The following is a 57,671-nucleotide window of genomic DNA, read 5'->3' as shown; positions in this document are numbered from 1 at the left end:
GAAGGCGCGCAGGGCGTGGACGGTGCGCCGCGCCCACTCCCGCGCCGTCAGGTGGGCACAGCGCCGCGCGTCGTACCACCAGTCCAGGTGCAGCCGGCCGGCGCTCAGGTAGCAGCGCAGCTCCAGCGGGTTGCCCAGACAGGCGGCGGCCGAGCGGGCGGCCGGCACCACGCCCGGGGCGGGGCGGAGCGGCCCGCCGTCGGGGCCGGCCGTCTCGTGGCCGAGGGCGCCGAGGTAGGAGACCATGAGCTCCGGCTCGGGGACCTCCGCCAGCAGCGCGGCCGTCGGCGCGTGCAGATGGCGCAGCACGCCGTGGCCGAGGCCCTGCCGGGGGACCGCGCGCAGCGCCTCGCGGGCGCGGGCGAGGGCCCCCTCGGGGCCGCGGCCGCCGGTGGTCAGCGGGAGCGGGTGGACCGTGGTGCAGGACCCGATCGTGCGGGTGAGGTCCACGCCCGGGAACGGCACCGCGCGCCCGTGCCCCTCCACGTCCACCAGCAGGGCGTCCTCGCCGGTGAACCGCTCGTGGGCCACGGCCACGGCGGCGAGCAGCGTCTCGTCCAGCGGGGCCCGCCGCGCGCGCTGGAACGCCAGGAGCGCCGCCGTGCCGGCCGCGTCGAGCACCGTCCGCTCGCAGCGCACATCGGTTCCGGCGGGCGCCCCCGGCGCGGGGCTCAGGCCCAGCGCCGACCGTACGGACGTGTGCCGGGCGCCGAGCCACAGCGCCCGTTCGGCGTGCACCTCCGGGTCGGCGGCCAGGGCCGCGACGCGGGCCGCCCACGCGGGCCACGGGGTGGTGGCCGGCGGCAGGGCGACGGGCAGGCCGTCGAGCACCTGCCGGCAGGCGGTGTTCAGGTCCTCCAGGAGCAGCCGCTCGGAGGCGATGTCGACCAGGAGGTGGTGCAGCACCAGGACCAGGAGGGACGGGCGGGCCCCGCTCCCCGGCAGATGGGCGGCCCTCAGCAGCGGCCCGCCGTCGTAGCCGTCCGCGGCGATCGCCGCGCCCAGTTCCTCGACGACCTGCCCCGCGGCGGCCCACTCCCGGGGGTCGCCGCCGTCCTCCCCTGCGCCGTCGACCACCAGGAGCGGGGCGCCGCGCCGCGCCTCGGCGACCTCCTGCTCCCAGAGGCCCGCGCGGTGCCGGACCCGCAGCCGCAGCCCGTCGTGCAGGGCGACGACACCGGCCAGTGCCTCGTCCAGCGCCTCGGGCGTCAGCGCGCCGGGGACCTCCAGGACCAGCGGTACGTGGAAGGTGTTCGAGCGCGGCTCTCGCAGCAGCCGCAGTTGGGTGGGGGTCAGGGCGACGGGCCCGGTCCACGGCTTCAGCGCCCGCCGGGAGCGCGTCCCCTGCTCGTCCCGCCGGCCCGGCTCGCCCGGGCCGCCTCGCTCCCCCTGGGCCGCCGCGTCGATCGCGTCGGCCAGCGCGGCCACGGTCTGGTGGGCGAACACGTCCTGCGGTGACATCACCAGTCCGGCCGCGGACGCCCGGGAGGCCAGCTGGACCGCGATCAGGGAATCGCCCCGCAGATCGAAGAAGTTGGCGTCGGGCGGCACGTCCGGAACGCCGAGCAGCTCGCTCCAGATCGCGCTCAGCACCGCGCGGGTGCCGCCTGCCGCTCCGCTCTCGCCGCGCGGCGACCTCTCCGACACCCTGTCCGCCGCCTCGGACGGCGCTCCCTCCGACGGCGTCGCCTCCCGGCCGGCCGTGGCCGTGGCCGTGGTCGCCGACGCTGCCGCCGACGCTGCCGCTGCCGCTGCCGCGAGGGCGGGGGCCGCCGCGCCGCCGCCCTCCACGTACGCCGACGGAATCCAGTGCCGGTCCCGGCGGAACGGGTACCCGGGCAGGGACACCGGGCGGGGCCTCCGTCCGCCCCGGTCCGGGCTCCAGTCGATCTCCGCTCCCGCCGCCCAGAGCGCGCCGAGGGCGAGCATCAGCACCTCGCCGTCGTCCCCGGGCTCGGAGGGGTGCCGTACGGTCCGGACCGCGCGGTGCCCCGCGCGCCAGGCGGGGCTGCGCCGGGCGAGCGCGGTCAGGGTGCGGCCGGGGCCCACTTCCACCAGCACCCGGCGGCCGTCGGCCAGCAGTTCTTCGACGTTCGCGCCGAACCGCACCGGGGCCCGGAGCTGCCGGGCCCAGCGCCCGTGGTCGACGGCTTCGTCGTCCGTCATCCAGGTGCCGGTGACGCCGGACAGCAGCGGGACGCGCGGTGGGCGCAGCCGGACGCCGGAGATCTCGGCAGCGAACCGGTCGGCGGCGTCCTGCACCGCGCTGGTGTGGAAGGCGTGCGCGGTCCGCAGCCGGCTCGTGCCCACCCCCCGTGCCGTCAGCCGTTCGGCGAACCGCTCCACCGCGTCCACCGGCCCCGCGACGACGCAGCTCGCCGGCTCGTTGACGGCAGCCAGCTCCAGCCCGCTGCCGGGCAGTTCCGCCGCGACCGCCGCCTCGGACAGCCGTACGGAGAGCATCGCGCCGGGGGGCGCCTGGCGCATCAGGCGCCCCCGCGCGGCCACCATCCGTACGGCGTCCGGCAGGTCGAACACGCCCGCCAGGCAGGCGGCGGTGTACTCCCCGACGCTGTGCCCGGCGAGCGCCCCCGGCCGCACCCCCCAGGGTTCGAGCCACCGGGCGAGGGCGTACTCGACGCAGAACAGGGCGGCCTGGGCCAGGTCCGTACGCCTGAGCGGCTCCTCCTCGGCGGTCAGGACGGCGGCGAGCACGTCGGTGCCCAGGGCGTCGGAGAACGCCCCGGCGCACGTCGTCAGGTGGTCCCGGAACCGCGCGTCGTGGGCGTGCAGCCCCGCGGTCATGCCCGGGTACTGGGAGCCCTGGCCCGGCAGCAGGAACGCGACGGCGGGCGGCCGTTCGGGGGCCGTGCCCGCGTGGGACCGCGGGTGGCCGGCGTCGTCGAGCGCCTCGGCGGCCTGCCGCGCGGTACGGGCGACCACCGCGCGCCGGTGTTCGTGGGCGCGCCGTCCGTCGGCCAGGGTGGCGGCCACGTCGTCGAGCGGGAGGTCCGGGGCGGCGCGCAGCCGGTCGGCGAGCCGCCGCGCGGCCCGCGCGACCTCGTCGGGGCCGCGCGCGCTCACCAGCAGGACCCGCGGCCGCGCGCCGTCCTCGGCGGGTGCCGGTTCGCGGGCCGCGGGCGCGGGTGCCTCCCCCAGGACGACATGGACATTGGTGCCGCCCGCCCCCAGCGAGCTGACCCCGGCCAGCAGCGGCCCCTCGGAGGTCCACGGCGCCAGCCGGTCCTGGACGCGGAAGGGCGTCCCGCTCAGCCCCAGTTCGGGGTTGGGCTCGGTGTAGTGCGGGGTCGGCGGGAGGGTGCGGTGCTCGATCGCCAGCACCGTCTTGATGAGGCCGGGCATGCCCGACGCGTACTCGAGGTGGCCGATGTTGGGCTTGACGGAGCCGATCGGGCAGGGGCGGGTGCGACCCGCGAACGCGCGGTCGAGCGCCGCGATCTCGACCGGGTCGCCGAGGGCGGTGCCCGTGCCGTGGGTCTCGACGTAGCCGATGTCGTCCGGGCCGACCCCGGCCACCGCCATGGCGTCGGCGACGACCTGGGCCTGTCCGTCGACGCTCGGGGCGCTGAACGCCATCTTCAGCGAGCCGTCGTTGTTGACGGCCGAGCCGCGGACGACGGCCCGGACGCGGTCGCCGTCGGCGAGCGCGTCGGCGAGGGGTTTGAGCACCACCACGCCCCCGCCGCTGCCGAACACGGTCCCGGAGGCCCGGGCGTCGAAGGCGCGGCACCGCCCGTCGCGGGAGACGATCGCGCCCGGCTCGTACCGATAGCCCATCCGGTGCGGCACCTTGACCGTCATGCCGCCCGCAAGCGCCACGTCGCACTCCCCGTCCAGCAGGCTCTGGCAGGCCAGATGCACCGCCACCAGGGCGCTCGAACAGGCGGTCTGCACGCCCAGGCTCGGGCCGCGCAGGTCGAGCGCGTGCGAGACGCGGGTGGCGATGAAGGCGTTGTCGCCGCCGGCCATGAGGGTCAGCAGCTCGGTGTTCATGCCGGTGCCGATCAGCGTCCGCGGGTCGTGGTGGGACAGCGTGTGGTAGGGGACGTAGGCGTTGCCCGAACAGGTGCCGTACACGCCGATGTCGCCGTCGTGCCGGGCCGGGTCGATGGCCGCGTCCTCCAGGGCGTGCCAGCAGGTCTCCAGGAAGAGCCGGTGCTGCGGGTCCAACACGCGCGCGGCCTGGGCGGAGTAGCCGAAGAAGTCGGCGTCGAACTCGTCGAAGCCGTCGAGCGGGGCGGCGCGTTTGACGTAGTCGGGGTCCTTCAGGAGGTGCTCGGGGACGCCCTGGGCGAGCAGTTCCTCGTCGTCGAGGTCGACGATGGACTCGCGGCCGGCGCAGAGGTTGTCCCAGAACGCGTCCAGCGAGCGGGCGCCGGGGAACCGGCCCGCCATGCCGATCACCGCTATGGCGCCCGCGCCGGGCACCTGTCCGTCTGCCGTCATCGGCCCTGCCTCCCGTCGTGTCGCCGGCCGCGCCGCGCGGCCCGCTCCCGGGCCTTCCGGGCGATCCGGTCGGCGTCCGCACCGTCCGGGCCCGCGCCATCGACAGCGTCCGCGCCGCCGGCCGCACCCCCGCCGGCAGCCGTGTCCCCGCCGGCGGCCGGCCCCGCGCCACCGGGCAGGGCCCGTACGACGTCCCGCGCGAGCCGGTCCACGCTCGCGCCCTGGAGCAGCAGGGCGACGGGCAGGGCGGTTCCGAAGTCGCGCTGCACCGCGTTCTTGACGCGGACCGCCATCAGGGAGTCGAGGCCGATCCGCACCAGCGGCCTGGCCGGGTCCAGCTCCCCGGCGGGCAGCCCGAGCACCGTGCCGACCACCCGTACGAGGCGCTCGCGCACCCGGTCCAGCAGTTCCTGGCCGGCCAGGCCGGAGAGCGCGTCCGGGCCCGGCCAGTCGCCGGCGGCCCGCTCGTCCCCGCCGCTGCCGCCGAGCAGGGCGGCGAGGAACGACGACCCGGCCAGCTCGGGATGGTGCTCGGCCAGCAGCCGCGGGTGGATGCGGGTGACCCCGGCCCGGGTCCGCCCGTGCGCGAGCAGCCCCTCCAGCGCCTCGATGCCCTCCCGTGGGCGCAGCTTGCCGAAGGCGGCCAGCTCCAGGTCGCGGGCACCGCCGATCTCCGCCCAGCCGCCCCAGTCGACGCAGAGGGCGGGCAGGCCCCCCGCCCTGCGCCAGTGGGCGAGGCCGTCGAGCCAGGCGCTGGCGGCCGCGTAGTTGCCCTGGCCGCCGCCCCCGAGCAAGGAGGCGAGCGAGGAGTACCCGGCCCACCAGTCCAGGTCCAGTTCGGCGGTCGCCTCGTGCAGCCGCCAGGCCCCGACGGCCTTCGGCGCCCAGACCCGCTCCAGCCGCTCGGCGTCCATGGTGGCCACCACACCGTCGTCGAGGGCGGCCGCGGAATGGACCACGCCGCGCAGCACGGCGCCGCTCTCGCGCACCGCGTCGACGAGCCGGCGGGCGGTGCCGGGCTCCGCGATGTCGCCGCGCACGACGACGACCCGAGCCCCGGCGGCGCGCATCCGCCGCATCGCCTCCTCGGCCGGCGGCGTGGGCCGGGAGCGGGCGTTGAGGGCCAGGCAGCCCGCGCCCCGCTCGGCCAGCCACTCGGCGGTGAACAGCCCCAGCCCGCTCAGCCCGCCGCTGACGACATAGCCGCCGCCCTTCCGCACGACGGGGACCGCGGGGTCCGCGGCGGGCAGGGTGGTCGCCGTGAGCCGCGCGAGGAAGCGCTTTCCGCCGCGCCAGGCGACCTCGTCGTCCCGGGCCCCGGAGGCCGCCTCGGCGGCGAGCTCCGCCAACCCGGGGGAGTCCGGGTCGAGATCGACCAGCGTGGGCCGCAGCTCGGGGTGCTCGACGACCAGGGTCCTGGCGAGCCCGCGCAGCGCGACCTGCGCGAGGTCGGGCCGCTCCCCCTCCCGTACGCACTGCGCGCCCCGGGTGAGGAGCCACAGGCGCGGGGGCGGCGTGCCCCGGGCGGCGCGCTCGGCGAGCCCGGCGACCAGCCGGGCCACGGCGAGTACGCGGGTGGCTCCTTCGGCCAGGGCCAGCTCGCCGAGGTCCCGGGCGGGCGCGTCAGCTGTCGCGGGCGTGTCGTACGTGAGCGGCGTGTCGGCCGCCGCAGGCGTGTCGGCGAGGAATACGACGTCGGTGTACGGCGCGTCCCCGTCTTGACCGGTGAGGGCCGCGGTCACCGCCTCCGGGTCGCGCCAGTCGGCGTGGGACACGGTGTCCCCCGCCGCGGCGAGCGGCGCGGCAGCCGCCTCGGGGTCCGCCCCGGGGCCGGCCCCGTTCGTCGCGTCGTGGAGCACGAGCCAGTGTGCGCGCGGGCGTTCCTCGGGCGGCTCGGCCGGGGGCACCGGCTCCCAGGTGTGTTCGTACAGCTTGTCGTGGAGCGAGATGGGCAGCGCGGACTCGTCGACCTGCCGGAAGTACAGCCCGTCCAGCTCGGCGACGAGGTGCCCTCGGGCGTCGAGCAGGCGAAGCCGCGCGAGATGGCCGGTGTCCTCCCGCGCGGCCGTGACCTCGGCGTGGCAGTAGGTGACGGTGCCGACGTCGCCGTGCACGGCCAGCCGGGCGATCCCCACGGGGAGGTGGGTGCGCCCCGGCACCTCGGGGACGGCCGCCACGGCGCTGTGCAGGCAGGCGTCGAGGAAGGCGGGGTGCGCCCGGTAGTGCGGGTTGCGGGTGGCCGCCTTCGGCCACTCCACCCGGCACAGGGTGGAGGCGACCGGCCCGCCGCGCGACTCCGGGGCGGGCAGGCGCAGTTCCACGAGGCCGGCGAAGGCGGGCCCGTGGAACTGTCCGGAGCGGCGCATCCGTGCGTAGACCTCGGAGGGGTCGCCGAACACCGGGTGGCGCGCCATCAGTTCGGACAGCGTCGGAGGGGACTGCGTTGTCGCCTCGGGCCGCGTCGCCCCGGCCGGCGTCGCCTCCGACTGCGCCGGCCCGGACGCCATCGCCTCGGGGTGCGCCGCGCGGCGCACCCGGGCCGTCGCGTGGACGACACGGGCCCCGCCGGCCGAGGAGGTGGCGATCTCGACGAGCGCCGTCCCGTCGTCCTGCCGGGTGAGCAGGGTGGTGATCTCCACCGGCCGGTTGAGCACGAGCAACTGCTGGTAGTCCACGTCCGTCAGACAGAGCGGCTCCGCGGTGGTGTCGCCGAACGCCGTACGGGCCGCCGACAGCGCCATCTCGCAGTAGCCGGTGCCCGGCATCACCACGAGGTCGCGCGAGCTGTGGTCCGCGAGCCACGGCAGGCGGTCGAGATCCACCCGTGCCTGCCACACGTGCCGGGCCGGCGCGCCCGGCAGGCGGATGTGCGTGCCCAGGAGCGGGTGCTCGCCGCCGTCGTGGGCCGGGCGGCGGCGCTCCCCCTCGCGCAGCCAGTACTGCCGGTGCCGCCAGGCGTTGACCGGCAGGTCCACCGGCGTCCCCGCGGGGTGGAGCAGATCCTGGTCCAGCGGGACTCCGTGGCAGTGCAGCTGCCCCAGGTGCGTCAGGAAGGTGGTGACCTCCGGCAGGTCGCGGCGGAGCGTCGGCACGACGGCGGCGTCGTCGATCCCGGCGTGGTCGAGGGTCTCCGCGATCGCGTGGGAGACGATCGGATGGGGGGACACCTCGACGAACACCCGCAGGCCGTCCCGCGCGGCGGCCTCCACGGCCTGGGTGAACCGCACGGGGTTGCGCAGGTTGGCCGCCCAGTAGCCGGCGTCGCAGGCCGGGGTGGTGCGCGGGTCGGGGTGCGCGGTGGAGTAGAACGGGACCTCCGGCTCGGCCGGGGCGAGGTCGGCGAGCCGCTCGCGGAGCTCGGGCAGCAGGGGGTCCACCTGCGGGCTGTGCCCCGCTCCTTCGGCTCCCTTGATCCGCCGGGCCAGCAGCCCCTCGGCCTGCCACTGGGCCACCAGCCGCTCGACCTCGTCGACGGCGCCGGACACCACGGTGGAGCGGGGCGAGGCGCTGATGGCCACCGAGACGGCCGGGTGCCCGGACAGGCGCCGGACCACGTCGTCGGTGGGCAGTTCGACCAGCGCCATGGTGCCCCTGCCCTTGAGCCCGCGGCGCATCACGTCCAGCCGGCGGCAGATCACCCGGGCGCCGTCCTCCGGGCCGAGCGCCCCGCCGGCCACGGCCGCGGCGACCTCCCCCATGGAGTGCCCCAGTACGGCGGCGGGCCGAGCGCCGTACGACCGCCACACCGCGGCCAGTCCCAGTTGCATCGCGAAGATGGCGAGCTGAGCCCGTACGGGGTCGTCGTACCGCCCCGTGGTGATCGTCTCGCGCGGGGAGATGCCGGACTCGGCGACCATCACGGATTCGATCCGGTCCAGGACGCGGGCGAACGCCGGCTCGGCCGCGAGGAGTTCGCGGCCCATGCCGGCCCACTGGGAGCCGTGGCCGGAGAAGACCCACACCGCGCCCGCGGCCGCCACGGGCAGGACCGACCCGACGGGGTCCGCGGTGGTCTCGCCGGAGGTCAGTGACTTCAAACCCAGCGTCAGGGCGTCGACGGAATCGGCGACGATCACGGCCCGTTCGGACAGATGGGAGCGGCGCCGCCCCAGGGTGTGCGCGAGGTCCCGCAGGGGGACCGGGTCCGCGCCGCGCAACCAGTCCGCGAGGCGCTCGGCGTTGGCCCGCAGCCCCTGCTGGGTGGCTCCGGAGATCGGGATCAGCCACGACCGGCGCTCCGGCATCGCGTCGGACGACCGGGACCGCGGTGCCGTCGACTCCTCGGGAAGCGGGCGTACGGAAGCGGACCGTGCGGGCTCGGCGCGCGTTGACGCGGCGCGCGTGGGCTCGGGCGCCTGTTCCAGCACCACGTGCGCGTTGGTGCCGCCCATGCCGAACGAGGACACCGCGGCCAGCCGCGGCCCCTCCCCGGTGACCGGCCACCCGGTGAGCCCGGTCGGGACGAACAGCCGGGTGCCGTCCAGGGAGATGTCCGGGTTGAGCCGGCGGAAGTGGACGTTGGGCGGGATGCGGCCGTGCTGGAGGCTGAGGACCGTCTTGAGCAGCCCCAGGACGCCGGCCGCCTCCTCGCAGTGGCCCATGTTCGTCTTGGCCGCCCCCAGCGCACAGCGGCCGCGCCCGGCGCGCCCGTAGACATGGGCGAGGGCCGCCGCCTCGATGGGGTCCCCGATCGGCGTGCCGGTGCCGTGGGTCTCCACCATGCCGACGTCCCCGGCGCCGACGCCGGCCCGTTCGACCGCTTCCGCGAGGACGGCCCGCTGGGCCTCCACGGAGGGCGAGGTGAGCCCGTTCGACAGACCGTCCTGGTTCACCGCGCTCCCCCGGATCACCGCGCGCACCGGGTCGCCGTCCCGCAGGGCGTCGGCGAGCCGCTTGAGCACGACGACTCCGCAGCCCTCGGCCCGGACGAAGCCCGCGGCGTCGGCGTCGAACGCCTTGCAGCGGCCGTCCGGGTCGGTGATCCCCGCCTTGTACAGCGCGACGGTGGTCAGCGGCGAGCTGATCACGTGCACCCCGCCGGCCAGGGCGAGATCGGCGTCACCGGTGCGCAGGCCCTGGCAGGCGAGGTGGACCGCCACCAGCGAGGAGGAGCACGCGGTGTCGACGGCGATCGAGGGGCCGCGCAGGTCCAGGAGGTACGACAGCCGGCCGACCGCGGTGCTGTGGGCGCCCCCGGTCACGGTGTGCACATCGTCCACGGCGTCCGGGTCCAGCAGCCGTTCGAGGAGGTAGTCGGGGGCGGCGATGCCCACGTAGACACCCGTACGGGTGCCGCTCAGGCCCCGGGGCGGGGTGCCGGCGTGTTCGAGCGCCTCCCAGGCCACCTCCAGGAGCAGCCGCTGCTGGGGGTCCATGGCCAGCGCCTCGCGGGGCGAGATGCCGAAGAACTCCGCGTCGAAGCCCGCGGCGTCGTCGAGGAACCCTCCCCGCACATGGGGCATCCGGCCGGGCATGTCCGGGTCCGGGGAGTAGAACGCGTCGATGTCCCAGCGCCCCTCGGGTATGCGGGTCACCGCGTCGCGGCCCTCGGCGAGCAGGTCCCACAGCCGCTCGGGGGTGTCCGCGCCGCCGGGGTAGCGGCAGCCCAGCCCCACCACGGCGATGGGCTCGTGGGTGCCCGGCCGGTGGCCGGGGTCCGGGTCGACGCCCAGCTCGCGTGCCAGCGCGGCCCGCGCCGTCGGTGAGAGCTTGCGTATGAGCTCGGCCAGGTCGGTCATCGCGGCGCCTCCTCGTGGCCCCCGTGGGCGTCTGTCTCCGTCCCGCTCGCCGGTTCCACGGCCGCGAGGATCTGGGCGAGGAGTTCGGCGTCCGTACCGCCGGCATCCTCGGCACCGCCGGCGCCCGTACCGCCGGTGTTCTCGCCACCGCCGGCGCCCGTACGCCTGGCGCCCTCGTCACCGCCGGCGCCGTCCACCCCGCCGGGTTCCGCCGCCTCGGGCGGGCCCCCGATGCCGAGCCGTTCGGCGAGTTCACCGGTGAGCGAGGCCAGGTCCGGGTGGGCCCAGATCAGTGCCGCGGACAGCGTCAGGCCCGTGCCGCCCTCCAGCCGGTTGCGCAGTTCCAGGGCCATCAGGGAGTCGAGGCCGAAGGACGCGATCGGCGCCCGCGGGTCGACCGTTCCCTCGCCCCGCCGCAGCACCCCGCGCACCTGCTCGGCGACGTACGAGGCGAGCATCCGCCGGGCCCGGTCCGGCGACCCGGCCCCGGCGATCCGGGTGAGCAGCGGGGCCGTGGGGTCCCCGCCGTGCCCGGCCTCGCCCCCGGACCGGGCGAACAGGGACGAGGCGCGTACCGCCGGGTGGTCCTCGAACCACTCGTCCCGGTGGAAGGTCAGGAAGGCCGCCCGTGCGCGCCGGTGGGAGATCAGGGCCTCCAGCGCCGCCATGCCGTCCTCGGGCTCGATGAGCCGGTAGCCACGGGAGTCCAGGTCCCGGGCGAGGCCGATGTCGGCCCAGGGGCCCCAGTTGACGGTCAGGGCCGGCAGGCCGCGGGCCCGGCGCCAGTGGACCAGGCCGTCGAGCCAGGAGTTGGCCGCCGCGTACCCCGCCTGGCCGGCGTTGCCGAGCACGGCCGCGCTGGAGGAGAACCCCACCCACCAGTCCAGGTCCAGGCCCTCGGTGGCCTCGTGCAGCCGCCAGGCGCCGAGGGCCTTCGGCGCCCAGACCCGCTCCAGCCGCTCGGCGTCCATGGTGGCCACCACGCAGTCGTCCAGGACCACCGCGGCGTGCACGACCCCCCGCGGTGCGGCACCGGCCCGCCGGGCCGCCTCGACCAGCCGCCGCGCGGTGCCCGGCGCGGCGATGTCCCCGCGGACGACGACCACCTCCGCCCCGGCCGCGCGCATCCGCCCGATGGCCTCCTCGGCGCCGGGCGTGGGCCGCGACCGGCCGTTCAGCACCACACAGCGGGCGCCGCGCTCGACCAGGCGTTCGGCGGTGTACAGGCCGAGGCCGCTCAGTCCGCCGGTGATGACATAGCCGCCGTCCTCCCGGACCACGGGGGCGGCGTCGTCGGGCACGGTGACCTCGGTCTCCCCCGACGGCGGAACGGTGATCACGAGCTTGCCGGTGTGCTCGGCGTTGGCCATCGTCCGGAAGGCGTCCGCGGCGTGTTCCAGGGGCCACTCGGTGTGCGGCAGCGGCTGCAGCCGCCCCGCCGCGAACTCCGCGAACACCTCGTCGAGCACCTGCCGGAACACCGCGGGGCGCGTGCGGGCCAGCAGATCGGCGTCGACCGCGCCGAAGGTGATGGCGCGGGTGAAGGGCAGCAGGCCCAGGCGCATGTCCTCGTGGATGTCCCGCTTGCCGATCTCGACGAACCTGCCGTGGTCGGCCAGGACGTCGATCCCGCGCCGCAGCGCGGGGCCGGTCAGCGAGTTCAGCACGATGTCCACCCCCCGGCCGGCCGTCGCGGCCAGGACGTCGTCCGCCCAGTCGAGGCCGCGCGAGTCCGACACGTGCCGCACCCCCATGTCCCGCAGCAGGCGGCGCTTGGCCGGCGTGCCCGCGGTCGCGTGGACCTCGGCCCCCGCCGCGCGGGCGATGGCGAGGGCCGCCATGCCGACGCCGCCGGTCGCGGAGTGGACGAGGACGTGCTCGCCCTCCGCGATCCGCGCGATGTGCCGCAGCCCGTACCAGGCCGTGACGAAGACCGAGGGCACGGTGGCCGCCTGCGCGGGGGTCATGCCCTCCGGCAGCCGGGTGACGAGGTGGGCCGGGGTCGTCACGAACGTCGCGAGGCATCCCCAGCCGGAGGCCACGACGTCGTCCCCCACCTGGAAGGCGGTCACGCCGGGGCCGACGGCGCTGACGCGGCCGGCGCACTCGGTGCCCAGCGGTGGCGCCCCTTCGTCGTGCCGGGAGCCGCCCGGGGAGCCCGCTTCGGCGCCGTCCCGGGAGGGGTAGACGCCCATCGCCTTGAGCGTGTCGCTGAAGTTCAGCCCGGCGGCCGACACCGCGATCTCCACCTCGCCGGGCCCCGGCGGACGGCGGTCGAAGGCCCGCGCCTCCAGCGCGTCGAGCCGGCCCGCCGCCCGGGTGACCAGCCGGAAGCCGTCCTCCCCGTAGCGCGCCGTGCGGCGCGGCGGCGGGCGGTCCGGGTCGGACAGCGGGGCGGCGACGAAGCGGGTGAGGTGACGCCGGCCGTCCCGGTGGGCGATGTCGTCCTCCGCCGGGTCGCCGAGCAGTTCCCGCAGCACCGCGTCCGGGTCGCACTCCGACGGGTCGAGGTCGAGCAGGGTCGTGCGCAGCGCGGGGTGTTCGAGGCCGAGGGTCCTGGCGAATCCGCGCAGCGCGGTCTGCCCGAGCGCCACGGGGTCCCCCGGCCGCACAGGGTCGGCACCGCGGGTGATCAGCCACAGCCGCGGCCGGCCCTGGGCACCGGCCGCTTCGAGAGCCGGGTCCACGGCGTTGACCAGCTCGGTCAGGCGCGTCACCCGGATACGGGCCAGCTCCGCCGCGGCGGCCCCGTCGTCCGGGGCGCCTCCATCATCGTCCGCGGCGGCCCCGTCGTCCGCGGCGGCTCCGTCGCCCATGGCGTGGTGCTCGTCCTCGGCGGGGGGCGGCATGAGCAGCACGACTCCGCTCGGTGCCGCGCCCGAGGCACAGGCGGCGGCCAGCGCGCCCGCGAAGGCCGCCGGGCCCGCGCCCGCGTCGAGCAGCAGGCACCGCCCGCCGGCGGCGGTCAATCCGGCGCGCAGCCGCTCCGCCAGCGGGATGGAGCCGGGCTCCGTCACCAGGAGCCAGCCGCCCCCGGCCGGCCGGGCACCGGGGGCGAGCGGCGGCGCCGGCTCCCAGGTGAGCTCGAACATCCGGTCGTCCAGCGGGTGCCGGCCGGTGGCGCGGGTGATCCTGCGCACGTCCACCCCCAGGGCGGACACCAGCACCCGGCCCCGCTCGTCGAGGAGTTCGACGTCGCCGACGAGCCCTCCCTCCCCGTCCCGCGTCAGCCGGCTGCGGACCAGCCTGCCGGCGGTCGGGTCCGCCCAGCGGCGCAGCGAGCGGACCCCGACCGGCAGCAGCGCGTCGCCCGATGCGTCCACCCCATCCGCGTCGTCCCCGCCCTCCCGGTCGCGTGCCGCCGCCGGCACCGCCCCGAGCAGTTGCAGACACAGGTCGAGTCGTACGGGGTGCAGATGGGCTCGGCGCAGGCCCACCCCGGCCCGCTCCGGTACGGCGATCTCCCCCAGCGCGTCGCGCGAGCCGTCGCCGCCCAGCCCGATGGACACCACGCCCTGGAACGCGGGGCCGTGCTGCTGCCCCGCCGCGCGCATCCACGCGTACAGCCGCTCCGGTTCCAGCCTGGCGTCGCTGTGCCGGGCCCGCAGTTCGGCGACGTCGTACGGGTCCGGGCGCGGGGAGTCCACCACCCGCGCGCCGGCGGTGGCGTGGGTCACCCAGGCGCCCGTGTGGTCCCGGGTGCGGATCTCGACGCGGCCGCGGCCCGGCCCCTCCTCGGTGAGAACGGTGCTGACGGTGACCGTGCCGTCGACGGTGAGCAGGGCGCGGTACGCGATGTCGTGCAGCTCGATGTCGTCGGGGGCCGCGCCGAGCGCCTCGCTCGCGGCCGCGAGCGCCGCCTCGCAGTAAGCGGTCCCGGGGACGACGACGCTGCCCGCGACCCGGTGGTCGGCGAGCCACGGCAGCCGCCGCTCGGACACCCGCGCCCGCCACACGTGCTGGACGGGCGACCCCGGCACGAGGACGTGGACGCCGAGCAGGGGATGCTCCCCCGGCCCCGGGGCGTCGCCACCGTCTCCCGCCCCGAACCAGAACCGCTCGTGCCGCCAGGCCGTGGTGGGCAGGTCCACCAGCTTCCCGTACGAGTGCAGGCGCCGCTGGTCCACCGGCACCCCGTGACTGTGCAGCAGGCCGAGCGCGGACAGCAGGGCGTGCCGGGCCGGTTCGCCGCGGCGCAGCACTCCCGTGACGAGGCCGTCGTCGATCCCGGCCTCCCGGAGGGTCTCGCCGATCGCGTGGGTGACGACCGGGTGCGGGGAGACCTCGGCGAAGACCCGGAACCCGTCCTCGGCCGCCGCGGCGACGGTCTGCGTGAACCGCACCGGGTTGCGCATGTTCGCGGCCCAGTAGTCGGCGTCGCAGGCGGGGGTCGCGCGCGGGTCGGGGTCGGCGGTGGAGTAGAAGGTGACGCGGGGCGCGGCGGGCGCGAGGTCGCCCAGCAGGGCTCGGAGTTCGGGCAGCAGCGGCTCCACGTGCGGGGTGTGGGCCGGGACGCTGACGCCGGGCACCGGGCGGGCCAGCAGCCCCTCGGCCCGCCACTCCTCGACCAGCCGCGTGACCTCCCGGGCCCCGCCGCCCACCACGGTCGACCGCGGGGAGGCGCTCACCGCGACCGTCACCCCGTCGTACCCGGTCAGGCGCTTCTGGACCTGATCAGCGGGGAGTTCGACCAGCGCGATCATGCCGCCCGTGCCGTACCGCTCGCCGAACAGGCGGGAGCGGCGGCAGATCACCCGGGCGCCGTCCTCGAGGCGGAGGGCGCCGCCGACCACCGCCGCGGCCGCCTCGCCCATGGAGTGGCCGAGGACCGCCGCGGGTTCGAGGCCCCGGGAGCGCCACACCGCGGCGAGGCCGGTCTGGAGGGCGAACACGGCGGGCTGGACGTGCTGCATCGGCGCGTCGGTGAGGTCCCGGTCGCACACCAGCTCGCGCAGGCTCACCCCGGACTCGGTGGCGACCACGGGTTCGAGGCGGTCGACGACGGCGGCGAAGGCAGGTTCGGTGGCGAGCAGTTCGCGGCCCATGCCGGTCCACTGGGAGCCCTGTCCCGAGAAGACCCAGACCGCCCCGGTGCCGGCCGCCGGCAGGACGCGGGCGCCGGCCGGGGCGGTGGCGGGCCCCTCGGCGGCCAGTTCCTTCAGGCCCTGGCGCAGGCCGTCGGCGGTGTCGGCGACCAGCGCGGCCCGCACGTCCAGGTGCGTACGGCGGCGGCCCAGGGTGTGGGCGATGTCCGGCGGCGGCACGTCACCGTGGTCGGCCAGCCACCCGGCGAGGCGCTCGGCGTTGGCCCGCAGGCCCTCGGAGTCGGCGCCGGAGAGCTGGAACAGCCAGGGGCCGCCCGCGCCGGCCGGCGCGGGCCCCGGCGGGGTGGCCGCCTCCCCAACGGCCGCCGCCCCAACGGCTGCCTTCCCAACGGCTTCCTCGACCACCACGTGGGCGTTCGTACCGCTGATGCCGAATGCGCTGACCCCGGCCCGGCCCGGCCTGCCCCGCTCCGGCCACGGCAGACCGGTCGCGGGCACGGTGATCCGGGCCGCCCGGTCACTGATCCTGCCCGTCTTCTCCCGCAGATGGAGGTGGGCGGGGACGCGGCGGTGGCGCAGCGCCAGGACCGTCTTGATCAGACCGGCGATCCCGGCGGCGGCCTCGGTGTGCCCGATGTTGGTCTTGACCGAGCCGACGATCAGGGGGTGGGCGGGGTCCCGGTCGGGGGTGAACACATCGGCGAGCGCCTCCAGTTCGATGGGGTCGCCGAGCGGGGTGCCGGTGCCGTGGCCCTCGATGTAGTCGATGTCGTGCGGGGAGAGCTTCGAGCGCTCCAGCGCCGCCCGGATCGCGGCCTGCTGGGCCAGCCCGTTCGGCACGGTCAGGCCGCTGCTCGCGCCGTCCTGGTTGACCACGGTGCCCCGCACCACCGCGAGGACGCGGTCCCCGTCCCGCTCGGCGTCGGCCAGCCGCTTGAGCACGACGACGCCGCAGCCCTCGCCCCGGCCGAGCCCGTCCGCCGACGCGTCGTACGCCTTGCAGCGGCCGTCCGGGGAGAGCGTGCCGAACCGCGAGAGGGAGATGCTCGACTCCGGCATCAGCATCACGTTCGTACCGGCCGCCAGGGCCAGGTCCGCGTCCCCGGTGCGCAGGCTCTGGCACGCCAGGTGGACCGCCGTCAGCGAGGACGAGCACGCGGTGTCCACCGCCATGGCCGGCCCCCGCAGACCGAGGTGGTAGGCGATCCGCCCCGCGGCGAGGTTGTGCACGCTGCCGGTGACGGTGTACGCGTCCACGTCCTGCGGGGTCAGCGCCCCGAAGTGGCGGATGCCGTACTCGTGCAGGGTGATGCCGACGTAGACGCCGCCGCGCGCCCCGCGCAGTCGGTCGGCGGGCAGTCCGGCGTGTTCGAGCGCCTCCCAGGTCACCTCCATGAGCAGCCGCTGCTGCGGGTCCATCGCGGCGGCCTCGCGCGGCGAGATGCCGAAGAACGCCGCGTCGAAGGACGCCGGGTCCCAGTGCGTGAGGAAGCCCCCGGAGCGGGACCGGATCGTGCCGGGCACGGTGAAGTCGTCGCACAGGAAGGCGTCGGCGTCCCAGCGGGCGGCGGGGACCTCGACGACCGCGTCCCGGCCCTCGGCGAGCAGCCGCCAGTAGTCGTCGGGGCCGTCCACCCCGCCGGGCAGCCGGCAGCCGACGCCGATGACCGCCACCGGCTCGGTGAGCCGTCCCTCCGCCGCGAGCGCCCTGCGCTCCAGCCGGTCGATGGTCTCCAACGCGCGCCGGAGGACGGCCCGCCGGTCTCCCCCGTCGTTGTTCGTACCGGTCACAGGGGGCCCAGTCTTTCCGTGAGGCGGCGGATGAGTTCGTCCTCGGAGGGGTCGCCCCCGGCGGGTGTGCCGTTGGCCGGTGACGTTTCCGCGGAAGGGGCGCGCCCGGGGGACGCGGCGACCGGCTCCTCGGCGGCGGTCCGCTCCTCGGTCGCCGCCGCCCCCGCGGAGCGCCGGCCGAGCTCCTCCAGCAGGTACGCCGTCAGCGCCTCGACCGTCGGATAGTTGAAGACCACGGCCGCCGGAATGTCGCAGCCGAGGTCCCGCGCGAGCGCGGCCTGGGTCCGGCCGGCCGTCATCGAGTCCATGCCGATCTGGAAGAACCGCTGGTCCGTGCCGAGTTGCCGCGGTGAGGCGAATCCCAGCAGGCCCGCCACGGTCGACCGGACGAACTCCTGGAGCAGGCGGCCCCTCGCCTCGCCCGTGGCGGCCAGGACGCGCGCGGCCTCCCGGCCCGGTGCCGTACCGCCCGCCCCGGCCCGTTCCGGAGCCACCTCGTCGATGAGGTGCAGCGCGATCCGCGAACGGTAGGCGTCGGCCAGCACCGGCCAGTCCACGGCGGCCACGACGCGGTGCGCCGCGTCGCCGAAGAGCAGCGAGTCCAGGGCGCGGACGGCCGTCGCGTCGGGCATGGGCCGCAGCCCCGAGGCGGACATCAGATCGCGGTAGGCGACCTGGCCGAACGCCTCCCCCCAGATGCCCCAGTCGATCACCAGCGCCGGCTGCCCGAGGGCGCGGCGGTGGCGGGCGAGGGAGTCCAGGAAGTAGTTGGCGGCCGCGTAGTGGGTCAGTCCTCGGGCGCCGAGCAGGGCCGCGGTGGAGGAGAACAGCACGAAGTGGCGGACGTCGTGCCCGGCGGAGAGCCGGTGGAGCAGTACGGAGCCGTCGACCTTCGGCCGGAGCATCAGGTCGACGTCCGCCTCGGTCAGGTCGGCCAGCTCCCGGTAGCCGCCGGCCATCGCCGCGTGGTGGATGCCGTGCAGCGGGGGCAGGTCGGCCCCGAAGCGGGCGAACAGCGCGGTCATGGCGGCCTCGTCGGCCACGTCGGCCCTGACCTCGGTGACCGCCGTCCCCTCCTTGCGCAGGCGCGCGGCGGTGTCGGCGGCGACCCCGGTCAGCCCTCGGCGGGTGAGCAGGACCAGGTGGCGGGCGCCCAGCGTCGCCAGGCGGTCGATCAGGCTGGGCCCGATGGAGCCGCCCGCCCCGACGACCAGATGGCAGCCGTCCGGGTCCAGCGCCCCGCCGGCACCGGCGTCGAGCTCGCCCCGCACCAGGCGGGTGACGTACCGCGAGCCGGCGCGGAAGGCGACCTGGTCCTCACCGTCGGGCCGGGTCATCTCGTCGAACAGCAGCCGCGCCGCCTCGGCCGGGCCGGCGTCGTCGAGGTCGGTCAGGCCGCCCCAGATCTCGGTGAGTTCGACGGCGAGCCCGCGCCCGAGGCCCCACAGGGCCGCCTGGGCCGGCGCGACGCGGGGCTCCCCGCCCACGGTCTGCGCGAAGCGGGTGACCAGGTGCAGCCGGGGCCGCCCCCGGTCGGCCAGCAGGCGGGCCAGCCGCAGCAGCCCCACGGTCAGGCGCCGGGCCCAGCGCGGCGACTCCGGCTCGGCGTCCGGCGTGTCGAGCGCCGCGCAGTACAGGACGTGATCGAAGTCGGACGGGCCCGCGCCGGAGAGCGCCGCCGGCCACCGGGCCGGCTCGTCCGGTGACAGGTCCAGGAGCTCGGCGGCGGGCACGGTCACGACCGTGGCGCCGCGGGCTTCGGCCAGGGCCCGGACGGCGTCGCCGACGCCCCCGCCGTCGGCGACGACGAGCCACCGGCCGGCCGTACCTCCTCGGCCGTCCGGCGGCGGAAGCGGACGCGGACGCCACACCGTCCGGTAGATCCAGTCCTGGGGCACCCCGCTCCGCTCGGCGCGGTCCGCGGCGGAAGCAGAGGTCGTACGGGGTGCGGGGGGCGCGCCGGAGGCACGTGACGCACCCGGCGCAGCGGGTGCACCGGTCTCACCCAAGGGGGCCGTTCCGGTCGCCGCGCCGGCCCGCCAGTGGCGCCGGCGTTGAAAGGCCGTGGTCGGCAGCGTGGCCAGCTCGCCCTCCGGGTGGATGCGGCCCCAGTCGATGTCCACGCCCCGGCAGTGCAGCGCGCCCAGCTGTTCCAGCAGGGTGGCCCGCTGCGGCTCGTCGCGCCGCAGGGAGGCGACCACCACGGCGTCGTCGGCGCCCGCCGAGTCCAGCGACTGCCGCAGCGCGTGACGGACCACCGGGTGCGGTGAGATCTCGACGAACAGCCGGTGGCCGTCGGCCGCCGCCGCGGCGACGGCCGCGCCGAAGCGGACCGGCTCGCGCAGGTTCGCCACCCAGTGCTCGACGTCCGGCGCTTCGGTGAACCGGGCGCCGCCGTGGGTGCCGCCGTGGATGCCGCCGTGGGTGGCACCGCGGGTGCCGCTGTAGAAGGGGATCTCGGGTGCGGCCGCCGGCAGCGCGCCGATCTCGTCCCGCAGGGGCCGGCACAGCGGGTCCATCGCCGCGCTGTGGAAGGCCACGTCGGAGGCGAGCCGCCGTACGGCCACCCCCGCCGCCGTCGCCTCGGCCACCAGCGCGTCCACGGCGTCCGGCGGCCCGGAGACCACGGTCGAGCGAGGGGCGGCGAGGATCGCGACGGACAGCCCCTCCCGGCCGGCCAGCAGCCGTTCGGTCCCGGCGGCGGAGAGCTCCACCGCGGCCATCGCGCCCGCGCCCGTCACCGCCCGCAGCAGTCGCGACCTGCGGCAGACGAGGCGGGCCCCGTCGGTGCAGCGGAGCGCCCCGGCGACCACCGCGGCGGCGATCTCGCCCATGGAGTGCCCGATCACGGCGGCGGGGCGGACGCCGTGGGCCCGCCAGACCTCGGCCAGGCCGACCTGGACGGCGAAGATCAGAGGCTGGACCCGGTCGGCCGGCGCCGTCCGCAGGTCCTCCCGCAGCGCCGCCCGCAGGGAGACCCCGGTCTCCGCCGAGTGCACCGGCTCCAGTTCGTCGATCACCTCGGCGAACGCGGGCTCGCCCTCCAGCAGTTCACCGCCCATGCCGGTCCACTGGGAGCCATGGCCGGGAAACACCCACACCACGCCCCGGTCCGCGGCGCGGGTGACCGTTCCCTCGCTGTTGCCGGCCGCGATCTCGCCCTCCTGGAAGCGGCGCAGCCGGTCCACCAGGGTCTCCCGGTCCCCGGCCACCACGGTCAGCCGCGCGGGGTGGTGGGTTCGGCGCAGGGCCAGCGTGTGGCCGACGTCGGCCAGGGGCGTGTCCGCGCCGGGCCCGGTGAGCCACGCGGTCAGCCGCCGGGCGCCGGCCCGCAGCCCCGCTTCGGTGACCCCGGACAGCGGGAAGAGGCGCGGGCCGCCCACCGTGGCCGACGCCGTACGGGCCCCCTCGGGCACCTGCCCGGCCACGGTCGCACGGGCCCCGGCCGCTGCCGTACGCGTCCCGGCCGCGGTCGTACGCGTCCGCTCGGGCGCCTGCTCCACCAGCACGTGCGCGTTGGTGCCGCCCATGCCGAAGGCCGACACGGCCGCCAGCCGCGGTGAGCCCTCCACCGGCCACGCGGTGTGCTCGGTCGGCACGAACAAGCGTGTGCCGTCGAGCGAGATCTCGGGGTTGAGCCGGGTGAAGTGGAGGTTGCGCGGCACGGCGCCCCGGTCGACGGCCAGCACCGTCTTGATCAGACCGATGACGCCGGAGACCGCCTCCGCGTGGCCGAGGTTGGTCTTGACCGCGCCGAGCGCGCAGCGGCCCGACCGCCCGGGCCCGTACACCTCGGCCAGCGCCTCCACCTCGATGGGGTCGCCGAGCGCGGTGCCGGTGCCGTGCGCCTCGATCAGGCCGACCCGGGCCGGGTCGACCCCCGCCCGGTCGATCGCGTCCCGCAGCAGATCGCGCTGCGCCGCCCCCGAGGGCGCGGTCAGGCCGTTGGAGCGGCCGTCCTGGTTGACCGCGCTGCCGCGGATGACCGCCAGCACCCGGTCCTCGTCGCGCAGGGCGTCGGACAGGCGCTTGAGCAGGACCAGTCCGCATCCCTCGGTGCGGACGATCCCGTCGGCGCCGGCGTCGAAGGTGCGGCACCGGCCGCCCGGCGCCAGCAGCCCGTACTCCTCCAGCGACCTGCTGACGCCGACGTCGAGGATGAGGTTGACCCCGCCGGCCAGCGCCGTGTCGCTCTCCCGCAGCCGCAGGCTCTGGCAGGCGAGGTGCACGGCGGTCAGCGAGGAGGAGCACGCGCTGTCCAGGGCCAGGCACGGGCCGCGCAGGTCGAGCACGTACGACAGCCGGCCGGCCAGGACGCTGTGCAGGCCGCCGGTCAGGGTGTACGCGTCCAGCGTCCGGGGGTCGGCCAGGCCGCGCTGGAGGTACTCGTTGTAGTAGGCGCCCACGAAGACCCCGGTGCGGCCGCCGGCCAGCCGCGCGGGAACCGCACCCGCGTGCTCCAGCGTCTCCCAGGCCACCTCCAGCAGCAGCCGCTGCTGGGGGTCCATCGCCTCGGCCTCCCGGGGCGCGATGCCGAAGAACTCCGCGTCGAAACCGGCCACGTCGGGGAGGAAGCCGCCCCGGCGCAGGCGTTGGCGCACCTGCGCGTCCAGTCCGTCGAGCGCGTCGGGGCCGTCCGCGTCGCCCGCCGGGCCGCGGCGGTCCGCGGGCGCCGGCCCCACCACATCGCGCCCGTCGACCAGCAACTGCCACAGCTCGTCCGGGGAGTCGACCCCGCCGGGCAGCCGGCAGCCCATGCCGATCACCGCGATCGGTTCGGCCACCACGGTCCGGGCCGCCGCGCCGAGCCGTTCGGCGAGCGTGTCGCGCTGCCGCGCCGAGAGGTCGGACAGCCGTTGACTGATGCTCACAGGGCGTCTCCGTCGCTCTCCACGTCACGCAGGAGCAGCTCGAAACCGGACAGGGCGGGCGAGGCGGGCGAGACCGGCGAGGCGGATGAGCCCGAGGGGGCCTTTGGCCCCGGCGGGTCCGGTGGGCCGGCGGGGACGAGCGTCCCTTCGGCGGGCCGCGGTGCCCGGGGTGCCGCGCCCCGGCCCAGGCGCGTGGTGAGCGCGGCGGCCACCTCGGCGACCGTCGGGTGGTTCCACAGCAGCGTGGCGGGGAGGGGGAGGCCGAGGTGATCCGAGAGCCGCCGCTTGATCGCCAGCGACTGGAGGGACTCCATGCCGTACTCGGCCAGCGGACGCCGGGGGTCCACCTCGGCGGCGCCGAGGGCGAGCTGCTCCGTCACCACGTCGCGTACCAGGGCCGTCAGTGCCCGGGTCAGCTCGTCGGGGTCCAGGCGCCGCCAGTCGGTCTGCTTCCCGGTCCCGTGCCCCGGCGGCCGCCCGCCGGCCGGATCGCCGGCCGGCTCCTCGTACGAATCTCCGGCCCGCTCCTCGGCCGGCTCGCCGGCCACCGGGCGCCGCCAGGCGCGGGCGGGCAGGTCGACGAGTCGGCCCCCGGGGTCCCGCGCGGTCAGGTCGACGCGGACGCCGTGGCAGTGCAGGGCCCCGAGCTGGGTCAGCAGGGTCCGCTGTTCGGGCCGGTGGCGCAGCAGGGTGGGGAGCACCACGGCGTCCCCGACGCCGTGCGCGGTCAGCGTCTCGCGCACCGACTGCGTCACCAGCGGATGGCCGGAGATCTCCAGGAACACGCGGTGCCCGTCCTCGGCGGCGGCCGCGACGGCGGCGTCGAAGCGGACGGTGTTGCGCAGGTTCCCGGCCCAGTAGTGGGCGTCGAAGGGGGCACGGGCGCGCGGGTCGGCGAGCGAGGTCGAGTACAGCGGTGTCCGGGGCGCACGCGGTTCGAGCACCGCCAGGGCCGCCCGGACCTCGTCGAGCAGCGGGTCCATGTGCGGGCTGTGCGGGGCGAGGTCCGTGGCCACCGGCCGTACGAAGCGGCCCTGCTCCGTCCACTCGCGCGCGAGCCGCTCGACGGCGTCGGCGTCACCCGAGACCACGGTGGTGACGGCCGAGGCCCTGATGCCCACGACGACGTCGGACCGGCCCTTCAGCGCGGTGTCGACCTCCGCCGGGGGCAGGTCGACCAGCGCCATGGCGCCGGCTCCCGCGACGCGCGGCAGCAGCGCGGAGCGGCGGCAGACCAGCAGGGCGCCGTCGGCGGGCGACAGGGCGCCCGCCGCGACGGCGGCGGCGATCTCACCGCCGGAGTGGCCAATGACGGCGGCGGGTTCGAGGCCGCGGTCGCGCCACACCCGGGCCAGGGCGGCCTGCATGGCGAAGCAGATGCCCTGGAGCCGGCCGCACGGGACGGCCCCCACGTCCGTCGCCGTCAGCAACTCCCGTGGCGAATAGCCGCCCTCGGCACGGAAGACGGGGTCGACCTCGTCCAGGAAGGCGGCGAAGGCGGGCTCGCGGACCAGCGACTCCCTGCCCATGCCGGTCCACTGGGAGCCGTCGCCGGAGAACACCCAGACGACCCCGGGGTGCCCGGCGCCCAGGGGGCGGCCCGTGGCCACTCCTGGGGCCGGCTTGCCCGCGGCGACGGCCCGCAGTCCGGCTTCCAGTTCGGCGCGGTCGCCGGCCACGACCACGGCCCGCTCGGCGAGGTGCGCCCTGTGCCGCGCCAGCGTCCACGCGGTGTCCGCGAGGCGCGGGGCGCGGGGCGACGCCACCAGATCGGCGAGCCGCCGCGCGTCGGCCCGCAGTCCCGCGGGCGACGTGTTCGACAGCGGGAAGACGAGGAGAGCCGCGGCCTCGGCAGGGGACGGCGGGGACGGCCGGGACGGCGCCTCCGGCGAGGGTGGCGCCGAGGGCGGTACGGGGCCGGGCCCGGCGGGCGCGTGGGTGTCGGACGCGGGGGCGGGCCCGACGAGCAGACGGCCGTCCGCGTGCGTCAGCACCGTCTCCCGTTCCTGGTGGCGGAGGGCGAGCACCGCGTGGAGCAGTTCGGCGAGGCCGGTGTCCGGTCCCGTGGGGTCGGACGCGCCGTGGCGGGGCCCCTGTGAGCAGCTGTCGACGACCGCCAGCACCCGGTCGCCGTCCCGGTGCGCGTCCGCCAGCGCCCGGAGCACGATCACCACGCATCCGGGGGCCCGGTCGCCGTCGGTCTCCGGAACGGTCACGGCGGCCAGCGCCGTTCGGCACTCGCCCCGCTGGAGGCTCTCGCCGGCCGTGCGCACCGCCGCCAGGGAGGACGGGCAGATGGTGACCGGCGCGACATGGGCCCCGAGCGGCAGCCGCTCGTCGGGAGGGCGGGCCCCGCGGCCCTCCGTTCCGGAGCTTTCCGCCCCGTCCCCCGCCCCAAAGTTCTCCGTCCCGCAGTTCTCCGCCCCGAGGAAGAGCACCGGCCGGTCGCGTTCGACGCGCCGCGGCGGAAGGCCGGCGTGTTCCAGGGCCTCCCAGGCGGCCATCATCAGTGCTCGCCGCCGCGGCGCGACACTCGATGCCTCCCGGTGCGAGAGGCCGAAGAGAGATGGGGCGAAATCGTCGCCCCCGTCATCGGCCGACCGTTCTCCGTCGACCGAAAAGTCGTCCATTGTTTGCGAATCAATGACTGAGCGTAAGACTCCGGATAACCGGCAACCGAAACCGATCACTGCCATACGAAGTCCGGCGGAAAACTCTCCCCGCCCTTCGGCCATGCCGTGTCCCCCGTTGTGACGTAGCCCGAATATGCCCGAATTAACGGGCACCCAGCCGTGGGCACACACCGTTCTACTTGACATGGGGACGGGCTGGCTAGGGCAGTGACACCCCTATGTGAATTCGGAAGGAGAGCGGCTACGCCTTATCGATCACACAATCGCCAGGTGGCAAAGGACGCGACCGCCGCGCCGAAACGGTGATACGGAACCGGGGGAATTCCGGCCCGGCGGCGCGGCGGAGCGCGGACGACGATCTTCAGCCGGTCGGCACGGCGGTCGAGCCGCGCAGGAGCCCGGCTATCTCGCGCAGCGAGGAGGGGCCGAGCACGGCCTTGGCGGGGGCGCCGGTCCAGCCCCGGGCCGCCAGGGCGAAATGCACGCGAATGAGGTCCTCGGCGCGTCCGCCCTGTTCGACATAGCTCCGGTCGAAATCGAGGTCGATATGGCCGCAGACGTGCGCGAGCACATCGCGAAGGGCCCGTTCCGCCTCACTTCCGACGAGAGCGGACTCGGCGGACGTGTGCGAGAACACCTCGTGGCGCCGGTACACGGCCTCATCGCCATTCGGCCGCCGCAGGACGAAGCGGTCGGGAACCTGCAAACCCGGGTGCCGCAACATGTCCCGCACGGCCCGGCCCAGGCCGGCCAGGCAGGACGCCGGGGAATCCGTGGCCGCGTATGCCGTGAGCTCCAGGGACCGGTCGTCGACCGCGCACGTCACCGTGCCCTTTCCGAGACGCCGGGCCAGGAATTCCTCGATGGCCGGCACATCGGCCCAGCGGTCGTCGCTCAGCCGGGTCCAGTGCGGCTTTCTGGGCCACTCGGGGGCGGCGACGCGCGCGCACAGCCGGTCGAGGGGCACGTCGGGGTCGGCCGCCGCGGACCGGACGATCCGCTCCACGGCCCCCAACACCCGGCGGTGGTCCTCGGCCGACATCAGGCTCGCCCGCGCGGCGAGCGACACCGTGGCGACGTCACCGAGCCCGTGCACCCGCGCGAACAGCAGTGCCGGATCGTGGCGCTCGGTCCACCGCACCTCGGCGGGGGCGAAGGAGTCGCCCGCCGGGAGGGACCGCGGCACGGCGCCGCGGGGGTCGCCGGCGATGTCCTTGAAGTTGTAGATCAGCGGAGCGTCGAGGTTCGTCCCCCGTTCGACAGCGCTCAGCAGTTCGACCTCCAGCAGCCGGTCCGCGTCGCAGACGCTGTGCCGAACGCCGAGCAGCATGTCGCGGGAGACGGTCGCCGCGTAGTCGGCGAACGACTGCCCCTCCCGGCTCCAGGACTGCACCAGGGTGAAGTCCATGAAACACCCCAGCGTCCCGGGGTCCAGGCCCCGGGGGCGGTTGTTGACGATGGTCTCCCAGCGCCAGCGGCGCAGGCCGCTCCATGAGGTCAGCGCGAGGTTGAACGCCGCCAGCAGCAGGCTGGGCAGGGACAGCCCGAGCCGCTGGCGCAGCACGGGAAGGGCGGTGGCCAGGGCCGAGGACTCGATCCAGCCGAGCCGCTGCAGATCCTGCCCCTCCTCTCGCTCGTACGGCAGCACGACACCGGGCATCCGCGGCAGGGTGGCGCGCCAGTGCCGCAGGGCCATGGCGCCACGGCGCTCGGCCCGGTCCCCGGGGTCGGGCCGAAGCCCTTCCCCGGGGCCCCCGGGGCCCCCGAGGGCCCCGGGGAGCGCCGGGCCGCCGAGAACCCCGGGGAGCGTCACCGGAGCGGTCAGCGCCGTCGTCAACTCCGCTGTCAGCCGGGCGAGACCTTCCCGGTCGATCGCGACATGGTGCACCACCAGGCACAGCTGGCGGAGCCGGCCGGAGACCGTGAGCGCGATGACGCGTACGGGCCATTCGGCGGACAGGTCCACCGGCCTGTGGACCAGTTCCGCGGCCGCGCCCACGAGGTCGTTCTGCTCCTCGGCCACCCGGTCGACCTCGGCCCGGTGGAGGGGCGGCGGGCCGGCCCCGTCGATCAACTGCAGGTACCGGCCGTCCTCCGCCACCACGAACCGGGTGCGCAGCGTGTCGTGCCGGGAGACGACGTGCTCCACGGCGGCGCCCACCTCGGCGTACGACATGCCGTCCGGGACGGCGACGAACTGGACGAGGTGCATGAAGGAACGCCGTGACAACGGCGTGTTCAGGTACTCCAGCCAGAAGCGGAACTGACGCTGGGTGAGCGGCGCCTGGGCCACCACGGACGTCGTACGACGGGGGGCGTGCCCCGGGGGGTCGGGATGCGTTGTCACGGGTCGCCGGCCTAGGCGTGCGGCATGGGGAAGGTGTTCAGCTCGTGTTCCTCGGCGACGGTGTCCCGCCATCCGAGCCGCGCCGCTTCTCCTGCGATCACGCCCTTGCCCCACAGCGGGAACGCCGCCGCGTAATTGTTGACCAGGCCCGGCACCAGGACGCGGACGACGCTCAGGTCGCTGTGCCGGACGTCGGGGGTGGTGAGGTCCACCGCGAGGATTTCGAGCCCCTGGCCCTCGACCAGCCGGCGATAGCTCGCCAGCGTGCGGTCGGGCAGGTCGGACAGACCCTCGATCCCGCGTTCGCCGTGGCCCCGCAGGACGGCGGCGGTCCGCTCCCTGGCACGGGGGTCGCAGCAGAGCTGCAACTGCGACTCCAGGTCGCCGACGTCCCGGAAGTCGCCGCGGAAGGAGTCGAGGTAACGGCGGTCCGCGCGCCAGGGCTTGAGGTAACCGAGCTTGCCGTCGCGCCGCCGGACGTCGAACGCCGCGTGCAGCTCCGTCCAGTACGCGCCGTCCTCCTGCAGCAGGTCCACGGCCCACAGCATGTTCGACAGCGCCTCGCCCCACGCCTTCAGCGCGCAGAGCTCGGCGTCCTCGCGCAGCGCGAAGCCGACGGTGGTCAGTTGGCGCTCGGGGTCGTCGACCACTCCGGCGATCACGGGGAGGCCGAAACGGTTCTCCACGTGCAGCAGCCAGCCGGTCAGCCGGCTGTCGCCTCCCGAGACGTCGCGCCACGCGGACTTCAGCCGCGGGGTGGGCTTGATCCTCGGCAGTTTGCTCTGGTGGGCCCACCACGCCATGGCCGCGTGCCGTTCGAGTACTTCTTCGAGCCCGCCGCGGATCGCCTCCTCCATGGAGACCCCCGCGGCCAGCCCCGCGTAGAGGGTGGGGTGCAGCGGCGGCTCGGCTTCCGTCGGCCCCAGGTTGTAGTTCCCCCACGCCATGCCCGCGGGCACCCACACGTCGTCGCCGCGCGTGACCGACCGGCCCAGCACCCAGCGGACGGCGAGGTCGGGGCGGAACGGGACGAAGGGGAAGCCGGGTGTGGCGTACTGCTCCTCGGAGTAGAGCACCACCGACTCGGGGTCCAGGACCCTTTCGGGGCGCCGCGTCATCTCCTCGTAGGTGGCCGTCACGGTGCGGTCGAGCCGCAGCCAGTTGCCGGAGTACCGCTCGACGGACTCGGCCACGGACGCCGCCTCCACCTGGGCGCGGTCCCCCGAGAGGACGCTGCAACCGGCGATCGTGTTCACGCCCCACTCGACGCCCAGCCTGCGGACATCGCTCACGCGCGCCACCACGGTGGTCAAGGAGTCGGGCATCTCCGGCAGCAGTGGCACCTGGCCGAGTTCGGCGACCAGCCCGGTCACCGGGTCGACCAGCCGCGCGGGCCCCCGTACGACGTCGTTGCGGTACGGCGCGTCCTCGCGGTACGGCATCGGCAGCACCGGGTGGGGCCGCAGGACGGAGGCGGCGAGGTCGACCTCCACCTCGTTGCCGAACACCGGGGACGCGGCCCCGGAACGGATCTGGGAGACGGTCCGGGAAACCGCCGCGCCCAGCCACATGAGGTCCGCCTCGCCGGGGACCAGCTCGCCCAGCAGCGGCTGAGTCCACAGGGCCCGGGTGACATCGGCGTCGATCGCGGCGGCCACGCGCCGGTCGAGCACGTCCCGGTAGACCGGGGTCGCCCCCGGCCGCACCGCGGGGCCCAGCCACACGGTGGTCCCGTCGAGCACCACGGGGAGCCAGGTGATCCCGGCCGCCCCGGCCACCGCGTCGTCCAGCGTCCGCAGCAGCTCCACGTCCCGGTGCCGATGGACCGTCACCAGTACGGTCCCCAGGCCCAGTTCGGCAACCGTCTCGGGCCGCGTCTCGCCGTCCAGCCACGTGGGACTGCCGTGCGCCGTCGCGGTGATGACTCCTCGCTCCCGCCACAGCGCCAGCACCTCACCCGCACCCGCGACGACGACCGACCCAGTGGCGGCCGGGTCCTCGCGCGAGGCTTCGCCCGCTCGGCTCAACACCTCGACCACGGAACGGAATTCGGGCGGCATATCGGTCGCCGACATGACCTCGTCCACGGTCCGGGAACCGTCGCACAGCGCCAATGCGGAGGCGAGGCGCTCCGGGTCGAGACTCACCTCGAACATCTCGCCATTGCGCGTGCGGACCAGGGACTCCGTGTCCCGCAGCTTGTGCACTTCGAGCTGCGGGAGCACCAAACGGGGCGACGTCACCATTTCTCCAGGACGTGATTGCGTGAAGCGACAGCACGGCGGGACGGCCAGTTCCCATGCCTGGCCGTCCCGCCGCGCCGGTTGTTTCGACTACTCCCAGTGGAAACGCGCGCCGGCCACGCTGTGATCGTGAGCGGGAAGCGTCGGCCGCCAAACCACCTGCGCCGACTTAATCACCTCACCACTCGTCATGTCGACCCTCTGCTTGTTGTTCTCCACCATGGAGTCGATCACACTGCCCTGCTGTTCCATGCGGCCTCCTTCTGGCGTCGGTTGCGAGTGCCCCACGATAGATCAACTTCCCGCGCCGGGCACTCTTCCACGGCATCCGCGCAGGTCGACGCGGTGCGATGGGCCTCCCTGCGGCCGGTGACATCGGAGGAGGCCCCGCAGCCCGTGTCAGGCCAGCGGGTTGGGGACCGTTCCATTGGGGCGCAGCGCGTGGCGGTACGCCCGGTCGACGTAGCGCGTGACGACCAGGCGGTCCGTGTTCTGGGGAAAGCGCGGGAATTCCGCGGCCAGCATGTCGAATTCCGCGAAACGGTCCTCCTTCTCGGGGTGGCGCTTGTGGTACGCGACCACCGCATCCCGCACCAGCCGCCAGAACAGGGGCTCCGGAACTCCCATGTGGTCGGCGGCCAGCGGCGCCAGATAGCGGAAGTGGCCGAGGAGCAACGCGTCCACGACATGCTGGCGAATGACCGTCGATGTCTTGCGGGGCAGGACGTGGTCATAGCTGTCCGGCTCCGGTCCGCGCTCGGCGATCCGGGTGTGCGACACCGATACGTCGTCCACGAAATCCTTCAGGAACAGCCGGCGGGGCACATCGCTTTCGTCGTAACCGATCAGGGCGTTCTGACCGTGCGGGTTGAAACTGATGCCGTAGGTGTACATCACGTGCAGCACCGGGTGGAGCACCGTCTCGAACAGGCGCCGCAACCAGTCCTGGGCCGGCAGGCCCGAGGCGCGGACGAGCTCGGCCACGAAGGGCGTGCCGTGTTCGTCGACGTGGAGGAGGGAGGCGAAGGTGCGCACCCGCTCGTTCTCGTCCTTGCGCGACGACACCGACTCGCGCCAGATGCACCCGAGCACCTCCAGGTGCTGGTACGGCGTCTCCGGGACGCCCGCCAGATAGGGGTGGCGGACGGTGACGGAGGCGACCTCGCCGAGAAGGACGGTGCGCAGCTCGTCACGGAGTACGGGGTCCTTGCCGAGCAGGCCGGCCAGCCACTGGGTGGTGACGGGCGCGCCCTGGGCGCAGTGCGGCGGTATCCCCCGCCAGACCAGGGTGTTCACGATTCTCAGGGGGAGCTTGACGTCGTACCGCTCGCGCACCGAGAGGTTCGCCATGGTGCGCACGGACTGCTGGGGCAGGTAGTCGTCCGCCGACTCCCCCAGGGGGATGATCCGGTTCTGCGCGACCTCGCCCGCGTACAGGACCTGGACGGCGCGGTCCCACTGCCACGGGTGCACGGGCATCCAGACGTACGCGTCCGGGTCGGCGCCCCTGCCCTCGATGACGGCGCGGAAGGCCGCCCTGGTCGCCGGCGCCAACTCGTGGTCGAGCACGGCGGCTTCGCTGAGCCGGGGGGTTCCGCGGAACTCGGCCAGGCCCCGGAGCACGGCGATCCACTGGAGTTTCACCCGCTGCCGCGCCTCGGGGGCGTAGGCGCGGACATCGGTGGCGGAGAAGCCGACCCGGCCCTTGTTGGCGACCTGCGTGGGGTGGCCCGTCATATGGCATTCCAGCTCGGCGTGGTCGAGCTCGCGCAGTTCTGCCGCCGTCGCCCCACCGTGTTCGATGCGCGCCGCGTCGACGGTGAGGGTGGCGGACAGCTCTGTGAGATAGATGCCGAGGGTCGGCGCGTCCGTGCCGATCGTGTCCGCGCAGTCGACGAGGAACTGTTGCGCGTCCCAGGCCGGGGTGGCGGTCTCGTCGCCGAGCAGGCCCGTCGCGCCACGCGTGATCGCGTCCTTGTCGACCCGCCAGCCGTCGAACGCCCCGCGCTCGGCGGCGAAGACATAGCAGACCCCGCTGTCCAGGTCGAGGCGGTAGCGGCCGTCCCCCAGTTCCGTGGGCTCGACCAGCCGCTCGAAGGCGAACTCCGCGAGGGCCTTGGCGAGCAGCCGGCGGTTGGCCTCGCGCCAGGACTCCGCGGAGATCTCGGAGAGTGCGGGGAGTCCTGGGAGTTGGGGGAGTTCGGGGGCGGGGTGGTCGTGCGGGGACGCGGGGGCGGTGGTGTCTGCCATGGAGTGGGTACCTCTCGGCGGGCTGCGGGACGGGAACGGACGGATGGCGGCCGGCTACCAGTGCACGGCGACACCGGCGTCGGTGTCGTCGCTTCCCGGTACGGGGGCGGGCACGGCCCTGGTCAGCCGCCGCGCCAGCGTGCGCACCGAGGCGCCGCTCATCAGGGCCTCGTAGGACAGACCGGCCCAGCCGTCCGTGGCGAGCAGATACCGGAGGGCCGGCAGCCGCTCGACCCTGCCGCCCTGTTCCAGGTAGCCGGCCCGGGGGTCGACCTCGGTCCACTGGTTCACCCGGGCCATGGCCTTCTCCAGGGCCGCTCGGGCTCCCGCGTGGCGCACTGCCGTGTCCTCGCTCTCCGCCGCTCCGGCCCCTTCCATGGGCCGGGTGTGCCGGACGACGATCCGGGACGGCAGGAGGACACCGGGGTGGGACAGCGCGAGGTGGTAGTGGTCGAGGAGGGCGTCGGCGTCCACGCCGGAGGAGGGCTCCACGTCGACCGTCACCGTGACGCCCGTAGCGCCCGTGACGCCCGCGGCCTCTGTGGCCTCCGCGGCGTCCGTGACGCCCGCGCCTGCGATGTCCAGGCTCGCCGAGCGCACCCCGGGGACGGCCAGCGCGACCGTCTCCATGGCCCGCTCGTCGAGGTGCCGGCCGTCCGCGAGCGCACGCCACTCCGGCCGCCTCGGCCAGCCGGCGTCCCGGTTCCGCGCGCGCACCCGGCGCAGATCGACCTCCCCGTCGGCCGCGAAGGCCACGATGATGTCCTCGATCCCGTACAACAGCCGGTCCGCGTCCGGCTCCGGCAGCAGGTCGTGGGTGTGCCAGAGCTCGACGTGCACCTCCTGGCGCACGGCGTCCAGGCGCACGATGAACCCGAGGTGCGGCAGGCTGCCCTCGACGGTCTCGGCGGACAGCCGGGAGGCGGAGCGCAGTTCCCCGATCCGCTCGGGCGCGGTGACGCGGATCGCGTCGCGCACGCCCCCGATCATGCAGTTGATGTTCACCTCGACGTGCTTGCCGGCGCCGCGGGCGATGGCGGCCGACCGCAGATCGGTCAGATGGTGGGCGAAGGAGTACTGAGCGTGCCGCTGGCCCCTGAGGACGCTGTGCGCCGCGGCCGGCAGGCTCGCGGAGAACTCCGTCTCCCCCCGGGGGTCCAGCAGCGCGTACCCCTTCTGCAGCCTGCACTCCAGCAGCAGCTTCCCCGGGGCCGGGGAGCCCTGGGCCACCGGCATCGACCAGGTGAGGGCGCTGTCGCAGTAGTCCGCCAGCAGAACGGTCGCCGCCGCCATGAGCGTGGTGCAGGGAGAGACCGCGCTCGTCTCGGCCGTCCACCGCAGCGCGGCGGCCAGCGCGGCGGAACGGAACTTGGCGATCCGGGTGTGCCCCTGCCGGGCGGTCTCGACCGAGAACCGGTGGTGGAAGGGGAAGGAACAGTCCGGTACGGCGTCGAACAGCTCCCGCCAGTAGCGCCGGGCGGCCTCCGCCCGCTTCGCCCCGCGCTCGGACCGCTCGTGACGGACGCGGTCCTGGAGGGTGCCCGCCGGTACGAGCCCGTGTTCGGGGTCCCGCCCTTCGGCCACGTTCGCCAGGACGCGGTCGATCTCCTCGGTCAGCTGCATGGCCGTCGTACGGTCGATGAAGAGGTGGTTGACGATGAGGCAGGCGTACGCCGGCCCCTCCGCGTCCGGGATCACATGGACCCGGAAGGACGGCGCGGCCAGCATGGTGGGGGGCGCGGAGCAGATCCTCTCCAGCACCTCGGGGAGCCGGTCGGCGTCGTGGAGGACATCCTCCACGACCAGCGGCAGGGGCGGTTCGGGGTGGACGTACTGCACGGGGTCCCAGTCGGCGGTCCAGCCGATGCGGCTTCGGAGCCCCTGGTGCCGGCGCATCAGGACCTCGAACGCCGCCGCCACGCCGTCCGGACCGCAGGCCCGGGGGATGCTCACCGTGCAGGCGATGTAGGACAGCGGGCGGCGCACGGGCGCCATGTCATTGCTGTACAGCCACAGATAGGAGAACTGGCTGTGCGACAGCGGCAGCACCGCCTCGTAACCCTGACCGTGATCCTCGGAACTCACGTCGTTCCTTCCCCCCGCTCTCCCCGCTGCCCGCACAGCACCGGAATCTCCTCCAGACCGCTGATGAGCGCCCGCCGCCAGACGAGGTCCTCCGCCGGCACGGCGAGTCGCATCTCGGGGAACGCCCGCGTCAGGGCCCCGAGCGCCTCCTGCAGCTCGATACGGGCCAGATGGGCCCCGAGGCAGAAGTGCGGGCCGTGGCCGAAGGCCATGTGCGGGTTGGGCGAGCGCCGAAGGTCCATCTCGTCCGGGCGGTCGAAGACACGGGGGTCGCGGTTGGCCACGCCGATCGCCGCGATGACCCCCTCGCCGGCCCGCACGCGCACCCCCGAGAGCTCGACGTCCTCGGTGGCCACGCGCATCTGTCCCGTCTCCGAGAGGCGGTGCAGCCGCAGGAGTTCCTCCACGGCCCCCGGAATGAGCTCCGGGTCCGCCACCAGTCGGGACCACTCCCCCGGTTCGCGGAGCAGCGACACGACGAAGGTGCCCAACTGGTTCGCGGTCGTCTCGAAGCCGGCGATGAGCAGATTGATGCCGAACGCGACCAGTTCCTCGTCGCTCAGATGGCCGTGCTCATCGCTGAGGGCGACCAGCCGTTCGAGGAGGTCCTCGGGTTCCCGCCCGGTACGCGGCACGGAGCGCTTGGCCGCGACGAGTCGGGCGATGTACGCCTCCAGTCGGTCGTAGGACTCGTCGACCGTGTCGGCCTGCTCGGGGGAGAGCGTGTAGACGCTGGAGGACCACGCGGCGAAGTCGTCCCGGTCCTCGTAGGGCACGCCGAGGATCTCGCAGATGACCCGGATGGGGAGGAGGTGGGAGAAGTGCCGCCGTACGTCGGCCGGGCTGCCGGCCGCGGCGAGCCCCTCGGCCAGTTCCACGGCCAGGCCCCGTATCCAGGGCCGCTTGCTCTCGATGTACCGGTGGCCGAACCCGGTCGTCACCAGCCTGCGCAGCCGAGTGTGTTCGGGCGCGTCCATGGTGGCCAGGGAGCCGGGGCGCGGCTTGGTGACGCCCGCTCGCGGCGCGCCCTGTTCGAGCAGCCGGGCACGCGAGAACCGCTTGTCGCTCAACACGGTGCGGACGTCGTCGTACCGGGTCGCGAGCCAGGCGTCATGACCGGAGACGGTGCGCACCCGCACGACCGGGCTGGTCCGTTGCAACTCTTCCCACAGGGGCGAGGGCTCGAATCGGAAGGACCCGGGAAGCGGGCAGGAGAGGGGCTCCGCGGTCTCGTCGTTCATGTCTGTTTCCTCCAGGGTGATGGCGATTCGGAGGACTGGCGACCATGGCCCGAATACGTGCCTCGGGCGGACGAGTTCGGTCGAGGTGCGGGGGTCGGAGGCATGGGCCGGCCCGCGGGGTCGGCGCCCCGTTACCGTCCACCGTCGCTCGTTGGCACAATTCTGGCTGGCCGGACGGAGATCGCACAGAGGGCGTTCCCGCGGCACCGGAGAGTCCTTCACGCGGCCGAGCGACAGCCCGGGTTGTCGATCATATGGTCGCGACGGCACGGTAGCACAGCGGATACGTGGGTGGATCGAGCGTGCGGGCGCGCACGGCGGGACGGTCCGGAGGGGCGGCCCGGCGAGGTGGCCCGGCGAGGTGGCCCGGCGAAAGCCGTCCGGCCCGGTGCCCGCGCGTGGGGGCACCGGACCGGACGGCGTGTCGCTCGGAGGGTCAGACCACCGGGGCCGGGTAGGTCGGGTACTCCACCCCGGAGACGTGCTGGACGACGCGGATGACCTGGCACGAGTAGCCGAACTCGTTGTCGTACCAGAGGTAGAGGATCGCGTTGTCGCCGTCGACCTTGGTGGCGCCGGCGTCGACGATCGAGGCGTGGCGCGAGCCGATGAAGTCGCTCGACACCGCGTCGGGGGCGCTGGTGAAGTCGATCTGACGCTTGAGCGGCGAGGTGAGCGACACATTGCGGAGGTAGTCGAGGACCTCCTCGCGGGTCGTCTCGCGCCCGAGCCGCAGGCTGAGGATCGCGATCGAGACGTCCGGCACCGGGACGCGGATCGAGCTGCCGGTGATCGGGGCCTTGAGGTCGGGCAGCGCCTTGGCGACGGCGGAGGCGGCGCCGGTCTCGGTGATGACCATGTTCAGCGGCGCCGAACGGCCGCGGCGGTCGGCCTTGTGGTAGTTGTCCAGCAGGTTCTGGTCGTTGGTGAACGAGTGGACGGTCTCCACGTGGCCGCGGAGGACGCCGTACTCGTCCGCCATCGCCTTCAGCGGCGGGACGATCGCGTTGGTGGTGCAGGACGCGCAGGACAGGATCTGCTCGTCCGGCTTGATCGTCTCGTGGTTGACCCCGTGCACGATGTTGGGGACGTCGCCCTTGCCCGGCGCGGTCAGCACGACCTTGTCGATGCCGGGGCGCAGGTGCTTCGACAGACCGGCGCGGTCGCGCCACTTGCCGGTGTTGTCGATGAGGATGGCGTCCTTGATGCCGTACGCCGTGTAGTCGACCTCGGACGGGTCGTTGGCGTAGATCACCTTGATCTCGTTGCCGTTGGCGACGATCGTGCCGGTCGCCTCGTCGACGGTGATCGTGCCCTGGAACTGGCCGTGGATGGAGTCGCGGCGCAGCAGCGAGGCCCGCTTGACGATGTCCTGCTCGCCGCCCCGGCGGACGACGATGGCGCGCAGCCGCAGGCCGTTGCCCGAGCCGGCCTTCTCGATGAGCAGGCGGGCGACGAGGCGGCCGATGCGGCCGAAGCCGTAGAGGACGACGTCGCGCGGCTCACGGCGCTCGATCTTGTTGGCGCCCGTGGCGCCGGCGACGGCCTCGGCGGTGAACTCGGCCACGGACAGACCGCGGTCGTCGGCCTTGTACGTCGCGGCGAGCATGCCGATGTCGATCTGGGACGGGCCGAGATCGAGGGTGGTGAGAGCCTGCAGGAAGGGCAGCGTCTCGGTGACCGAGAGCTCCTCACCGGCGATCTGCCGGGCGAATCGGTGGGTCTTCAGGATGCTGACCACCGACTTGTTCACCAGGGAGCGGCTGTGGAGCAGGACGGTGACGTCCCGCTCCCGGTGCAGCTTCCCGATCGTCGGGATCATCGACTCCGCGATCTCCTCGCGGTTCTTCCAGCTGGTGAACGAGTCCTCGTTGACAGTCACAAGTTTATCTTTCGAGCTAGGCGGCGCTCATATGCTAACCCCAGCGGTTTTGATCAACCAGGCGGGGCGGCCCCGGCGGGGCGCCGGCCCCGGTTCGGGTTCGGGCCGGGGTCCGGCCGGGGTTGGGCCGGGGGTCGGGCTCCGGTTCGGCGAGGCGTCCGGAATGGGGCGCAGTGCGTGATATGAGAGACCCGTTTTGCCCCGTTTGGTGCGCACCGATCCGCGTCGATCAGCTCTGCGCGCGGGCCCTTCGCGCCATCTCGTACAGGCCGACGATCACCAGGAAGCCACCGACGCACATCATCACCACCCCGACCTTGGGCAGCGTGAAGATCGGGATCTCGACGTCCTGGGTGTACAGCTTCAGGGCCAGCCCCACGAGGAAGGTCACGGCCCCTTCGGCCAGGTTCTTGACGGCGCGGCTCACGGTGGGCCCCTCTTCTCGGCGATGCGTCCGGCTGCCCACGAGCACCGGCTGCCTGCCGGCAGGCGTGCTCAAAGGTCGGTTTCATCGTAGGAACGGCGAGAAGGGCTGATCATCGGCCGCCCGAACGAGCCCGTACTACATCGTTCGATGGACCGCGGCGGGACTCGATCTCGTACCCCACCGGTCCACCGGGGGCCCGACCGCGCCGCGGCTCGGCCGGCTCGCCGGGGTGCCGCTGGCGGAACGCCGTGCGGTAGGCGTGCGGGGAGGTGCCGGTGTGGCGGGCGAAGTGGTGGCGCAGGGTGGTCGCCGAGCCGAACCCCGTGTGGTCGGCGATGTGCGCGATGGACAGATCCGTCGTCTCCAGGAGTTGCTGGGCGCGGTGGATGCGGGCGCGCAGCAGCCACTGCAGGGGCGTGGTGCCGGTCTGCGCGCGGAAGTGGCGGTTCAGGGTCCGGACGCTGGTCCTGGCGTGGCCGGCGATGTCGGCGAGGGTGAGGGGCTGGTGGAGGTGGCCTTCCATCCAGCGCAGCACGGGCTGCAGCGCGGCGGGGTCGGCCGGGGGCAGGGGCCGCTCGATGAACTGGGCCTGGCCGCCGTCCCGTTGGAGGGGCATGACGGTGCGGCGGGCGGTGGCGGCCGCGACGTCCGCGCCGAGGTCGCGGCGCACCAGGTGGAGACAGAGATCGAGGCCGGCGGCCACACCGGCCGAGGTGATCAGCTTGTCGTCGTGGTCGACGAACAGCACGGTGGGGTCGACCTCGATACGAGGGTGGCGACCGGCGAGTTCGTCGGCGAACTGCCAGTGGGTGGTGGCCCGCAGGCCGTCCAGCAGGCCGGTGGCGGCGAGGGTGAAGGCGCCGACGCACACCGAGGCCAGCCGCGCCCCGCGCTCCGCGGCGCGCCGCAGGGCGTCGACGACCGCGCGGGGCGGCTCGGCGAGGAAGCCCGTGTGGGCGGGGACGACGACGGTGGCGGCTCCGTCCAGGCCGTCGAGGTCGTAGGGGGTCTGCATCCGGAAGGCACCGTGCCAGGCGGAGGTGGCGGCGCTCCGGCCGGGAGCGCAGATCCGGACCTCGTAGGGCGGGGCGTCGACGGCGCGGGCAGCGGCGGCGTGGTCGGTCGCGTGATTGGCGGCGTGGTTGATCGCGTGGTTGGCGGCGCCGAACACCTGGCCCGGGATGGACAGCTCGAAGGGGAGGACACCGTCGAGCGCGAGAACAGCCACCACAGTCATGGCCAGAATTTAGCGCAGGTCGTCATTGTGGCCACTGGGCGGGGTGGGCGTGAGGTCACAGGATCGGAATGTCACCTGATCAACGAGGAGTTCTCGCCATGGCTGATGCCCCCACCGACACCGGCACCGACGCCGCCTCTTTCGACCGTTTCGCCTTTGTCAGCGGTCTCAGCGCTTTCAGCGGTTTCGACCTGCCACGCACGTCACTGACGACCGAGGCGCTGCGCTTCGCCGAGGAGGCGGAGCCGGCGGTGGTGTTCCGGCACAGCGTGCGCAGCTATCTCTTCGCCCGGGCGCTCGCGGACCGCCGCGGCGCGCAGGCCGGGGTGGACTACGACGACGAGCTGGTCTTCCTGGGCTGCGTCCTGCACGACCTGGGCCTGTCCGAGCTGGGCAACGGCGACCAGCGGTTCGAGGTGGACGGCGCCGACCTGGCGGCGCGCTTCCTGCGCGACCACGGCGCCGCCGAACAGGCGGTCACGGTGGTGTGGGACGCGATCGCCCTGCACACCTCGGACGGGATCGCCTCCCGCAAGGGCCCCGAGGTCGCCCTGGTCCAGGAGGGCATCGCCGCCGACGCCCTGGGCCGCGACAAGGAGCTCCTGCCCGAAGGATTCGCCGACCGCGTGCACGCCGCGTTCCCGCGCGAGAACCTCGCCTTCGCGATGACCGACCTGATCGTCCAGCAGGCACTGGCCAACCCCGCGAAGGCCGGCCCCCTCAGCTTCCCCGGCCAACTCCTCCGCCACCACCTCCCCGAGGGCACGCTCCCCGACTGGTACGACCTGATCACCAACGCGGGCTGGGGCGACCGGCCGGTGCGATGACCGTGGGGGCCGCCGGGGGCGGTGGGTGCGGCGGCGGGGTGGTGTTCACCAGGAACCGCGGGCATGCTGGCCCCGGCAGCGGAGCGGACACCGCATCGGCCCCGGGAGCATCAGCGTGCGTGCATCGGCAGCGGACGAGGACAGACCCGACGGAGCACCGCGTACGGATCGGGGCCGCGGCGGGCCCGGCGGTGGAGCCGACCCCCGCGGTGGAGGTGACCCCGGCGGTGGAGGTGGCCCCGGCGGTGGAGGTGGCCCCGGCGGTGGAGGTGGCCCCCGCGGTGGAGCTGACCCCGGCCGCCGCCGCGCTGCTGCGGCGGCTTCGCGCCGCCCATGGGCCGTTGATGTTCCATCAGTCCGGCGGCTGCTGCGACGGCAGCGCCCCCATGTGCTACCCGGCGGGCGAGTTCCGTACGGGTGACTCCGACGTCCTGCTCGCCTCGCTCCCCGTGCCGGGATTCCCGGAGGACGTGCCGTTCTGGATGTCGGCGAGTCAGTACGAGCGCTGGCGGCACACGCGGTTGATCGTCGATGTGGTGCCCGGCCGGGGCAGCGGGTTCTCGCTGGAGGCGCCGTACGGGGTGCGCTTCCTGATCCGCTCGCGCCTGCTCGGTGCCGGGCCCGGCAGCGAGTGAGACCGGCGGGCACGGCCTCTCCCCCGTCGGCGCGGGCCACGGCGCGCGGACCGGTCGTCCCCCGGGCGGTGGTCGCGGTGATCGCCCTCTGGTCGCTGCTGATCGGGGCGGTGGTCGAGGCCCGCCCCGCCGCGGGGGCCGCCCCGGGGCCGCGGATCACCGAGCGGACGCCCGTCGCCCCGGGGGTCGGCTACGAGGAGTTCACCCTGCCCGCCTCGCAGGGCGTGGCGTACGGGCACCTGCTGCGGGTGGATCTACGACATCGGCGTGTCGCCGTCGATCTGCTGTACCCGGGGGCGGTCGGTGCCCGGGCGCCGGTCTCCCGGCTGGCCGACGAGCGCGGGGCGGTCGCCGCCGTGAACGGCGACTTCTTCCATCTGACCGAGGTGCAGCACCCGGGCGTGGAGGCCACCGGCGCTCCGGTCGGCCCGGCCATCGCCGGCGGCCGCCGGCTGAAGGCCGCCGTGCCGGTCGGGCAGCGCTTCGGGCCCGCCCTGCCACCCGGCACGTCCACCGAGGACGTCCTCGGGGTGGGGGTCGACCGGCGCGCCCGCCAGGACCGGCTGCGGCTGCGGGGCGCCGTCCGTACGGCGGGCGGCGAGCTGCCGCTCGGCGGGCTCAACCAGTACGCGCTGCCGGTCGGCGGGATCGGCGCGTTCACCCCCGACTGGGGCAGCGCCTCACGGGTGCGGGCCACCTGTGGCACGGATACCGACCGGAGCGCCCCGTGCAGTACGGAGACCCACGAGCTGACGGTGCGGCACGGGCGTGTCGTGCGGGTTTCCGACACGCCCGGGCGCGGTCCGATCGAGCCCGGTTCGGTGGTGCTCGTGGGCCGGGAGGCGGGCGCCCGCGCCCTCCGGGGGATCACCCTGGGAGAGGCGGTGCGCGTACGCCATCGGCTGGTGCCCACGGTCTCCGCCGTTCCGCTCGTCTTCGCGGTCGGCGGCTATCCGATCGTGCGCGGGGGCCGCCCCCTCGACGGGGTGGACGACCGGACCGCAGCGCTGCGTACGGCGGCGGGCCTGAGCGAGGACGGGCGCCGGCTGCTGCTGCTCGCCCTGGACGGCTCGGTGCCCCACCGGCCCGGCCTGACCGTCGCGGAGCTGGCGGCGGTCATGGTGGATCTGGGGGCCGCCCACGCGGTCAATCTGGACGGCGGCGGCTCGTCCACGCTCGCCGTCCGTGCGCCGGGAGCGGCGGGAGTCACCGTGCGCAACCACCCCTCGGGGGGTGTGGAACGGCCAGTTCCGCAGGCGGTCGGGGTGTTCGCCCACCCCGAGCCCTGACAGTCTGCGCCTCCGCCGCCCCGTCAGGGGCGCAGGCTGCCGACGAGACTCGCCGTCGCCGACACCCCGTTGTGCACGGTCGGCGCGATGCTGGTACCGGACAGATAGAAGCCCAGCAGCACGCACACCAGCGCGTGCGAGAACTTCAGCGATCCGCTGCGCAGAAAGACCACCGCCAGCACCACGAGCAGAAGCACCACTGAGATCGATACGGCCATGGACAGGACCTCCTGAGCAGCCGCGGCGGCGAGACATACGGCGGTGGCCAGTCAGTCTGGCCCACCGCCGCCGCATTCCCGGCCGTTCGGGGGTCGGCCGAACGGGTGTTGACGCTCCGTTACCGCCTCTCGCCGTCATGCGCCCGGAGGAACGCCTCCAGTCCGGGCAGGTCATCGGTATTGATGTGATCCACATCGGCGGCCACGAGCTCCCGCCAGAGCGCGTCACGCGCCGGCCCCGGCGTGTCGGGCGTGGCCCAGAACCGGACACGCCGGCGGTGCGCGTGCGCCTCGCCGACGATGGCGCGCAGCCTCGCCCGCTCGGCCGCGGGCATGGGGCCGGCGCCCTGCCAGGAGAAGGTCTTCGTCCAGTCGGCGCTGATCAGGGGGCAGAAGGAGGCGGGCGCGGCCCCGCCGAGGTCCTCCAGCCGGCCGTCGTAGAAGGCGTGGCGGGTCCGCTGGGCCTCCATCGGGGCCCGGGCGGCCCGGTCGCCGGAGACGACGGCGGTCACGGCGCCGAGGTGCGCCGCTCCGCTCGTCGCCACGCTCAGCATCTCGCGGTAGCGCCGCAGGCACCGGTCGAGTTCGCGGTAGGTCGCCTCGCCCCGGTTCTTGATGTCGATGAGCAGTTGCACGGGCACCCGGTGGCCGGGGTGGACCCAGCCGCCGCCCCGGCGGACCCGGGCGAGCAGAGGGTCGAGGTAGAGCGCTTCGAGCGTGCGCTCGGGCCGCAGGTCCCAGGGGTCGTGGCCCACCAGCAGGCGCCCACCGACCAGCCAGATGTCGGCCTCGACGCTGGTGAAGTGGTGCGCGAGGGCGTCGGCGAGGGGGCGGGGGTGCTCGTAGTCGTTGTGCGCGTGGGCGCGGCGCAGCGGGGCCTCGGTGCCGGTGACGGCGGCACGGGTCCCGGCAGCGGTGGCGGCGGTACGGGTCCCGGCCCCGGCGGCGGCCGCGCGCGGGGTGGCGGCGCCCCGCGCGGCGGGAGCGGGGGCCGTGGCCCACGCGGAGGTCGGCGCGGCGGCTGCCAGCCCGCCGGCTATGGCGGTGCCGAGGGCCGTGACGACAGTACGGCGGGAGGGACGCGGCATGGAGGCTCTCCGGGCTGGTCGGTGACAGCGGCGGTCCGCAGTATCGACGCTCCGGAAAGCGATGGGCAGAGCCGTGCGGAGAGTTCGCCGAATGTTGGCCGAACGGTCGTACGAGTGCGCGTACGCGTACGGGGTGGGCGTCCGCGTACGGGGCCGGCCCGCGCCGCTGGTGCCCCGTTCAGACCCCCGTGCCCGGCTCCGCTCCGGTCACCGCCTCGACCGCCGCCGAGGCCGCCGCCGGGGCCGCCGGGCCGGCGGACGTCAGGTCCTCCCAGCGCACCGTCCGGTCGCACCACCGCTCCAGGAGCACGCGGTCGTGGCCGACGGCGAGCAACCCCGCGCCGGTGGTCCGGCGGTACTCCTCGACCACCGCCACCAGCGCGGCGGTCGTCGACGCGTCGAGCATCGCGGTCATCTCGTCGCACACGAGCCAGCGCGGGCGCAGCACGAGGGCGCGGGCCAGGCAGGCCCGCTGCAACTGGCCGTCACTGACCTCGTGCGGGCGCCGGGCGAGCAGATCCCGGCCGAGCCCGACCGCCTCGGCCAGCTCGGGCACCCTGGTCGCGATCTCGTCGCGGCGGCCAGTGGCCCGCAGCGGCTCCGCGACGATGTCGGCGAGCCGGAGCCGGGGGTCGGCGGCGAGCCGCGGCTGCTGGAACACCACGCCGAAGGCGGTACGGGCGTCCCGGGGGGCGCGGTGCCGCCAGCCGCGCACCGGCGCGCCGTCGAGGACGACGTGCCCCTCGTCGGGCCGGTGCAGCAGCGCCGCCACCTTGGCGAGGGTCGACTTGCCGCAACCGCTGGGCCCGAGCAGCCCGATGGACTCCCCGGGGCGCAGGGTCAGGGACACCTCGCGCACGACGGGCTTGCGGCGCTCGTAGCCGGCGGTGATCCGACGCAGTTCAAGCACGGGGGCGCTCCTCCGGGCCGCTGGTGGCCGCTTCGACTTCCGCGCCGCCGTCCAGCGGGCGGTGACACGCCACACCGTCCACCAGAGCCGGAAGCACCGCGCAGTCCTCCGCCGCGCCCGCGCAGCGCGCGGCGAACGCGCAGCCGCCCGGCAGGTCCCCCAGCTCCGGCGGCATGCCGGGAATGGCGGTGAAGGCCCGGCTGGGCAGGGCCTGGAGCAGGCCATGGGCGTAGGGGTGCCGGGGCCCCGGGCGGCCGAAGAAACGCGCCGCCGGGGCGATCTCGACGATCCGCCCGGCGTACATCACGGCCACCCGGTCGGCGATCCGCTCCGCCGCCGCCAGGTCGTGGGTGATCATCAGGAGCGCGCGCCCCTCGTCGGCGTGGCGGCGCAGCTCGTCGACCGTACGGTCGACGAGGTCGCGGTCGAGGCCCGTGGTGGGCTCGTCCGCGAGCAGCAGAGGGGCGTCACCGATGAGCGCGAGGGCGGTGGCGGCGCGCTGCGCGAGCCCGCCGGAGAGCTCGTGCGGATACCGGTCGAGGTGGCCGGCGGGGAAGGCGGCCCGGTCCGCCGCGGCCTCGGCCGCCTCGCGCAGGGCGCGCCGGCCACGGAGTCCGGTCAGCTCCCGGACGGTCTCCTCCAACTGGGAGCGCACGGTGCGCACGGGCGTGAGGTGTGCCGAGGGGCTCTGCGGCACCAGGCCGATCCGGCGCCCGCGCACGGTGCGGGCCAGGGTGCGTTCGTCGGCGCGCAGCACGTCCACGTCGCCCAGGAGCGCCGTTCCGGCGGTCTGCGCGTTGCCCGGCAGCAGGCCCAGCAGCGCGGAGGCCAGCACGGACTTGCCGCAGCCGCTCTCGCCGACGAGCGCGAGGCACTCCCCCGGCGCGAGGTCGAAGGTCGCGCCGGACACGGCGGCGACATGCCGGCCACCGCGCATCCGGAAGCGGACGGACAGGTCCCGGACGGACAGTACGGGTGCCGGCGCCGGGGCCGGCGCGTGTACGGGCGCGGGTGCGGACGCGGGTACGGGCGCGGGCTCACTCACAGCATGAGCTCCGATCGACGGCGCGGGTTGATCCGCTCGCGCCACACGCCGGCCAGGCCGGCGATGGCGAGCGTGGGCACGATGATGAACAGCCCCGGGAAGAGGGTCGGCCACCAGTGGCCGGCCAGCAGGGAGCCGCGGGCGGTCTGGACGAGGGTGCCGAGGCTGGCCTCGTGCGTGGGCAGGCCGAGCCCGAGGAAGGAGAGCGCGGACTCGTGCCAGATGGCGTGCGGCACCATCAGTACGGCGGCGAGGCCGGCCTGCGGCAGTACTCCGGGCAGCAGATGCCGTACGGCGACCCGCCAGCGCGAGGCGCCGCCGGAGACGGCGGCGTCGACATAGGGGCGCGAGCGCAGGGACAGCACTTCGGCCCGGACGATGCGGGCGGTCGACAGCCAGTGCGTCAGCGCCACCGAGACGACCACGGGCCACACCCCGGGCCGGAACAGCGCGACGATGAAGATCCCCAGCAGCAGGTGCGGCACGGAGGAGAAGAGGTCGACCACGCGCATCACGACGCGGTCGGCCCAGCCCCCGAGGGCGCCCGCCGCGGCGCCCACGGCCGTTCCGATGACGGTCGCCGCGAGCGCGGCGACCACGCCGACGAGCAGGGACACCCGCAGCCCGTAGACGCAGCGCAGCAACAGATCGCGCCCGACGTCGTCGGTGCCGAAGGGGTGTGCCCAGGAGGGCGGCTGGAGCTTGGCCGCCAGGTCGACGGCCTGTTCGTCGAGGTGCGCGACGGCCGGCACGGCGATCACCGCGAGAACGACGGCCGCGACGAGGACGGCGGAGGCCCAGACGCGCACGGTCCGGGTGGAGCGGCGGGTCCGGCCTCGGGCGATCCAGGCGACGTCCGCGGCGCCGTCGGTCATCCGTTCAGCCATCGAATCCCACCCTGGGGTCGGCGAGCCCGTACAGCAGATCGGAGAGCAGGTTGCCGGCCAGCACGGCCGCCGTCGCCAGTACGGTCAGCGCGGCGAGGAGGGGGAAGTCGACGGAGGTGGCCGCCTCGACGGTCGCCGCGGCGATGCCCGGCCAGCTGAAGACGGTCTCCACGAGCAGGGCTCCGGTGATGAGCTCGGGCACCCGCGAGCCGATCAGGGTGAGCACGGGCAGCATCCCGGAGCGCAGGGCGTGGCGCAGCAGTACGGTGCGCTCGCTCAGGCCGCGGGCGCGGGCGCCGCGCACGGGGTCCTCCTCCAGCGCGTCCCCGACGCCCTGGCGGACGTACAGCGTGAACCAGGGCAGCTGGGAGACGGCGAGGACGGCCGCGGGCAGCACCACGTGGCTCGCCACCTGGCCGGCGGTGACGACGTCAGTGCCGGTGTCGGTCAGTCCTCCGGCCGGGAGCAGGTCGAGCTTGAGGGCGAACAGCCAGACGGCCAGGAGGCCCAGCCAGAACGGCGGCGCGGCCTCCAGGGAGTACGCGGCGGAGGTGACGGCCCGGTCGACCAGGGAGCCGGGGCGGCGCGCGGCGAGCACGCCGAGCACCGTGCCGAGCAGCACCGCCACAGCGAAGGCGACCGCGCACAGCAGGGTCGACCAGCCGAGGCGCTCCCCGATGACCTGGGCGACCGGCTGGCGCAGGGCGCTGGAGTCGCCGAGGTCGCCGGTGAGCGCGGCGGTGAGCCAGTGCCACCAGCGGACGACGAACGGCTGGTCCGCGCCGAGGTTGGCGCGCAGCTGGTCGAGGTTCTCCTGGGACGCGGTGAGCCCGGCCGTGCCCGCGTAGGCCTTCACGGGGTCGAAGGGCGAGGCGGCGGCGATCGCGAAGACGCCGAAGGTGACGGCGAGGAGGACGGGCACGGCGAGCAGTGCCCGCCGTCCCGCCATCCGTGCCATCGGCCCCCAGGGGAGCTGCCGGGTCACTTCTTCGGTGCCCAGTCCTCGACGTTCCACCAGGGGCCGGAGGCCAGGCCGTGGTCGTGCGGCTCGACCTGGGTGGTGAGGCCCTCCCACCGGTCGGCGATCACATAGAGGTGATCGATGTGGGTGAGGAAGGTGTAGCCGGGGTTCTCGGCGAGCTTGCGCTGGATGGTGTCGTACGCGGCCTTGCGCTCCTCCGGCTTGCCGCTCTGCCGGCCGTCGACGAGTGCCTTGTCGACGTCCGGGTCGGAGTAGCGGGCCATGTTGTTGAAGCCGTCGCCCGCGAGGGAGGAGTGCAGCAGGGAGTACTGGTCGAAGTCCGGGTCGGCGGGGCTGCCGCCGCCGGCGAGGACCGCGTCGTCCTTCATCCGCGGCTCGATGACCTCCCAGGTGCCGCTCTGCACCTTCACCTCGATGCCGGCCTTCTTGGCGTCGGAGGCGTAGGCGAGGGCGTGGTCCTGGCGGAGCTTGTCACCGGTGAGGTACCAGAGGGGGAAGGAGGCGCGCCGGCCGTCCTTCTCGCGGATGCCGTCGGCGCCCGGCCGCCAGCCCGCGTCGTCGAGGATCTTCTTCGCCTTCTCCAGGTCGTGGACGCGCTCGGTGCCCTTGGCGAACCAGGGGCTGTCGGTGGGCACCGGGCCGTACGCGGCCTTGCCGCCGCCGTCGAGGATCTTGTCGACCATGGCCTGGCGGTCCACGGCGACGTCCAGGGCCTTGCGGACCGCGGTGTCGCCGGTGACCGGGTTCTCGGTCGGCAGGGTCACGGTGCGGTAGTCGTAGGTCTTCGCGGCCAGCGTCTTCCTGCCCTGGTCGCCCTTGAAGGTGGCGGCGAGGTTGGGCGGGAGGATGGCGCCGTCGAGGTCGCCGCTGCGCAGCCGGGTGGCGCGCACGTCGTCGTCCTTGATGATCGCCATGGTGAACTTCTTCACCGCGGGCTCGCCGCCCCAGTACTGCGGGTTGGCCTTGAAGGTGAGCTTCTCGCCCTTGCGCCAGTCGGTGAGGATGTAGGGGCCGGTGCCGATCGGCTTGGTGCCGAAGTCCCCGCTGTTGACGTCCTGCTTGCCGGCTATGTGCTCGGGGGCGATGGGCAGAACGGTGCGCTCGGCGAAGGGGGCGTAGGGGTACTTGAGCTCGAAGACGACCGTCCTGTCGCCTTCGGCCCGCACCTCCTGGAGGGCGTCCAGCTCGGCCTTGGAGGCGTTGTTGGTGTTCTTGTCCAGGATGGTCCGGTAGGTGAAGACGACGTCCTTGGCGGTCAGCGGCTGTCCGTCGCTGAAGCGCACCCCGTCACGCAGGGTGTAGGTGTACGTCCGGCCCTCGTTGGTGATCTTCGGGAGCTCGGCGGCCAGGGCGGGCTTGAGCCGCATCTCGGCGTCGTGCGTGAGCAGACCGTCGAAGATCTTGGAGTTGCCGTCCTTGCCGTAGCCGAGCAGCGGGCTGAGCGTCTCGGGCTCGTTGGCGATGCCGACGACCGCGGTGTCGGCGGCCTTGCCCGCGCCCTTGTCCCCGCCCGGGGTGGAGCAGGCCGCGGCACTCGCCACCAGCGCGCCGGTGAGCGCGACGGCGGCCCACGGACGGAGGGACCTGCCGGACCGGGCGGCGGCCGCGGCCCGCGGCACTGATGAAGATCGACTGTTATTGCGCATCGTCCGCAATTAAACACGAGTGCGAAGGGTGACCTTTCCTCCGGCCCCGGCGCCGCCGCCGACCCTGTCGGGGCCGGCGGCGCGCGGGCCGCGCCTCACGCCGGGGGCCCGGGCAGCTCCACCAGCTCGGCGAGCGCGGCCCGGTGCCGGCCCGGGGTGCCCAGCGCCAGTTCGTCGGCCTTGGCCCGCTTGAGCCGTAGATGCGCCGGATGCTCCCAGGTCATCCCGATGCCGCCGTGCAGTTGCACGCACTCCTGGGCCGCGTGGACGGCGGTCGGGGAGCAGACGGCCTGGGCGAGGCGGACGGCCACCGGGGTGTCGGGGCTGCCGGTGGCGAGCGCGTCCGCGGCGTGGCGGGCCGCGGCGCGGGCGGAGACGAGCTCCAGCCAGAGCGCGGCCAGGCGGTGCTTGAGCGCCTGGAAGGAGCCGATGGGGCGGTTGAACTGGTTCCGCTCCCGGACGTGGCGGACGGTCTCGTCCAGGCACCACTCGGCGAGCCCGAGCTGCTCCGACGCCAGCAGCCCGGCGCCGGCGGTCAGCGCGCGGGTGACCGCCGGCGCCGCCGTGTCCGGCCCGGCGAGCCGCCGGCCGGGGACGGCGTCCAGGGCGATCTCGGCGAGCGGCCGGGTGGCGTCCAGGGAGACCCGCGGGGTTCGGGTCACGCCGCTCGCCATGCCGTCCACCGCGTGGAGCTCCGGCCCCGAGGGCCCCTCGGCGGGCACGAGCAGTACGGTCGCACTCGCCCCGTCGGCCACGGCGCGGACGCGGCCGGTGAGCCGGCCGCCGACCTCGACCCGTACGGGCGCCTCGCTCCGTACGGATGCCTCCGTCCGTACGGGCGCCTCCGTCCGTACGGACGGCGCCGGGCCGGAGTACTGCGCTGGACCGGAGTACGGGGCCGTGGTGAACGGCACGGCGAGAGCCGCCGTGCGCTCTCCGGTGGCGAGGCCCGTCAGCAGCGCGGCGGCCTCGCGTCGGCCTCCCGGCCGCCCTCCCCGGCGCAGCCGAGCAGGGCCTCGACCGCGATCACCGCGCTGGTCAGATACGGGGCGGGAGCGACACTGCGGCCGAGTTCCTCCAGGACCACGGCGGCCTCCCGGGCCCCGGCGCCCTGGCCGCCGAGCTTCTCGGGCACCAGGAGCCCGGCGGTGCCCATGTCCGTCGCCAGGGCGCGCCACAGCTCGGGGTCGTACGGTTGGGGCGCCTCGACGCGGGCCAGTACGGCGGCGGCGTCGCAGCGGTCGGACAGCAGGGACCGTACGGCGGCCCGCAGATCCCGCTCCGCCTCGGAGTACAGCAGATCGGGCGCGGGCCCCTGGCCGGCGGGGGCAGCGGTGGCGTCGCTCATCGGGCCAACTCCCGCCAGGGAACGTCCGTGTCGGTGCGTGGCTCCTGCGGCAGCTCGAGGACGCGTTCGGCGACGATGTTGAGGAGCACCTCGGAGGTGCCGCCCTCGATGGAGTTGCCCTTGGCGCGCAGATAGCGGTAGCCCGCGCCGCGCCCCGCGAAGTCGACGATCTCGGGGCGGCGCATGCTCCAGTCGTCGTACAACAGGCCGTCCTCGCCGAGCATCTCGACCTCCAGTCCGCTGATCTCCTGGTTGAGCCGGGCGAAGGCGAGCTTCATCGCCGAGCCCTCCGGGCCCGGCTGGCCCGCCGCGAGGCTCTGCCGGAGCCGCTCAGCGGCCAGCCGGGCGGCCTCCGCCTCGACCCACAGCCGCAGCAGCCGCTGGTGCAGGTCGTGGGTGCGCAGTTCCGGGCGGGCCCGCCAGGTGTCGGCGACGATGCCGATCAGCCCACCCTCGCGGGGCAGCCGGCCACCGCCGATGGCCACGCGTTCGTTCATCAGGGTGGTCCGGGCCACCCGCCAGCCGTCGCCGACCTCGCCCAGCCGATGGCGGTCGGGCACCCGCACCTCGGTCAGGAATACCTCGTTGAACTCGGCCTCGCCGGTGATCTGGCGGAGCGGGCGCACCTCGACACCGGGGTCGGTCATGTCGCAGAGGAAGTAGGTGATGCCCCGGTGCTTGGGCACGTCGGGGTCGGTGCGGGCCAGCAGGAGGCCCCAGCGGGCGACATGGGCGCTCGACGTCCAGACCTTCTGCCCCGTGACGACCCAGTCCTCGCCGTCCCGCACGGCGCGGGTGGCCAGCGCGGCGAGGTCGGAGCCCGCGCCGGGCTCGCTGAAGAGCTGGCACCAGACCTCCTCGCCGAGCCACAACGGGCGCAGGAAGCGGCGCTTCTGCTCGTCGGTGCCGTAGCGCAGGATGGTGGGGGCGGCCATGCCGAGTCCGATGGCGATGCGGCGCGGGTCGTTGTCGGGCGCGCCGACGGCCTCGAGTTCGCCGTCCACGACCGCTTGGAGGGCACGAGGGGCGCCGAGGCCGCCGAAGCCGCGGGGAAAGTGCACCCAGGCGAGTCCGGCGTCGAAGCGGGCCGCGAGGAAGTCGGCGCGATCGGTGGTGCCAGGGTCATGACGAGCGATCAGTTCGCGGGTGAGGCGGCGCAGTTCATCGGCGTCCGGTTCATCGGCGTCCGATCCGGCGGGTGCGGTGGCGGCCATGGCGTGTCTCCTTCCGGAAGACGGCCGTTTCCGGGGCTGATCCGGTCGCATACTAAGCGGTCGCTCGGCTCCGGGGAACGGCGTCTGCCAGGGGAACCTGCGGCCGACATGAGCCAACGGCGATTTTCGGACAGTAAAATGACCCCCATTATTGCCTGGCATTCAATCGACCAACCCACTCTTTTGAGCGATTCCAGTGCGCCATTCGGGGCTGCTAGCGTCGTTGACGGGACGTGATCAAGCAGTCACGCCCCGGTCCGGAAGCCATATCGCGAAGATTGGGTGGCGTCCCTTATGACGACGTCGACGGATTCGACCTCTTCCGCTGAGGACGGGCAGTCCCACGGCGAGGTGCGGCAGAGCCTCGGCACGGCGGCCGCGCGGAATTTGGCGACCACGACCAAATCCGTTCCCCAGATGCAGGGCATCACCTCCCGTTGGCTGCTGCGCCTGCTGCCCTGGGTCCATGTGCCCGGCGGCACCTATCGCGTGAACCGCCGGCTGACCCACACCGTCGGCGACGGCCGCATCGAGTTCGTCTGCACGGGCCCGCGCGTTCAGGTGATCCCCGCGGAGCTGGGCGAACTGCCCCTGCTGCACGGCTTCACCGAGGGCGCGGCGCTCCAGGCCCTCGCCGACCGCTTCGTCCAGCGGGAGTACGGCCCGGGAGATGTGATCGCCGAGGCCGGGCGCCCCGCCGACCGTCTCTTCCTGATCGCCCACGGCAAGGTCACGCAGCTGGCCCAGGGCAAGTACGACGAGCAGGCCGTGGTGGGCACGCTCGGCGACGGCGATCACTTCGGCGCCCACGCGCTCGGCGCGCCCGAGGCCGAGTGGACCTACACCCTCAAGGCCGTCACCCGATGCACGGTGCTGGAGTTGCGCCGCCGTGACTTCGAGGAGATCACGCAGGGGTCCGAGGCCCTGCGCGGTCACCTCCGGCAACGGTCGGCCGTCCCCCAGCAGCGGCACAACGAGCACGGTGAGGCCGCGATCGATCTGTCCGCGGGCCACACCGGCGAACCCCTGTTGCCCGGCACCTATGTCGACTACGAACCCGCCCCGCGGGAGTACGAGCTGAGCGTCGCCCAGACGGTGCTGCGCGTCCACAGCCGGGTCGCCGACCTCTACAACGAGCCCATGAATCAGGTCGAGCAACAGCTGCGGCTGACCGTGGAGGCCCTGCGCGAGCGCCAGGAACACGAACTCGTCAACAACCGCGAGTTCGGCCTGCTCCACAACGCCGACCTCAGGCAGCGCATCCGGACGCGCTCGGGCCCGCCCACCCCCGACGACCTCGACGAGTTGCTGGCCACCGTGTGGAAGGACCCCGGGCTGATCCTGGCGCACCCCCGGGCCATCGCGGCGATCGGACGGGAGTGCACCAAGCGCGGCATCCACCCCGACACGATCGACCACCAGGGGCATTCCGTGCCCGCGTGGCGGGGCGTGCCCATTTTCCCGTGCAATAAGATCCCGATCTCCGAGAACCGCACCACCTCCCTTCTGCTGCTGCGCACCGGCGAAGCGAACCGAGGGGTCATCGGATTGCACCGCACGGGCCTCGAGGACGAATATCAGCCGGGCCTGTCCGTGCGTTTCATGGGCATCAACGAGAAGGCCATCATCTCCTATCTGGTGACCGCCTATTACTCGACCGCCGTTCTTGTTCCGGACGCTCTCGGAATTCTGGAGGACGTCGAGATCGGCCACTGACCGGGACCCTCTCGACGCGGCCTCCCGGCCGCCGCACCGCCGTCACCGCCGCACCGCCGTCACCGCCTCGACCGCATCCGCTTCGCATGAACACTTCGCAGAGAAACAGGTGAAGTCCGCAGATGACCACGACCGTGGACCCCAGCTCCGTATCCCAGAACGGACAGAGCCCACAACAGCAGAGTCTCGCCACCGCCGCGGCTCGGAACCTGGCGACCACCACCAAGTCCGTGCCGCAGATGCAGAACATCTCGTCGCGCTGGCTGCTGCGGGTGCTGCCCTGGGTGCAGGTGACGGCGGGCACCTATCGCGTGAACCGACGGCTGACCAGCACCCTGGGCGACGGGCGGATCGAGTTCGTCTCGACCGGTGCCGAGATCCGGGTCGTCCCGGCCGAACTGCGGGAGTTGCCACCGCTGCGGGAGTTCGACGACGCCGCGGTGCTGGAGGCCCTCGCCGACCGGTTCGTGCAGCAGGAGTACGCCGCAGGCGATCTGATCGTCGAGTCCGGCCAGCCGGCGGACCGGCTGGTGCTGATCGCCCATGGCAAGACCGAGCAGCTTGGCCGGGGCAAGTACGGCGACCCCACGGTGCTGCGGGTGCTCGCCGATGGTGACTACATCGGCGAGCGGCTGCTGACCGACGAGGACGGCGACGCCACCTGGGACCACACCGTCAAGGCCGTCACCGCCTGCACGGTGCTCAGCCTGCCGAAGGCGGCGTTCGACGAGGTGGCCGGCGGGGCCGAGGGGCTGCGCTCCCATCTCACCGCCTTCCGCGAGGCCCCCAGGCGGCCGCAGAACAAGCACGGTGAGGCCGCGATCGATCTGTCCTCGGGCCACACCGGCGAGCCCTTGCTGCCCGGTACCTATGTCGATTACGAGCTCAAGCCCCGCGAATACGAACTGAGCGTCGCCCAGACGGTGCTGCGCGTCCACAGCCGGGTCGCCGACCTCTACAACGATCCCATGAACCAGGTCGAGCAGCAGCTGAGGCTGACCGTGGAGGCCCTGCGCGAGCGCCAGGAACACGAACTCGTCAACAACCGCGAGTTCGGCCTGCTCCACAACGCCGACCTCAAGCAGCGCATTCACACCCGCTCGGGCCCGCCCACCCCCGACGACCTCGACGAGCTGATCTCCCGGCGCCGCAAGACCCAGTTCCTGCTGGCGCATCCGAGCACCATCGCGGCGATCGGCCGGGAGTGCAACAAGCGCGGAATCTACCCGACGGGCGTGGAGTTCCAGGGACAGCATGTGCGGGCCTGGCGTGGCATCCCGCTGCTGCCGTGCAACAAGATCCCGATCAGCGAATCCCGGACCAGTTCGATTCTGGCGATGCGTACGGGCGAGGCGGATCAGGGTGTCGTCGGGCTCCACCAGACCGGGATTCCCGATGAGATCCAGCCCGGGATGAACGTCCGTTTCATGGGCATCAACGAGAAGGCCATCATCTCCTATCTCGTGAGCGTCTACTTCTCGGCGGCCGTGCTGGTGCCGGACGCGCTGGGCATCCTGGAGGACGTCGAGATCGGCCACCACGACACCTGAGGGACGCCGCCTGGGGCCGGCCGCCCCGGTCCGCGGGGCGGCCGGCCGGGGGGTCAGATCAGCTGGCGCGCGGACAGATAGGCGCGGGCGACATCGGCGGGCAGCCGGCGCCTGATGTCGACCTGGCGGTTGAGGTCGGCGAGGTCCTCCGTGGTGAGGACGGTGTTCAGCCGGTCCAGTGCCCGAGCCACCCCGGGGCCGCCCGCCCGGGCGCGGTTGACGAGGGGCACGATGTAGTCGGCGTTCTGCAGCCGCTTGTCGTCGGCGAGCAGGACCAGACCGAAGGTGTCGAGCGTGGCATCGGTACTGGTGGTGAGCACCATCTGGTCCTCCCCCGAGCGGACGGCCTGTTTGGCGGGGGCGGTGCCCACGCCCTTCGGGTCGATCGCGGTGATGTCGATGCCATAGGTCTTGCGCAGGCCGGGGGCGCAGTACGGCCGCTGGACGCATTCGTCACCGGCGGCCAGCCGTACGGGCAGACCCGATCTGCCGAGGTCGCTGAGGGTGGCGAGGCGGTGCTCGGCGGCGTAGGAGGCGGCGACGGCGAAGGCGTTGCGGTCGACCGCCCGGCCGGGCGCGAGCACGGCGAGGCCGCGCGGCTCGGCCAGCCTCCGCAGCGCCGTCATGGTGGGTTCCAGCTCGGGCGAGGCGACGGGGGGCGCGTCGGGGCCGTGGGTCTTGGCGTTGAGCCAGTCGGCGAGGGTGGCCGCGTACTCGGGGACGACGTCGATCTGGCCGCGTTCCAGGGCCGGTTCGTACAGCTCGCGGTTGCTCACCGTGAGGATGCGGGTGGTGTAGCCGGCCTTGCCGAGCAGCAGGGCGTACAGATGGGCCAGCAGCTCGCTCTCGGTGAAGCCCGCCGATCCTATGGCGAGATTTCTGCTGTCCCCGGGTGGGCCGGTGACCTCTCCCCGGCGCTCCAGGGCGGGCCCGCCGGCGCAGCCGGGCGCGCACAGGAGGGTGGCGAGCAGCGCGAGCGGGATCAGCAGGGTCGACAGGGCCCGGTGGGTCGGGCGGACCGGCCGCCCCGGGCGGTGGCCGAGGAGTCGTCGGGCCCGTGCCGGCAGTCCCCGCGCGGGCCCGGGCGGGCGGCCCGGTGGCCCGCCGCGCGGGCGGGCGCGCAGCGCGCCGGGGAGGAGCCGGGGCCCCAGGACGAACACGCCCTCGACCGCCAGGGCCAGCGCCGCCACCAGCACCGCCCCGGCCACCACCTGGGGTGTGCTGGCGAGGTGGAAGCCGGCGGTGATGATCCTGCCCAGTCCCCCGCCGCCCGCGAGCGCGGCCAGGGTGGCGGTCGCGACGAGTTGTACGGCGGCGATCCGTACCCCGGTGAGGATCATCGGCAGGGCGAGGGGCAGCTCGACCCCGCACAGCAGTTGGCGGCCGGTCATCCCCATGCCGCGCGCCGACTCGACGACTTGGCGGTCGACGCCCCGCATGCCGACATAGGCGTTGGTCAGCAGCGGCGGCACCGCGAAGAGCACCAGGGCGACGACGGTGGACCACTGCCCATGGCCGCCGAGCGGGGTGAGCATCAGCAGCACGAGGACGGCGAAGGTGGGGACGGCCCGGCCGGCGTTGGCCAGGTTGACGGCGAGGGCGCCGCCGCGCCCGAGGTGCCCGAGGACGACGGCGACGGGGAGGGCGAGCAGGCAGCTCAGCCCCAGGCAGAGGAAGGTGAGTTCGGCGTGCTCGGCCAGCCGGTGCCTGATGCCGCTCTCGCCCGCCCAGTGCGCCGGGTCCGTCAGCCAGCCCCATGCCTCGCCCAGGGTGTTGCCCGCCAGGGACGGCGCCTCCTCCGCGAGCGGCGCTCCGACCCGCCCGGCGGCGGCGCTCATGGGCCCCGTCCCGAGGCCCGCTGCCAGGGGGAGAGCAGCCGCTGCACGCCGAGCAGCAGCAGGTCGGCCGCGATCGCGATCGCCACGCACAGCGCGGAGGCGGTGAGCACCTCGGCCTTGAAGTAGGTGTTCATCCCGGAGTAGATGAGATTGCCGAGGCCGCCGTAACCGACGATGGCGCCCACGGTGGCCAGCGAGACGGTGGACACCGTGGCGATGCGCAGGCCCGCCATCACGGCGGGCAGCGCCAGCGGCAGTTCCACGCCGAGCAGCATGCGCAGCGACCCGTAGCCCATGCCGCGCGCCGCCTCCCTGGCGTCGTCGGGCACGGCACGCAGACCGGCCAGGATGTTGCGGACCAGCAGGGTGAGCGAGTAGAGCGCGAGCCCGGCCACGACGACGGCGGCCGAGAGGCCGTAGAGCGGCAGCAGCAGGGAGAACAGGGCGAGCGAGGGGATGGTGTAGACGACGGTGGTCAGGCCGAGGACCGGCCCCGCCGCCCAGCGCCGGCGCCAGGCCAGCACCGCCAGCGGGGCCGCGACGGCCAGCCCGAGGGCCACGGAGACCACCGTGAGCTGAAGGTGCTGGAGGACGGCGTTCAGCAGGATCTCGCGGCGGCTGCTCAGGTAGTCGCCGCAGATCCAGTCGTTGTGCGCCAGGCAGTCGTCCGGGGGCGCGCTCACCCCACCATTGCAGCCCGGTCCACGGGCGCCCGCCCGGCGGGCTCACCCGTTCGGGTGCGGCGCCCGCCGCCGTGGTGATCAAGGGGCCGGCCCGGGAAGCGAGCGTTTTCGGCCACCCGCCGGCCGCCCGTCGGCCGCCCGACCTGCCGGTCTTTAGCCGGACAACTCACCATTGAATCGACACACCGTGAAGGAAATGCGGCTGACTCGTGTCCATCCGTACACCCATTCGTCATGGACACACTCAGTAATGGAGCGTCTACGGGTGTGACGGTCCTGATCGTCCTACCCGCTGTCCCCCCGCTCACGCCCCTCACTGGAGCTCTTTGTGTTCGTGCACCGTGCCCGTCTGGCCGCCGTCGCCGGCGGCCTCGCCCTCGCCACCCTGGCGCTCAGCGCCTGTGGCGACTCCGCCCCGGAAGCAGTCGACCCCGAGAAGCTGAAGACCGCGACGTCCGCGGAGGAGATAGGCGGCATGGAGGCCCTGATCGCGGCGGCGAAGAAGGAGGGCACCCTCAACGCCATCGCGCTCCCCCGGAACTGGGCGAACTACGGCGCCGTGATCGACGGCTTCACCCAGAAGTACGGCATCGAGGTCAAGGTCGACAGCCCCGAGGGCTCCAGCGAGGACGAGATCAACGCGGCCACGACCCGCAAGGGCCAGCCCACGATGCCCGATGTGCTCGACCTCGGCGGCACCTTCGCGCAGACGGCCGCCGAACAGGGCCTGCTGGCGCCGTACAAGGTGGAGTCGTTCGACAAGATCCCCTCCACCCAGAAGGACCCGCAGGCCCGCTGGTACAACGACTACGGCGGCTACATCTCCATCGGCTGCGACGCCAAGCGCGTGGTGAACTGCCCCACGAGCTTCGCCGATCTGATGAAGCCGGAGTACAAGGGCAAGATCGTCCTCAATGGCAACCCGACCAAGTCGGGTGCCGCGTTCGCCGGTGTGTACGCCGCCGCCCTGGCGAACAAGGGCTCCTTCGACGACATCCAGCCCGGCCTCGACTTCTTCAAGCAGCTGAAGGAGAAGGGCAACTTCACCACCGTCGACTCCTCCCCCGCCACGGTGGAGAAGGGCACCACGCCCATCACCATCGACTGGGACTACCTCAACGCCGGCTACGCCGACCAGTACCGCAAGAAGGGCCTGGACTGGCAGGTCAACATCCCCACCGACGGCGTCTTCGCGCAGTACTACTCGCAGGCCATCACCAAGGACGCCCCGCACCCGGCGGCGGCCCGGCTGTGGCAGGAGTACCTCTACAGCACCGAGGGGCAGAACCTCTGGCTGGAGGGGTTCGCGAGACCCGTTCTGATGCCGGCCATGGAGAAGGACGACACCATCAACAAGACGGCCGCCGCCTGGCTGCCGCCGGTTCCGGTGCCGGGTGAGCCGACGTTCCCCGACGCGGCGCAGACGACGAAGGCCAAGGCCGCCGTCGCCCAGGGCTGGCCCAAGGTCATCGGCTGACCACGCGACGGCCGAAGCTGGCCGAAAGCGGCGGGGGGGGGGGGGGGGGGGGGGGGGGGGG

The 57,671-nt window shown here is 74.3% G+C and carries 30 protein-coding genes and 2 pseudogenes (1 of these 32 running past the window's edge); 6 read left to right on the top strand and 26 right to left on the bottom strand.

Annotated elements, in window-relative coordinates:
* The 14 genes from ACSNOD_RS02305 to ACSNOD_RS02240 all read right to left on the bottom strand — a co-directional run.
* On the bottom strand, window positions 1-4,467 hold the 5' portion of the coding sequence (locus ACSNOD_RS02305) for a beta-ketoacyl synthase N-terminal-like domain-containing protein (protein WP_436764994.1). 168 nt of this gene lie to the left of the window's left edge; only the first 4,467 of its 4,635 coding nucleotides appear in the window; it begins with the start codon at window positions 4,465-4,467; its stop codon lies off the left edge, out of view.
* Window positions 4,464-10,205 (bottom strand): SDR family oxidoreductase, encoded by a 5,742-nt coding sequence (locus ACSNOD_RS02300; RefSeq protein ID WP_436764993.1) that lies wholly within the window; start codon window positions 10,203-10,205, stop codon window positions 4,464-4,466. Before ACSNOD_RS02300 ends, ACSNOD_RS02305 begins: the two co-directional genes overlap by 4 nt.
* Window positions 10,202-17,041, bottom strand: coding sequence for an SDR family NAD(P)-dependent oxidoreductase (locus ACSNOD_RS02295; protein ID WP_436764992.1), 6,840 nt, complete (start codon window positions 17,039-17,041; stop codon window positions 10,202-10,204). Before ACSNOD_RS02295 ends, ACSNOD_RS02300 begins: the two co-directional genes overlap by 4 nt.
* Window positions 17,038-21,912, bottom strand: coding sequence for a type I polyketide synthase (locus ACSNOD_RS02290; RefSeq protein WP_436764991.1), 4,875 nt, complete (start codon window positions 21,910-21,912; stop codon window positions 17,038-17,040). Before ACSNOD_RS02290 ends, ACSNOD_RS02295 begins: the two co-directional genes overlap by 4 nt.
* Window positions 21,909-24,542 carry an acyltransferase domain-containing protein gene (locus ACSNOD_RS02285; protein WP_436764990.1) on the bottom strand — a complete coding sequence of 878 codons (2,634 nt, stop codon included), beginning with the start codon at window positions 24,540-24,542 and terminating at the stop codon, window positions 21,909-21,911. The genes ACSNOD_RS02290 and ACSNOD_RS02285 overlap by 4 nt, the downstream gene beginning before the upstream one ends.
* 364 nt (window positions 24,543-24,906) lie before the next feature.
* Window positions 24,907-26,838 carry a condensation domain-containing protein gene (locus tag ACSNOD_RS02280; protein ID WP_436764989.1) on the bottom strand — a complete coding sequence of 644 codons (1,932 nt, stop codon included), beginning with the start codon at window positions 26,836-26,838 and terminating at the stop codon, window positions 24,907-24,909.
* Window positions 26,839-26,903: 65 nt separating this feature from the next.
* Complete coding sequence (locus ACSNOD_RS02275; RefSeq protein ID WP_436764988.1) at window positions 26,904-29,138, bottom strand: YcaO-like family protein; 2,235 nt, start codon at window positions 29,136-29,138, stop codon at window positions 26,904-26,906.
* Between the two features lie 87 nt (window positions 29,139-29,225).
* Entirely contained in the window at window positions 29,226-29,387 is a 162-nt protein-coding gene (locus ACSNOD_RS02270) for a hypothetical protein (protein ID WP_436764987.1), read from the bottom strand.
* Window positions 29,388-29,534: 147 nt separating this feature from the next.
* A complete protein-coding gene (locus ACSNOD_RS02265; protein WP_436764986.1) occupies window positions 29,535-31,385 on the bottom strand; it encodes an IucA/IucC family protein in 1,851 nt (616 codons plus the stop codon).
* Window positions 31,386-31,439: 54 nt separating this feature from the next.
* Window positions 31,440-33,470 (bottom strand): condensation domain-containing protein, encoded by a 2,031-nt coding sequence (locus tag ACSNOD_RS02260; RefSeq protein WP_436764985.1) that lies wholly within the window; start codon window positions 33,468-33,470, stop codon window positions 31,440-31,442.
* On the bottom strand, window positions 33,467-34,711 hold the full coding sequence (locus tag ACSNOD_RS02255) for a cytochrome P450 (RefSeq protein WP_436764984.1): 1,245 nt from the start codon (window positions 34,709-34,711) through the stop codon (window positions 33,467-33,469). Before ACSNOD_RS02255 ends, ACSNOD_RS02260 begins: the two co-directional genes overlap by 4 nt.
* A 436-nt stretch (window positions 34,712-35,147) precedes the next feature.
* Window positions 35,148-36,593: a glyceraldehyde-3-phosphate dehydrogenase gene (locus tag ACSNOD_RS02250; RefSeq protein ID WP_436764983.1), complete on the bottom strand. Its 1,446-nt coding sequence runs from the start codon at window positions 36,591-36,593 to the stop codon at window positions 35,148-35,150.
* A 229-nt stretch (window positions 36,594-36,822) separates the two neighbouring features.
* Window positions 36,823-37,020, bottom strand: a complete 198-nt coding sequence (locus tag ACSNOD_RS02245) for a DUF5708 family protein (protein WP_436764982.1) — start codon at window positions 37,018-37,020, stop codon at window positions 36,823-36,825.
* Between the two features lie 109 nt (window positions 37,021-37,129).
* Window positions 37,130-38,257, bottom strand: a complete 1,128-nt coding sequence (locus tag ACSNOD_RS02240) for a GlxA family transcriptional regulator (RefSeq protein WP_436764981.1) — start codon at window positions 38,255-38,257, stop codon at window positions 37,130-37,132.
* Between the two features lie 98 nt (window positions 38,258-38,355).
* On the opposite strand from ACSNOD_RS02240, the gene ACSNOD_RS02235 reads away from it, so the two are divergent.
* From ACSNOD_RS02235 to ACSNOD_RS02225, 3 genes are all read left to right on the top strand, one after another.
* On the top strand, window positions 38,356-39,084 hold the full coding sequence (locus ACSNOD_RS02235) for an HD domain-containing protein (RefSeq protein WP_436764980.1): 729 nt from the start codon (window positions 38,356-38,358) through the stop codon (window positions 39,082-39,084).
* A 263-nt stretch (window positions 39,085-39,347) separates the two neighbouring features.
* Entirely contained in the window at window positions 39,348-39,719 is a 372-nt protein-coding gene (locus ACSNOD_RS02230) for a DUF779 domain-containing protein (protein ID WP_436764998.1), read from the top strand.
* Between the two features lie 77 nt (window positions 39,720-39,796).
* Window positions 39,797-41,008: a phosphodiester glycosidase family protein gene (locus ACSNOD_RS02225; protein WP_436764979.1), complete on the top strand. Its 1,212-nt coding sequence runs from the start codon at window positions 39,797-39,799 to the stop codon at window positions 41,006-41,008.
* A 23-nt stretch (window positions 41,009-41,031) separates the two neighbouring features.
* On the opposite strand, the gene ACSNOD_RS02220 is transcribed toward ACSNOD_RS02225, so the two are convergent.
* From ACSNOD_RS02220 to ACSNOD_RS02180, 9 genes and pseudogenes are all read right to left on the bottom strand, one after another.
* Window positions 41,032-41,226: a hypothetical protein gene (locus ACSNOD_RS02220; protein ID WP_436764978.1), complete on the bottom strand. Its 195-nt coding sequence runs from the start codon at window positions 41,224-41,226 to the stop codon at window positions 41,032-41,034.
* A 119-nt stretch (window positions 41,227-41,345) separates the two neighbouring features.
* Window positions 41,346-42,314, bottom strand: a complete 969-nt coding sequence (locus tag ACSNOD_RS02215) for a phosphatidylinositol-specific phospholipase C/glycerophosphodiester phosphodiesterase family protein (RefSeq protein WP_436764977.1) — start codon at window positions 42,312-42,314, stop codon at window positions 41,346-41,348.
* A gap of 178 nt (window positions 42,315-42,492) precedes the next feature.
* Window positions 42,493-43,224 carry an ABC transporter ATP-binding protein gene (locus ACSNOD_RS02210; RefSeq protein ID WP_436764976.1) on the bottom strand — a complete coding sequence of 244 codons (732 nt, stop codon included), beginning with the start codon at window positions 43,222-43,224 and terminating at the stop codon, window positions 42,493-42,495.
* Window positions 43,217-44,269 (bottom strand): ABC transporter ATP-binding protein, encoded by a 1,053-nt coding sequence (locus ACSNOD_RS02205; protein ID WP_436764975.1) that lies wholly within the window; start codon window positions 44,267-44,269, stop codon window positions 43,217-43,219. The genes ACSNOD_RS02210 and ACSNOD_RS02205 overlap by 8 nt, the downstream gene beginning before the upstream one ends.
* Entirely contained in the window at window positions 44,266-45,156 is an 891-nt protein-coding gene (locus tag ACSNOD_RS02200) for an ABC transporter permease (protein WP_436764974.1), read from the bottom strand. The genes ACSNOD_RS02205 and ACSNOD_RS02200 overlap by 4 nt, the downstream gene beginning before the upstream one ends.
* Window positions 45,149-46,114, bottom strand: a complete 966-nt coding sequence (locus ACSNOD_RS02195) for an ABC transporter permease (protein ID WP_436764997.1) — start codon at window positions 46,112-46,114, stop codon at window positions 45,149-45,151. The genes ACSNOD_RS02200 and ACSNOD_RS02195 overlap by 8 nt, the downstream gene beginning before the upstream one ends.
* Window positions 46,115-46,137: 23 nt before the next feature.
* Window positions 46,138-47,784 carry an ABC transporter substrate-binding protein gene (locus ACSNOD_RS02190; protein WP_436764973.1) on the bottom strand — a complete coding sequence of 549 codons (1,647 nt, stop codon included), beginning with the start codon at window positions 47,782-47,784 and terminating at the stop codon, window positions 46,138-46,140.
* Window positions 47,785-47,879: 95 nt separating this feature from the next.
* Window positions 47,880-49,132, bottom strand: a pseudogene (locus tag ACSNOD_RS02185) (acyl-CoA dehydrogenase family protein).
* Window positions 49,129-50,346, bottom strand: a complete 1,218-nt coding sequence (locus ACSNOD_RS02180) for an acyl-CoA dehydrogenase family protein (RefSeq protein WP_436764972.1) — start codon at window positions 50,344-50,346, stop codon at window positions 49,129-49,131. Before ACSNOD_RS02180 ends, ACSNOD_RS02185 begins: the two are co-directional and overlap by 4 nt.
* A 294-nt stretch (window positions 50,347-50,640) precedes the next feature.
* Here ACSNOD_RS02180 and ACSNOD_RS02175 point away from each other — a divergent pair, with 294 nt between their 5' ends.
* Window positions 50,641-52,062, top strand: a complete 1,422-nt coding sequence (locus ACSNOD_RS02175; RefSeq protein WP_436764971.1) for a family 2B encapsulin nanocompartment shell protein — start codon at window positions 50,641-50,643, stop codon at window positions 52,060-52,062.
* A gap of 122 nt (window positions 52,063-52,184) precedes the next feature.
* Window positions 52,185-53,612, top strand: coding sequence for a family 2B encapsulin nanocompartment shell protein (locus ACSNOD_RS02170; protein ID WP_436764970.1), 1,428 nt, complete (start codon window positions 52,185-52,187; stop codon window positions 53,610-53,612).
* Between the two features lie 53 nt (window positions 53,613-53,665).
* On the opposite strand, the gene ACSNOD_RS02165 is transcribed toward ACSNOD_RS02170, so the two are convergent.
* The 3 genes and pseudogenes from ACSNOD_RS02165 to ACSNOD_RS02155 form a co-directional block, all read right to left on the bottom strand.
* Window positions 53,666-54,601 carry an ABC transporter substrate-binding protein gene (locus tag ACSNOD_RS02165; protein WP_436764996.1) on the bottom strand — a complete coding sequence of 312 codons (936 nt, stop codon included), beginning with the start codon at window positions 54,599-54,601 and terminating at the stop codon, window positions 53,666-53,668.
* A 189-nt stretch (window positions 54,602-54,790) separates the two neighbouring features.
* Window positions 54,791-55,450 (bottom strand): annotated as a pseudogene (locus ACSNOD_RS02160) (ABC transporter permease); the annotation flags it as partial.
* Complete coding sequence (locus ACSNOD_RS02155) at window positions 55,447-56,133, bottom strand: ABC transporter permease (protein WP_436764969.1); 687 nt, start codon at window positions 56,131-56,133, stop codon at window positions 55,447-55,449. The pseudogene ACSNOD_RS02160 and the gene ACSNOD_RS02155, both read right to left, overlap by 4 nt.
* A 328-nt stretch (window positions 56,134-56,461) precedes the next feature.
* Between ACSNOD_RS02155 and ACSNOD_RS02150 the strand changes: the two genes are divergently transcribed.
* On the top strand, window positions 56,462-57,610 hold the full coding sequence (locus tag ACSNOD_RS02150; RefSeq protein ID WP_436764968.1) for an ABC transporter substrate-binding protein: 1,149 nt from the start codon (window positions 56,462-56,464) through the stop codon (window positions 57,608-57,610).
* Window positions 57,611-57,671: the final 61 nt, after the last annotated feature.

Source organism: Streptomyces sp. URMC 123 (genome assembly GCF_051386515.1).
GTDB lineage: Bacteria > Actinomycetota > Actinomycetes > Streptomycetales > Streptomycetaceae > Streptomyces.
Note: the sequence above shows the minus strand (reverse complement) of the source record. Positions and strands in the feature narration are given on the sequence as shown.

Excerpts from the sequence above, each read along its gene's own strand:
- ACSNOD_RS02170 (WP_436764970.1), top strand. The coding sequence starts at position 52,185 with ATGACCACGACCGTGGACCCCAGCTCCGTATCCCAGAACGGACAGAGC.
- ACSNOD_RS02180 (WP_436764972.1), bottom strand. The coding sequence starts at position 50,346 with ATGGCCGCCACCGCACCCGCCGGATCGGACGCCGATGAACCGGACGCC.
- ACSNOD_RS02190 (WP_436764973.1), bottom strand. The coding sequence starts at position 47,784 with ATGCGCAATAACAGTCGATCTTCATCAGTGCCGCGGGCCGCGGCCGCC.
- ACSNOD_RS02200 (WP_436764974.1), bottom strand. The coding sequence starts at position 45,156 with ATGGCTGAACGGATGACCGACGGCGCCGCGGACGTCGCCTGGATCGCC.
- ACSNOD_RS02300 (WP_436764993.1), bottom strand. The coding sequence starts at position 10,205 with ATGACCGACCTGGCCGAGCTCATACGCAAGCTCTCACCGACGGCGCGG.
- ACSNOD_RS02195 (WP_436764997.1), bottom strand. The coding sequence starts at position 46,114 with ATGGCACGGATGGCGGGACGGCGGGCACTGCTCGCCGTGCCCGTCCTC.
- ACSNOD_RS02220 (WP_436764978.1), bottom strand. The coding sequence starts at position 41,226 with ATGGCCGTATCGATCTCAGTGGTGCTTCTGCTCGTGGTGCTGGCGGTG.
- ACSNOD_RS02265 (WP_436764986.1), bottom strand. The coding sequence starts at position 31,385 with ATGGCAGACACCACCGCCCCCGCGTCCCCGCACGACCACCCCGCCCCC.
- ACSNOD_RS02175 (WP_436764971.1), top strand. The coding sequence starts at position 50,641 with ATGACGACGTCGACGGATTCGACCTCTTCCGCTGAGGACGGGCAGTCC.
- ACSNOD_RS02285 (WP_436764990.1), bottom strand. The coding sequence starts at position 24,542 with ATGGACGACTTTTCGGTCGACGGAGAACGGTCGGCCGATGACGGGGGC.
- ACSNOD_RS02270 (WP_436764987.1), bottom strand. The coding sequence starts at position 29,387 with ATGGAACAGCAGGGCAGTGTGATCGACTCCATGGTGGAGAACAACAAG.
- ACSNOD_RS02240 (WP_436764981.1), bottom strand. The coding sequence starts at position 38,257 with ATGACTGTGGTGGCTGTTCTCGCGCTCGACGGTGTCCTCCCCTTCGAG.
- ACSNOD_RS02215 (WP_436764977.1), bottom strand. The coding sequence starts at position 42,314 with ATGCCGCGTCCCTCCCGCCGTACTGTCGTCACGGCCCTCGGCACCGCC.
- ACSNOD_RS02275 (WP_436764988.1), bottom strand. The coding sequence starts at position 29,138 with ATGGTGACGTCGCCCCGTTTGGTGCTCCCGCAGCTCGAAGTGCACAAG.
- ACSNOD_RS02235 (WP_436764980.1), top strand. The coding sequence starts at position 38,356 with ATGGCTGATGCCCCCACCGACACCGGCACCGACGCCGCCTCTTTCGAC.
- ACSNOD_RS02255 (WP_436764984.1), bottom strand. The coding sequence starts at position 34,711 with ATGAACGACGAGACCGCGGAGCCCCTCTCCTGCCCGCTTCCCGGGTCC.